Genomic DNA, 46,665 nt, shown 5'->3' with positions numbered 1-46,665 from the left:
GCCGGGCTGTCGCCGGGGGGGTCCCCCGGCGGGCTGGGGGGGGGTGGGCCCGCGCGTGCCCCCGCGGGGGCGCCCCCGGGGCACCCCCCCCCCCCGGCTCACCCCCGGCTCACTCCCGGCTCGGCCGCTCCCCCGGCTCCGCGCCGTCGCGCCCTTCGACCCAGCCGCCCATCCCGGCCCAGCCGGCGGCCTCCCGCTCCGCGGCGAGGTCGCGCGGCCAGCCCGCGACACCCGGTCGCTGCTGCCAGGGCCGTGGCCCGTCCAGCGGGCGGTACTCCACCCCCGCGGCGTCGAGGCGGGCGAGGTGCGTGCGCAGGCGCGCGTCGAACCCGGGCGCCGCCGGGTTCCACACCGCCTCCGCGAACGCGGCGAGGCGAGGGAAGGCCGCGTAGTCGACGCGCCGTGCGGAGTCCAGGTGCTCGCTCCAGACCTGCGCCTGAGCCCCCAGCACCGCGCCGGGCAGGTCACCGCCCAGCTCGGGTCGCGCGGCCAGGAGGCCCGCGGGGAGCGGCTCGAACGCGCGGACGTCGGCCACGGTGCGCACGAACCCGACGGGCACGGGTTCGTCGTCGCCGTCGGCCGCCCGGTGGTCGAGGTACACCTCCTGCTCCGGGGCCATCACGACGTCGTGCCCGGCCGCCAGCGCGTCCGCCGCGACGGCGTGGCCGCGCCAGCAGGTGACGACGACGTCCCGCGGCAGGTCCGGGCCGAACGCCTCGTCCCAGACCACGGCGCGGCGCCCCTTCTCCCGCAGGTGGTCGGCGAGCCGGGCCAGGAACCAGCCGTGCAGCCGGCCGACGTCGCCCTCGCCGTCGTCCCCGAGGAGCCCGAGCTCGGCGGCACGGGCGACGATGTCGGGGCGTTCGCGCCACGCCGTCGTGGGCACCTCGTCCCCGCCGAGGGAGACGAACGGCGAGTCGAAGACCTCGCACACCTCGTCCAGGACGCCCGCGAAGAAGTCGACCGCCGCGTCGGACGGGTCGATGACGTCCTCGCTGATGCCCCACGTGGTGCGCACCTCGTGCGCGCCGGGACGCGCGGCCAGCTCCGGGTAGGCGGCGAGCAGTGCCTGCACGTGCCCCGGCGAGCCGATCTCCGGCACCACGGTCACGCCGCGCTCGCGCGCGTAGGCCACGATCTCGCGCAGGTCGTCGCGCGTGTAGAAACCGCCGTGGGGGCGCCCGTCGTAGCGCTCGGCGCGCCAGGTCCCCACGCCCGACTCGCGGCGCCACGCGCCGACCTCGACCAGGCGGGGACAGCGCTCCACCTCGATCCGCCAGCCCTGGTCGTCGGTCAGGTGGAGCTGCAGCACGTTGAGGTGGTGAGCCGCCGCGAGGTCGACGAACCGCAGCACGTCCGCCTTCGGCAGGAAGTGCCGCGCCACGTCGAGCAGCACCCCGCGCCAACCGGTCCGGGGCGCGTCGTCGACGGTGACCGCCGGCAGCGCGAGCTCCGCGCGGCCGGCGCGGCGGAACGCCTGCGGCCCGGCCAGCTGGCGCAACGTCTGCGCCGCGGCGTGCGCCCCGGCGACGTCGGCGGCGCTCACCCGCACCGCCGCGGCGCCGGAGCCGGGCCCGGCCACGCCGACGGCGAGCCGGTAGCCGCCCGCGGGCACGGCGGCGTCCACCACGAAGGTCACGTCCGCGGCGTCGTCGCGCGGGTCCGCGGGTGCCAGGTCGAGGCCGAACGCGTCCTCGGACACGCGACGCCACCACCGTGCCGCGGGGCGCAGGGCAGGGTCGGCCGCGACGCGGGCGCCGTCGCCCAGCACGACCACGCCCCCGTCGCGACGGAGGGCGGCGGGGGCGGGGACGACGTCGGTGGCGCGCGGCATGGCGCCACCCTAGTGAAGGGCGGGGCGGGTCAGGCGGAGTGCGGCACCACGACGGCGCGCCCGGCCACCTTCCCGGACTCGAGGTCGCGGTAGGCGTCCAGGGCCTGGTCGAGCGAGTACCGCTGCACCTGCGGCGTGATCTGGCCGGCCCGGTACATGGCCACGACCTCGTGGAGGTCCTCGATCGTGCCCCAGTACGTGTTGGTGATCGTGGCCTCGTACGGGTTGGTGAAGAACGACCACTCGGCGGTGCCCCCGGCGATCCCGACCACGGTGAGGCGGCCCTGGCGTGCCATCGACGCCTGCGCCGTGCGGATCGTCGGCGTCGCGCCCACGAAGTCGAACGCGGCGTCGACACCCCGGCCGCCCGTGATCGCTCGGATCGCCTCGACCTGGCCCTCGCCCCCGGGCACGGTCACGGCGCCGTTCGCCGCGGCCCGCTCCATCGCCTCGGGCTTGGTGTCCGTGGCGATCACGGTGGCGCCCGTCAGCGCGGTGAGGATCTGCACGGCGATCTGGCCGAGGCCACCGAGCCCGATGACGAGGGCGAACTTGCCGCCGCCGGCCAGGTTCGGCAGCGCCAGCTTGATCGCGTGGTACGGCGTGAGACCGGCGTCGCTCAGCGGGGCGGCGGCCACGGGGTCGGCGTCACCGAGCGGCACGAGGTTGCGCACCGGGACACGGACGTACTCGGCCATGCCGCCGTCGCGCCCGATCCCGGTGGCGAGGTACGGCATGGTCGCCGCGTTCTCGCAGTACGTGTCCTGGCCCCGCGAGCACGCCGCGCAGCGGCCGCAACCGATGGGGCCGTAGACGAGGAAGGCCTCGCCCACCTGCACGCCGTCGACGCCAGGGCCGAGCTCCTCGACCCAGCCCGAGACCTCGTGCCCGAGCACGAACGGGGGGGTCTGGGCGCCGGGGGCGCCCTCGGTGAACTCGCGGTAGATGCTGACGTCGGAGTGGCACGCGCCCGAGCCGGCGACCTTGAGCAGCACCTCGCCGGGCCCCGGCGTCGGCCGTTCGACCTCCTTCAGCTCGGGGAAGGTCTGGAACTTCTCGAACACGACGGCGCGCACAGCGGTGCCTACTCTCTTCGACGCGGGGGATGTCAGGCGGTCCGCCGCGGAGGCGGATCGTTCATCCTTCAACAGTACGCTCGGCGGACATGTGCCCCAGGCGTCCGCCCGACGTGGCGTTCACCACCTCACGCCCCCCGGGAGCACGACGACGGCCCCGCCGGCTGGGTAGCCGGCGGGGCCGTCGTCGTCAGGGTGGAGCTGCCGGGAATCGAACCCGGGTCCGGTGGCGCTTTTCGAGGACTTCTCCGGGCGCAGTCCGCTGTGATTTTCTCGGCCCCCGCACTCACACGGACAAGGTGCGGACGGGCCCAGTCACCTAAAAGTCCCCGCCGCCCCGGTGACGAGGGCGACGAGCAGTGGCTCTCTAGATGACGTGAGCTACCGGGTCGAGAGCGATCCCGGGCTCACGGACTTCGGAGCTCGCTCAGGCGGCGAGGGCGAAGTCGGTGCGCTTGTTATCGGCACCTATAGGTTCGCAGGCAAGCGTTCACGAGATGAGCCTGCATCCTCGGCCCGCTTCTCCTCGAAGCACGACCACCGTCGAAACCGATCAGCCCCTATGCATTTTTCAAACCGGGTCTGCCGACCCCACGCCGGCCACGGTGAACCGCGCCGACGTCGTCCAGTCTAGTGGATCAACCACCACGGGAGCACCGTTATTTCCGCGGGCCCGCCCGAGGGGACGGCCGTTCAGCCCAGCAGCTCCTGGTGCCGTATCGCCCGCTGCGCCTCACGCATGTCCTGCTTCTCCCGCAGCGTCTGGCGCTTGTCGTACTCCTTCTTGCCTCGCGCCAGGGCGATCTCGACCTTGGCGCGGCCGTCGAGGAAGTAGAGGCTCAGCGGGACGAGGGTGTGCCCCTTCTCCCGCGACTTCACACCGAGCCGGTCGATCTCCTCCCGGTGCAGCAGCAGCTTGCGCTTGCGCCGCGGCGCGTGGTTGTTCCACGTGCCCTGGAAGTACTCCGGGATGTGCACGTTCTCGAGCCACGCCTCGCCGTTGTCGATCGCCGCGTACCCGTCGAGCAGCGACGCGCGACCCATGCGCAGCGCCTTGACCTCCGTGCCCGACAGCACGATCCCGGCCTCGACCACGTCCTCGATCACGTAATCGTGGCGTGCCTTCTTGTTGTTCGCCACGATCGTGCGCGGGTCGCCCTGCTTCTTCTTGGCGCCCTTGGCCTTGTTGGACACGGTCTCCTCCTCCCGGGTGCGCGGACTCGCGACGACCCAGGATACGGGAACCGCGCGCCGCGGCCAGGACTTTTCCGCGCGCTGCGAACCCTCGCAGGGCGTTCAGTTCAGCCAGCCGCCCATGGGGTCCGTGGTGCTGCCGTTGACGTACACCTCGAAGTGCAGGTGGCACGCCGCCGACGTCCCGGTGGAGCCGGAGTAGCCGATGATCTCGCCCTTGCCGACCTTCTCCCCCACGCTCACGGTGTCGTAGGACAGGTGCAGGTATCGCGACATCACGTTGTCACCGCGGTAGGTGCCGTGGTTGATGAGCACGTTGTTGCCGCCGCCGGACGTGTAGTGCGCCTGCTCGACGTAGCCGCTCTGCGCCGCGTAGACCGGCGTGCCGCAGTACGTGCGGATGTCCGTGCCGGCGTGCAGCCGCCAGTAGTGCAGCGTCGGGTGGAACCGCATGCCGTAGGAGCTGGTGACCACGTGGTAGTTCGTCGGCCAGCCGAGGAAGGGACCGGAGGACGACGACGAGCCGCCCCCTCCGCCTCCGCCGCCACCGCCGCCGCCGGAGCCGCCGCCGCTGCTGGAGCCGCCGCCTCCGCCGCCACCGCCGCCGCTGTTGGCCTTGCGCTCGGCGGCCTCCTTGCGCCGCTGCTCCTCCTCAGCCTTGCGGCGCTCCTCGGCGAGGCGGGCGTCGCGGGCCTTCTGCTTGGCGATGATGTCCTTGAGCTGCGTCTCGAGGCTCTGCTGCGCCTGCTCGTTGGCCTTGAGCTCCTCGAGGGCGTTCGCCTTCTGCGCCTCGATCGAGGCCTTGAGCTTGCGCTGCTGGGAGATGAGACGCTCGACCTCGGCCTTGCGGTCCGCGGCGTCCCGCTGCGCCTTCTCCGCGGCGACGACGTTGGCGTCCGCCTCGCGCTTGAGGTCCGCGATGGCCGTCCGGATGGCGTCGAGGCGCGCCTGCTGGTTGCGGGCGACCGCCTCGGCGTCCTGCAGGTCCGTCAGCGTGCGCGCCTGGCTGCGGGCCGCGGACGACGAGACCGCGAACTCCTCGAGGAAGTCCTCCGTGGACTGCACGCCGGTGACGATGCCGAGGGTGCTCGTGTCGTCGCCGTTGCGGTACGCCTGGCGCGCCATCTGCACGACGTCGGCACGCGCCGCCTCGACCTTCCCCTTGCCGGCCTCGATCTGGCCCGCGACCGCGGCCTCCTCCGACTCGGCGTCCGACAGCCGCTGGGCGAGGATCGCCGCCTTGCGTCGCGCCTCCTGCAGCGCGGCCTCCGCGGCCGCGAGCTCGGCCTGCGCCACCGGCAGCCGGCCCTCGACCTCGTTGAGGTCCAGCACGGCCTGCCGGTACTTGGCGTTGGTGTCCTCGAGCTCCTCCTGCAGGCCGTCGCGCTCGCGCTCCTTGGCCCGCTGCTTCGCCTCCGCGGCGGCCCGCTGGTCGTCGATGTCGTCCGCGGCCGCGGTGGGCGCGGACACCCCCGCGGTCACGGTCGCCGACGTCGTCGCGCCGCCCAGCACCAGGACGGCGGCCACGAGCGCGCTCAGCGCCCGCCGTCCGACGGGCCTGGCCGAGCCGGCGTCCTTCGTCTGCGGCGTCGTCGTCTGCGGCGTCGTCATCTGCGATCTCACACCCTCGTGTACCGGTTGAGCGTCACCACGGACGACACCACCGCCAGGAGCACGGCGATGCCGATGAGCAGCGGCGCGACGAGCAGGACGTCACCCACGTCCACGTACGCGACCCAGTCGACGGAGTCCTGGAGCCAGTCCGTCACCAGGTACTGCACGGCGAGCCAGAGCCCGCCCACGGCGAGCAGTGCGCCCACCAGCGCGGCGATCGCGCCCTCCAGCATGAACGGCAGCTGCACGAACAGGTTCGACGCGCCGACCAGCCGCATGATGCCCGTCTCGCGCCGCCGCGAGACGGCCGAGAGCCGGATGGTCGTCGTGATGAGCAGCACCGCCGCGAGCAGCATCACGCCCGCGAGCCCCGCGGCCAGCAACGACGCGCGCCCGAGCGCGAGGAACAGCGGCTCGAACACCTCGCGCTGGTCCTCCACGACCTCGACCCCGGAGCGCCCCTCGAGGACGTCGTCGACCACCTGGTACTTCTCCGGGTCCACGAGCTTGAGCCGGAACGACGCCTGCATGTCGTCCTCGGTGAGCTGGGTGCCCTGGTACCCGTCCGGGTAGAGCTGCGTGAACGCCTCGAACGCGTCGGTCTTGCTCTCGAAGTAGGTGGTGGCGACGACGTCCGAGAGCTCGGTGTCGATGACCTTCTCGAGCCCCTCGATCTGCTCCTCGGTGGCCTCGCCCTCCGCGCACGTGGGGGCCGTCGAGCCGTCGGGGCACAGGAAGACGGAGACCTCGACGAGGTCGTACCAGTCCCCCTTGAGCTTGGTGACCTGCGACTGCAGCAGCGCCGCCGCGCCGACGAACGTCAGGGACACGAACGTCACGAGGACGACCGAGATCACCATGGACAGGTTGCGCCGCAGACCCTGCAGGACCTCGGTGAGGACGAACTGGAGCCGCACCCTCAGGCCTCCCGTCCCGCGCGCACGCGCTCGTGCTCGCGCAGCACCTGCTGCACCACCTCGTCCGCGGACGCGCCCGCCCGCTCCGGCACAGCCCGCTCCGGCACCGCAGGCTCCGGCACCGCACGCTCCGGCACCGCAGGCTCCACGACGATCGGCTCCGCGCCGGTGGGCTCCTGCGCCGCCGCCCGGGCGGCGGCCGCCTCGGCAGCGCGCTCGGCCTCGAGGTCCGCGGGCTCGGGCGACACCTGGACGCGCTGCACCGCCCGCGCGCCACGACCGGGGGCGTCGAGCACCGGCGTCTGCCCCACCTGCGGCAGGATCGACTCGCGCTCGCCGTAGACCGCGTCCACCTCGTCGCGCACCACCGACCCGGTGGACAGCTCGACCACGCGCTTGCGCATCTCGTTGACGATCTCGTCGTCGTGCGTGGCCATGACCACCGTGGTGCCGGTGCGGTTGATCCGGTCGAGCAGCCGCATGATGCCCAGCGACGTCGTCGGGTCGAGGTTTCCGGTGGGCTCGTCGGCCAGCAGGATCTGCGGCCGGTTGACGAACGCCCGCGCGATCGCGACGCGCTGCTGCTCACCGCCGGACAGCTCGTGCGGCAGCCGCTTCTCCTTGCCGTCCAGGCCGACCATCTCCAGCACCTCGGGCACCGTGGTGCGGATGGTGTGCCGCGGCTTGCCGATCACCTGCAGGGCGAAGGCGACGTTCTCGTAGACGGTCTTGCCCGGCAGCAGGCGGAAGTCCTGGAACACGACGCCGATGCTGCGTCGCAGGGACGGCACCTTCCAGCTCGAGAGCCGGGACAGGTCGCGGCCCGCCACGTACACGGTGCCGCCCGTGGGCCGTTCCTCGCGCAGGACGAGCCGCAGGAACGTGCTCTTGCCCGAGCCGGACGCGCCCACGAGGAAGACGAACTCACCGCGCGACACGTCGACGGAGACGTCGTCGAGCGCGGGCCGCGCCCCTCGGGCGTAGACCTTCGAGACGTTCTCGAACCGGATCACGACGTGCCTCTCCCCTGCCTGTCGACCGTGCGGCGCCGCGGCGGGCACGATGTCGCTTCGTGGTCACATCGCACCTGGGCCGGGGCCGCCCGATTCCCGAGAGTCGCACCCGGCGGGGAGGGTGGCGCGAAGGACACGCCGGTGTGTCGCGGGTCGGGGAGGTCGCCCGCGGCAATCGTTCAGGCTGTCGCGGCGGTGTGCCGCCGCCTTGCCGAGGCCTCAGGCGGCGTCGGCGCCGCCCGAGCGGCGCCAGCGGATCCCGGCCTCGATGAAGTCGTCGATGGCGCCGTCGAACACGGCCTGCGTGTTGCCGGACTCGTGCTCGGTGCGCAGGTCCTTGACCATCTGGTACGGCTGGAGCACGTAGGAGCGCATCTGGTCGCCCCAGCTCGCCTTGATGTCGCCGGCGAGCTCCTTCTTCTTCGCGGCCTCCTCCTGCTGTCGGATGAGCAGCAGGCGGGACTGCATGACGCGCAGCGCCGCGGCACGGTTCTGGATCTGCGACTTCTCGTTCTGCATCGACACGACCGTGCCCGTGGGCAGGTGGGTCATGCGCACGGCGGAGTCCGTCGTGTTCACGGACTGGCCGCCCGGGCCGGACGAGCGGAAGACGTCGATCTTCAGGTCGGACTCGGGGATCTCGATCGAGTCGGTCTGCTCGATCAGCGGCACGACCTCGACCGCGGCGAACGACGTCTGGCGGCGGCCCTGGTTGTCGAAAGGCGAGATGCGCACCAGGCGGTGCGTGCCGGCCTCGACGGACAGGTTGCCGAACGCGTAGGGAGCGTTCACCTCGAACGTGGCCGACTTGAGCCCGGCCTCCTCGGCGTAGGAGGTGTCCATCACCTTGGTCGGGTAGCCGTGCCGCTCGGCCCAGCGCAGGTACATGCGCATGAGCATCTCGGCGAAGTCCGCGGCGTCGACGCCACCGGCGCCCGCACGGATGGTGACGACGGCCTCACGGGCGTCGTACTCGCCGGCCAGCAGGGTGCGCACCTCGAGGGCGTCGAGGTCCTTGCGGATCGCGGCGACCTCGGTCTCGGCCTCCGTGAGGGAGTCCGCGTCCTCCATCTCCTCGCCGAGCTCGACGAGGGTCTCGACGTCGTCGATGCGCCGGCCGAGCCGCTCGACGCGCTGCAGCTCGTTCTGCGTGGTCGACAGCGCCGACGTGACCTGCTGCGCCTTCTCCGGGTCGTCCCACAGGTCGGGGGCGGATGCCTGCTGGGTGAGGTCGTCGATCTTCGCCTGCAGCGCGGTGGGGTCGCTCACGGCCTCGATGGACTCGAGGGTGGCGCGCAGCGCCTTGATCTCTGCGGGGAAGTCGATGGTGGCCACGATCCTCAAGGTTACCCGCCACCGCGGGCTGCCCCGCCCCGAAGGCCCGGGGGCGACCTCAGCCGGGCTCGGGCAGAGTGCGACCGAACATCTGCGCGGTGTCACGGGCGCTGGGCGTGCCGGCGTCGGGGTCGGCGCCCGCGGACAGGAGCGCCGCGACGACGTCGTCGGAGCCCTTGAAGACGGCGCCCGCCAGCGGGGACTGGCCGCGCGCGTTGACGCGGTCCACGTCGGCGCCGCGCTCGGCGAGGCCACGCACGAGGCCGGCGTGCCCGTGGTACGCCGCCAGCATGAGCAGGGTGTTTCCCGCCGCGTCGGCGTGGTCGGCCGGCACCCCGGCGTCGACGAACTCCAAGAGCAGGTCGGCCCCCGCGCGGGCGAGGTCGAACATCTGGTCCAGGTTCACCGGCAGCTTGTCGACGGGCAGGTTGTCGTCGCTCATGCCCGCGAATCTACCGGGCGGACTCGACCTTCCCGTCCGATGCTGGGACGTGGAGGTGGTCCGTGATGACGACGTACCGGTGGCGCGGGACCGGCAGCGGCGGGACCGAGCACCTCGACCTGCTCCCCCGGGACGACCGGCTCCGCGCCCGGTCCGTCGTCGACCTCGGGCCGGTGCGGCTCGAGTACGCCATGGAGCTCGGGACCGGCCCGGGCACGGCATGGACGTTCCGGGCGTTGCGGCTGCGGTCGTCGGACGGGCGCCAGCTCGACCTGAGCCGGGACGACGACGCCGGGTGGCGGGTGGACGGCAGCGCCCGGCCCGACCTGGCCGACGCCGTGGACGTGGACCTCTCCTTCAGCCCGTTCACCAACACGCTGCCGATCCGCCGCCTCGACCTCGCGGTCGGGGCGGCGGCCGACATCGTCACGGCGTACGTCGACGGGGAGACGTTCGAGGTGTCCGCCGACCCCCAGCGGTACACCCGGGTCGACGCGGACCGGTACGTCTACGAGTCACGCGACGGCGACTTCCACCGCGAGATCACGGTCGACGCCGACGGCGTCGTCGTGGACTACCCCGGCCTGTTCTCCCGCGTGTCCGACGCCGGGCGGTGACGCGGTGGGGCTCCCGGACCGTCAGGCGGCGGCGATCTCCCGGCCGGGGCCGAACACCTCGTGGTGGATGCGGTCGGCCGTGACGCCCCGCCCCAGGAGCGCGGACTGCACGGCGGTCATGAACGGTGCGGGGCCGCACAGGTAGACGTCAGCGTCGTGGGGGACGTCGACGCCGTCCAGGTCGAGGTAGCCGGTGCGCAGGCGCTCCTGGACCGGCCGGGTGCCGAGGTGCTCGTACCAACGGTGCAGCTCGCCTCCCGGGAGGGCGCCGACCAGCTCGCGCAGCTCCGCGCGGTGGGCGTGACGCGCGGGCGACCGGTCCGCGTGCAGCACGAGGACGCGGCGCGAGGTGCCGGCGGCGCGCAGATGGTGCAGGAATCCGATCATCGGCGTGATGCCGATCCCGGCCGAGATCAGCAGCAGCGGGTTCTCCCCCTCGACCAGGGTGAGCTCGCCGAAGGGCGAGGAGACCTCGAGGGCGTCCCCCTCGAAAATGTTGTCGTGCAGGTGGTTCGAGACCTCCCCGGCGGGCGCGGCCCCGGCCGGGTCGACCCCCGGGAGGATGGCCTTGACGGAGACGGTCCACGCCCCGGGGGCACCGGCGCCCGTGAGGCTGTACTGGCGGATCTGTCGTGCGCCGTCGGCCAGCGTGACGGCGACCGAGACGTACTGCCCCGGCCGCGCGGCCGGCAGCGGGCCGCCGTCCGGGGAGACGAGCTCGAGGGAGATCGTGTCCGGCGACTCCTGCACCCGCCGGCGGACGTGGACGGTGCGCCACACGTCGCCGGGGGTCACGCCCGCCTCCGCATAGAGGCCGAGCTCGATCTCGACGAGCGCGTCGGCCATGTCCCAGTAGACCTCGTCCCACGCGGCCGCGACCTCGGGGGTCACCGCGTCGCCGAGCACGTCGACGATGGCGGCGAACAGGTGCTCGTGCACGATCGGGTACTGCTCGGGCAGGATCCCCAGCGAGGCGTGCTTGTGCGCGATGCGGGCCAGGACGGCGCGAGGGTCGGGGCCGTCGTCGACGAGGAGGGTGGCGTACGCGGCGATGGCCCCGGCGAGGGCCCGCTGCTGGTCGCCGCGGGCCTGGTTGCCCCGGTTGAACAGGTCGCGCTCCAGCTCGGGGTGGGCGGCGAACATGCGCCGGTAGAAGATCGGCGTGATGTCGCCGATCGCGCCGCCGATCACGGGCAGCGTGGCGCGGACGACGGCAGCGGACTCGGGGGTGAGCATGCGTGACTCCTGTCTGTTCCTGCGGGGGTTTCCCGCGCCCGGGCGGGGGTGCCCGGGCGCGGACGTCAGCCGGGCGGGCGCGTGCCGATGGTCAGCAGCAGGTCCCGGGTGGGGGCGGCCGAGACGTCGGCGATCGTGACCGGGTCGAGCGCCGCGAAGAAGGCCTCGCGAGCGCGGGCCAGCGCTCCGCGCAGGCGGCAGCCGCCGCGCAGCGGGCAGGGGTTCGCGCCCTCGCACTCGACGACCTCGCCGTCGCCCTCCAGGGCGCGGGCGACGAACCCGACGGACAGGTCGCGGGCGCCGTCCGCGAGGCGCAGCCCGCCCGTCCGCCCGCGGCGGGCCTCGACGACGCCGAGGTGCCCCAGCCGGGTGACGACCTTCGCCGCGTGCGTGGCGGGCACGTTGAGCTGTTCGGCGAGCGCACGCGTCGTCGCCGTCTCCTCGGCGTCGAGGACGGCGAGACGCATGACGATCCGCAGGCCGAGGTCGGTGAACGCGGTGAGCTGCACACCCGCAGGCTAGCCAAATCGGAATTCAGGATGCGCCTTTTCGGTGTGGGAAGTCCCACACCCCCGACCGGGGCTCCCGTCCGAGGCTCCCGACCAGGCCTGCCGCGGGTCCGAACCCGCAGGGCCTGCGGCTCAGCCGGCGCGGGCCGACGACGTCGCGGCGACGACGAACCCGCCGCCGAACGCGTCCGTGAACCAGCGCAGCAGCGGCGGGTGCGACGTGGCGACCAGCCCCACCTGCGCCGTCCGCCCGTCCGGGGAGGTCGCCTCGACGAGACGCAGGCGCTCGAGCCCCTCGGCCTCGCCCGGGTGCGCGGCGAGATACCGGCGCACCGACTCCTCGACGTCGGCGTCGGTGAGCGTGAGCACGGCCTCGCCCTGCGACGTCCCGGCGCCGTCGAGGAACCGCTCCGGGGGCACGGCGTCGGCGGCGTCGACCGCCACGGCGTCCGCCAGGTCGTACAGCTGCTTGCGGTCCAGGTGGACGGCCGTGGCCGACGCGACCACCCCGACGAGCATCAGCGCGAGCGCCACGACGCCCGCCGTGAGGAGCATGATCCGTCCACCCTCGGGGCCGGGGTCGCCGCCGGCGGGGCGCTCGTCGTCGCGCCCGGTCATGGCCGCGCCGTCCCGTACTCGTCGACCGTCGCGACGTGCGTGGCGGTGACCGGGACCTCCAGCGGCACCCACCCCCGCAGGGCCTCCGGCACGAACGGCAGCGGCACCGCCAGTCGGGTGCGGACCCCCACCGTCGCGCCGGGCGTGAGGCACGGGTCGGCCGAGCACTCCAGGGTCACGGAGCCGTCGGCGACCGCGAACCCCTGGTCGCCGAAGGCGATCCCCACGGCCGCACGAGCGCGCTCCGCCCCGGCCTCCGAGGACTCCGCCGTGACCATCGCCCGGCCCGCCTCCCGCGCGGCGCCCTCGACCGCGAACGCCCCGGCCTGCACCTGCGCGACGGTGAGCACCAGGTACACCAGCGGGACCAGGAGCAGCACCGCCGTGCCGAGGAACTCCACGAGCGCGGCGCCCGCCTCCGGGTCGCGCGCCTCGGCCTCGCGGGCCGGTCCCGTCGGGGCTGTCACGCCTCCTCCAGCGCGTGGCCCTGGAGCGTGAGCGCTCCGGACGGTCCGATCAGGCCGACCACCGGCAGCGGCACCCGCACCGTCACCTCCACCACGTCGAGCCCGTCCTGCACCGTCTGCCGCACGGACACGTCGTCGGTGTACCGGTCGCCGAGCGACGCGCCGAGCAGGTCCTTCGTCCGGGCGACACCGCTCGACAGGTCACGGTCTGCCCGCGCGGCCACGCGCGCGCCCTCCGCCGCGGCGTCGATCGCCAGCGCCCGGACGTGCATCGCCAGCGCGACCTGCACCACCGCGAGGAAGAGCGCGAGCACCAGCGCGGACACCATGACGAACTCGGCGACGGCGGAGCCCCTCTCGCCGTCCACCCGCCCGGAAGACCTCGCCACGCCCCGTTCCGTCACGCCCGGTCCTGTCACGCCCGGTCCTCCTCGACCGGAGACGCCCACCCCGGTCGCGGGACGAGGCAGAAGGGGTGCCCGGCAGGGTCGGCGTACACGTCGCCCTCCCCCGCCCCCGGCGCGGCGGCGGTGAGCCTGCGCGCCCCGAGCCCGAGCACGCGCGCGTGCGCCACGGGGACGTCGTCGACCATGACGTCGAGATGCATCTGCTGCGGCCGCGCCGGGTCGCCCCAGTGCGGTGCCTGGTGGTCGGGGGCACGCTGGAACGCGAGACCGGAGTGACGGTCGCTGGGCGCCACGACGACGAAGTCCTCGTCCGCGTACGTGACCTCCTGGCCGAGCACCGCCGACCAGAACGCCGCGAGGGCTCGCGGCTCCGGGCAGTCGACCACCAGGTGGTGCAGCCTGCCGATCGCCACGTCAGGGGCCTGTGACGCTCGTGATCGCGCGGGTGAAGGTGTCCTCGAGCAGCGGACCGGCGATCGCCCACAGGGCGACGACCAGCCCGGCCGTCATCAGGGTCACGAGGACCCAGCCGGGCACGTCGCCCCGCTCGGGGTCGTCGGCGGCGGGGAGCCCGTGCCCCAGGTCGTCGGTCTCGTCGTGCATGGTCGTTCCTCTCGGTGGTGCCGCGTGGCGGCGGTGGGTCGGGGTGTCGGTGCGCACGCTCACAGCCCGATCTGCAAGGTGGCGAGGGACGGGAAGACGGCGAAGACGACGGTGATCGGCAGGATGAGGAAGACCACGGGCACGAGCATCGTGACCTCCTTCTTGCCCCCCGCCTCCATCAGCGCGCGGCGGCCGGACTCGCGCACGTCCTGGGCCTGTGCGCGCAGCACGTCGGCGAGCGGCGTGCCGCGCTCGAGCGCGACGGCGACGCCCTCGGCGAAGCGCGTGAGCGACGGCAGCCCGGTCCGGTCGGCCATCGCGGTGAGGGCGGTCGCGATGGGTGCCCCGGCCCTGACGTCCGCCAGCATCGCGCCGATCTCGCCGGAGAGCTCGCCCCGGGCCGTCGCGGCGACCCGTTCCAGGGCGGGCACCGGTCCCTCGCCCGCTGTGACCGCGAGGGCGAGCAGCTCCGCGATGGTGGGGAACTCCGCGAGCATCCGTTCCTCGCGTCGTTGGACGGCGCGGCTCAGCCACTGGTCGCACAGGACGAACCCGCCGGCGCCGCAGAGCAGCACGAGCGCCGCCAGCGGGACGGGCGCGGACCCGCGCGTGGCGGCGAGGAGCAGCGCGAACAGCAGGCCGGTCGCGAGTCCCAGGGCGGTCGAGACGACCTGCCGCACCCGGAACGCCTCGACGCTCTCCTGCCAGCCCGCCCGGTCGAGGCGCCGGCGCACGTCCACCCGGGACGACCCGAGGCGCTCGAACCAGTGCGAGGCGTCCGCCACCCACGGGGCGACCAGCCGCTCCACCACGGGGAAGGGCGTGTGGATGGGCTGCTCCCGCAACAGCCCGGACGTGGCGTCGCGCGGGCGCAGCGCCGGAGCGAGCCTCTGGTCGAGCGTCGTCCGGCGGGCGCGCAGCCGCGCGACCACGAGCAGGAGGCCGAGGCCGCCGAGCAGACCGACGAGCGCTCCGACGCCCGAGAGGCCGGGGACCGTCATCGCAGCACCCGACCTTCCTCGGGCAGCTGCCCGATGCGGCGCATCAGCCAGTAGGCGAGGGCCGAGGTACCGGCCCCCGCCGCGAGGACCGCGACGCCCGTCGCGGAGTTGTACGCCTGGGCCGTCTCCGGTCGCGTCGCGAGGAACGCCAGGACGACCCAGGGGCCGGCCGCCGCCAGCCGAGCCCCGTTCACGGTCCAGGACTGGCGCGCCTCGAGCTCCCCGCGGGTGCGCGCGTCCTCCCGCAGGAAGGACGACAGGGTGCGCAGCAGGCGCCCCAGGTCGGTGCCGCCCACCTCGCGCGTCAGCCTCAGCGCCTCGACGATCCGGTCGGCCACCGGGTCGGCGAGCCGGGCTTTGAGCAGGTCGAGGCACTCCCCGAAGCGCCCGGTGGCACGGTAGTCCGCCGCGAACCGCGCGAACGGCTCGCGGAGCTCCACCGGGCCGCGCTCGCTCAGCTGGGCCACCGCCTCGGGCAGCGAGAGCCCCGCCCGCACGCCCGACGCGAGGTGGTCGACCACCTCGGGCCAGACCTCCCGCAGGTCCCGGCGCCGCTTCCTGGCCCGCACCCTGACCATCAGCTCCGGCGCGCCGGCCGCCATGAGCGCGAAGCAGGCGGCGATGGCGGGCGAGCGCGTCAGCGCCAACCCGGCGAGCAGCACGACGACGCCCGCCGTCGCGCTGAGCCACCACAGCGCCGCCGGGGTCACGGACGGCGCGCCGGCCTGCACCAGCAGGTCCTGCACGGCCGCGGACCGCCCGGCACGACGGCGGGAACGTGCCGGCGCCTCCCAGCACGCCAGCCACACGCACGTCAGGCCCGCCCCGAGCAGCAGCCCCACGACGACCCCCATCAGCGGCCGCCGGCCAGCAGCGCGCGGACGTCGACCCCGGCGCGCGAGAAGCGCTCCTCGCCCGGCGGGAAGCCGTCGCCGCGCACCAGGTCGCCGCCCTCCTCCGCGGGCAGCCGGTGGAAGATCCCGGCGGTCTCGACGCGGTCCCCCTCGACCCGGCCCGTCACGGCCACGACCTCCCGCACCTGGCGCGCTCCGTCGGAGGAGACGTCGAGATGGACCACGAGGTCGATCGCCGACGCGACCGTCGGGACCACGAAGCGGTCGGAGACGTTCTCGCCCGCGAGCAGCGGCAGCGTGCACATCTTCGTGACCGCCTCGCGCGCCGAGTTCGCGTGCACGGTGCACATCCCGGGGATGCCGGCGTTGAGCGCCACGAGCATGTCGAAGCTCTCGGCCTCGCGCACCTCGCCGATGACGATCCGGTCGGGGCGCATCCGCAGCGCCTCCTTGACGAGGCGGCGCAGCGGGATCTCGCCGGTGCCCTCCAGGCTGGGCTGCCTGCACTGCATGGCCACGTGGTCGCGCGCCGCGAACCGCACCTCGAACACCTCCTCGCAGGAGATCACCCGCTGCCCTGCGGGGATCGAGCCGGCGAGGGCGTTGAGCATCGTCGTCTTGCCCGCCTGCGTGGCTCCCGAGACCAGGACGTTGAGGCCCGCGCGCACGGCAGCGTCGAGGAAGGCCGCGGCGTGCGGCGTGAGCGAGCCCAGCCGCACCAGGTGGTCGAGGTGGTCCGCGCGCACGAGGTGCTTGCGGATGTTGACGGCCATGTCGTGCCGGGTGACGTCAGGGATGACCACGTGCAACCGTTCGCCACCCGGGAGCGAGGCGTCGACGAAGGGGCTGCTGAGGTCCAGGCGGCGCCCGGACGCCTTGAGCATCCGCTCCACGAGGTCGCGCACCTGCGCGGCCGTGAGGATCGTCGTCGTGAGCTCGGGGACCCCGCGCCGGGCGACGAAGACCTTGGCCGGCGAGTTGATCCAGGACTCACCATCGACGTCCATATAGGAACGGTACGCGCGAACGGCGTTGGAATTCCGCGGTTTCTAGGTTGGCAGGCGCTGGGGTGGAGCCGCCGCTTGAGGGCCTCTTGCGGACTCTCTGCGGACTGCGACACGCTCCGGTCATGAGCGACGAGGTTTCAGATCTGATGACGCCGGCTCAGTTCGGCGCCCGCATTCGCAAGTCCCGCGACTGGGTGCTCCGGAACTACCGGGTCGAACGCATCCCCCACCACCAGATCGACCGCTCGATCTTGTTCTCTGAGCAGGACTTGGCCGACTACCTTGATCGTTCCCGTGTCGCTCCGGCCCCGCGGACGTCGCGGAAGCGTCTCCCGTGATGACACCCACCGGAATCTAGGGCCCTCCCACAGGTTGCTGTGTGGGCGAGGCGTAGGTGTTGCCTAGCGCTCTGACCTGCGGCAATGTCCGACTCATGAGCGAGACCTACGAGATCAAGGCAGTGAGCCACGGCTACAAGAGGGCTGCGCTCGCCACGGACGTTTCCGAGACGCTGATCCGAGAGGCAGTGTCGCGGGGCGACCTCGCCGTCCACTACGTCAACAGCAAGCCGGTGATCCTGCATGCCGAGCTCGAAGCCTGGATCGAGAGTCTTCCGAGCGAGCGGCGTTGACGCACAGGGCAAGCAGAGACGTCCTCAGACTTCGATGATCAGGCCCGCCTCGATGGCCAGGTCGAGAGCCCAGATCTGCAGGTGGTACTGGTTCGTCACCCCGATGTACTCGAATCCGGCCAGACCTAGCAGAGCCTGGCTAGGGGCGTTGTCCTCGTGGACCCTGGCGAACACGCCACCATCCACTTGGAGTTCGGCCCGCCAGGCCAAGATCTCATCGAGTGCGAACGTAAGACCTTGCTTGCCGATGCCCTGACGCCGGGCGCGCACCGCGACGGCTAAGCCGCGCATGTGGAACTCACCCTCGCCGCGGTCGAACCCGAAGTACGCGACACCTACGATCCCGCGATCGTCCCGAGCAAGCACGAGGCGGTCGTCCCCGCCTACCGGCGGACACAAGTCGCGAATCTCGGACTGCACGTCGAGCGCCCATTGCTCAGGGTGGTAGCTGCGTCCGATGCTCGAGTCGAAAATCTTCTTTGGAGGATCGGCGCAGATCCATTCGCTCAGCTCGGCATGATCGCTGCGTTCGGCGTCACGCCAGTCGAGACTGCTCACGCTTCCTGGCTCGCCAGGCACGGATCGCTTCGCCCTCGTCCCGCGACAGGGGGGCGCCGGTGGTCTCCCGGAACCGTCGCGCAGAGGCTTCCCGCTGCGACGGTGTCAGGCCGTCGTTGCCCACGGTCGCCAGCCATCGCGACGCGCGTTCGGCATCGGTCCGCGGGAGTGGGTGCATGAGGGCCATGCTTCGATATTGCCAGGATCCCGCATGCATGCCAACCGTAGTGTGGCGAGTTTCACCCATCGACCAGCGCCTCCTCTGCTGCAATGGCGAGGGGGTGGTCGGTGCCTCGCAGCACCTCGAGCAGCTCGTCGCCCTGGTCGTTGAACTCGTGAATGACCCGCTGGGTGAGGCCCTGGCGATCGAGGGTTGTCAGGTGCACCTTGCCACCGACGAGCACCTTCATACCGCCGATCGCGACTGCCTTGCGAGACCGGTGCAGGCGGGCCTTCTCCGCGAGGTTGACCCATCCGGCGGTCGACGTCGGCGCGGTGCCGACGGGCTGCTCGAGCATGAAAGCGAGATTGTCCCGGTCGACGGTGGTGTCCCAGGGTTCGTCGTCGCCGATCATGAGGCCCTCGAGCCCGTCGATCGCGCGGCGGATGCGCGCGGCCTCGTGGTTCGAGACACGGCTGTCGAACGGCGACGGGTGGATGAAGTAGTCGCCGAGCACCTCGGGCTCGAAGTCGTTATACGACGAGTGCGCGACGGTTACGTAGCCGCCATGAGCCGCCGAGCGTCCCACGTGCAGCACAAGCGCCTCGTCTTCCTCACCGAGCATGAACTCGCCGATCTCCCGAAGCCTACCCGGCGCCCAGGCGACGAACTGGTCGAAGTCGGGGGTCACGGTCCCGCCAGACATAGCGGCTGCGGCCCACAGGTCGCCGAAGGCGACGTTCCCCGCGGTCGCGACCATGGCGTCCAGATGGAGCAGGGGCACGACCTTCGTGCAGTGGGCAAGCTGGGTCGCGTCCAGGGTGTACGCCCAAGTGTCCGTCATGATGCGTGCGGACGTCGGCGTAGTGCCGATAGCAATGAGGGTCATGAGAGCTCTCCGTTTCGAAGGGACGGGATGACGGTGTTGCGGGTACGGGTGTTGCGTCGGCTCTGCACGGGCCCGCCGAATGCGTACGCATCCGTCGTGTCGAACTTGAAGGAGCCGGCCTGGATGGCGTCGCGCCAGCGGTAGACAGCGGACTGGCCGCCGAGCTTGCGGACGTCCGACGCGGTGAGGACGTGCTCACCGTTCGACAGCCACGCGGGGATCTCGTCGGACGTGCCGGTGCCCTTGCCGCGGACGCCGCCTCCGTTGGCCAACGCGAGGTGCACGTGCGAGTAGTGCATGCGCCGCGTAACCGCTGCGACGTCGTTCGTCCGGCGCCCGTTGCGGATGAACCCACGCGGCGTGTAGTACAGCTCCTTCGCCCGCGAGCCGAACGCGCGCGCCAGCAGGTCGAACGTGCGGCCCATGTTCGGGGAGACGATGTCGATCGCTCGACCCATGCCGTGATAGCTCGGGTAGCCCGTGGCCGTGACCGCGCCGGGCCGGTAGCCCGACGTGATCCGGGCGCCCGGATCCATTGACCGGACCGCCTTCGACATCTGGGAGACGCCGCGCGGTGTGCTGCCCGTCCAACCGGCTCCCTCACCGTCGCCCCACGGAAGGCCGCCGGTCGTCATACCCGGCCCGGTGACCCGCGTGTCCGCGGTGACCGTGATCTTCTTGTCCGGGAGCTGGAGGATCTGCTTGGCGAGCTTGCCGACCTTGTCCTTCGCATCCTCGGTGTCCGCGTCGACCTTGATCGCCGAGCCCTGCTCACCAACCCAAGAGGTCAGCTTGAGCACGGTCTCGCGACCCTGCTTGTCCTTCCCCTTGATCGTGACCGAGCCGTCAGACTCGTTGATCTTCGCGGTGTAGTCGGACAGCGTGGCGATTGCCGTGCCGTCCTTCGCGCGGATGGTGACCGAGCCGTCGGCCTCGTTCACCTGCGTGGTGACGTCCTCGAGCTTCTGCTTCGCCGGCGCACCGTCACCCTTGATCTTGAGGGTGCCGTCGGCCTGCTCGACCTTGGTCAGGAAGTCGCGGAGCCCGGCTGACGCCGCGGCCGTGTTGACCTCAATGTCCGCCTTGTAGCTGCCTGGGACCAGGCCCAGGTCGTCGGCGAGCTCTCGCGCCTTCTTGATGGGCATGCCCATGTCGGTCGCCATGTCGATGAACTCGCGACGAGCCTTCTTGACGGTGCGCTGGACTTTCTCCTGCGAGGCCCCGTTCTGCTCCATCGACGCCGCGACGTCGAGGGCCGACTTTGCGATCCCGTCGAGAGCCTCCTGATTGGCGCGGCCCTTCTCGGTGCCGTTGTCGAGCGTCTCGCCGTTGTCCTTGAGGGCCTTCTTCGCAGCATCGAGCGACTCCTGGTAGGCCCGCTGTGCCTCGCGGGCCGACAGGACGACGCCCGCCGCCTCAAGCTGCGCCGCGATCAGCGACTCGAGCGACGCCACCTGCTCGTCGATGGCGCCGGTGGTGGTGGCGTAGTTCTCCTTGATCGCCTGCTGCGCAACCCCGGCTTCCTCGTCAGCCTGGGCCTTGAGTGCCTGCTCTTTCTGGCCGTCCGACAGCGACTTTGCCTGTCCGTCGATGGCCGCAGTGAACCGCTCGGCATACTGGGCGCTGTTCAGCATCGTGCCGTTGACGCGAGCCTCGTTCGTCGCGGCGTAGCGCTCTGCGGCGGCGGCAACCTTGTTGTAAGCGCCCTCGTTGCCAAGGATGGCGGCCTGAACGTCCTCCGTCGCAACGCCGATCTCCTTGGCCTGCTCGAGGATCGAACCGGGATTCTTCCCGAACAGGTTTGTGAAGAAGGTCCCCCGATCCTCGGAGAGGCGGGTACTCATCGTGCGCAAGGTGTCGTCGGTCGTCTCGCCGAGCGCGTCCAGCGTTGCGATGTACTCCTCGGTGTCAGACCGGGCCTTTGCGGCACTTTCCGCCCATACGGTCAGGCCGATCGCGGCGACGCCAACAAGCCCGCCGGCAACGCTGGCGAACTTCCCGACCGTCTTCCACGAGACTCCGAGATTCTTGAGCGCAGTGTTGGCGTTGTTCGCGCCGATCACAAGCTTGCCGAACCCGCCGGCGGCGAGGGCGAGCGCGCCGCCCCCACCGAGGGCAATCGTCAGGCCGGAAAGAACGGTGCCATCGATCGAACCCAGCGCGTTCACAAGGTTGGTCGTGCCCTGGGTCAGGCCGCGCAGAACGTCGTTCCCGCCTGAGCCCGCCTTGATGAACGCAGACTCGATGGCGCCACCAAACGCCTCGATATCGCCCGACAGGTTGTCGAGGCGAGCCGCGGCGGTCCGCGCGGCATAGCCTTGGTCGTTGACCGCGGCGGTCATTTCCTGGACCTTCTTGGCCCCGGCGTCGTATAGGACGTTCGCGGCTTGCAGCGACTCGTTCCCGAAGATCCGACCGAGGGAGTTCGCGCGCTCCTGGTCGGTCAGCCCCGACATGCGGGTCTTGAGCTGCTCGGCCGTGCCCGCGAGCCCGATGAACTTCCCCTGGCCGTCGAAGACATTGATCCCGAGCTGCTCCATCTCCTTAGCCGCGTCCTTCGACGGCGAGGTGAGGGAGGAGACCATGGAGCGCAGCGACGTACCGGCCTGCTCGCTCACGATCGAGTTCTTCGCGAACAGCGCGAGGGTGCCGACCGTCTCCTCGAGGGACACGCCGAGCTGAGCGACGGGCACGCCCGCGTACTTGAGCGCCCCCGCAAGGTCCGAGACGTTGCCCATCGCCTTGCCGGCACCCGCAGCAAGCAGGTCGGCGATGTGCGTGACGTCCTCGCCGCCGAGCTTGAACTGCGTCATCGTGCCAGCGGCGATCTCCGCAGCCTCGGCGACTGAGAGCGCGCCGGACGCGGCCAGGTCGAGGGCACCCTTGAGGCCGCCCCCGAGCGCGTCCTGCGCCGTCACGCCCGCCTTGAGCATGTTCTCGATGCCCGCTGCGGCTTCCGAGGCAGAGAACGACGTCGACGCCCCGAGCTCGATCGCCTTCTCGCGAAGCTTCGCCAGCTCCGCCGCCGTGGCGCCACCGGTCGCCTTCACCGCGGACATCTGCTTGTCGAAGGAGGCGAAAGTCTTTACCGCCACACCAGCACCGGCGAGCGCGCCGGCGCCGATCAGGCCCAGGCTCGTAGTGACGTCCCGCGCCGCCTGCTCGTTCTGCACCAGTTTCTCGTTCAGGTTCTTGGCAGCAGTGCCAGCCGTCTTGAAACCGTTGACGAGGCCCTGGACGCTAGCGGACATCACGATGCGGATAGACCGATCGGCCATGAGGCCTCCTTCCTATGCTCGAATCCCTACCGGGCCGAAAGTTTTGGACTATTCGCGGGGGTCAGAGCGCTCACCGGCGGTCCGGAATCCTCGGGCTAGAGGGGACCCCGCCAGGGGGGTGGAGCAGCCCGCGCGCCGTCGATGGAACGCGGGCCACTCGAGTCCTGGCGCTGGTCAGGTCATCGCTGCGCGAAGAGGAGGGGCAGCTCTCTGGCCATCGCTCCCTCTCTTCGGCCATGGCCAGCCGAGGAGAGGCTGACGTTGACGCCAGGACGGTCATGGGGATCACGCGCCGAGGGTGATCTTCTGGACGGCGGCAGCGTGCGGGAAGCCGAAGCCGACGCGCATGATCGCCTTCACCGCGACTCGGTCACTCGTGAAGAACACGCTCTTGTCCACCTCGAGGGTCACGTCCTCACGGGTCACGACCAGCACTCGGTCCCGAGGGATTCCCCAGACCGTGCCAGCGGTGACGGCAGGTGAGACGTACAGCGGGACGCCGTGGATGAGGCGGCGGGTGGGCTGCGTCGGGTCCGAGCCGAGCAGCGGCCGGTTGCTGCCGGTCTGGTCCTTGAGCTGGGCCAGGAGGAGGGCGTCGGCGGGGTTGGCCACGAAGGAGGTGACGTTCGTGCCCACGGTCTCCGTGTTGCTGATGGCCTCGAGGAAGGGATCGAGGTTGGCCCACGCGCTGCCTGCGTCAACGGTGGCGACACCCGACAGGGCGCCGAGACCGGACTGCGCGGGCGCAGACTGGGCACCGAAGAACGCCTGGTCGACCCGGGTGGCGATGGAGCGCGCCAGGCCGCTGCCCACGATCTCGGCTGCGGCGGGGCTGGAGTCGCTGGCCAGCTCCCGGGTGATCGCGGTGAGGCCGGCGATCTTCGTCGGGGTGATGGTGAGCTCGTCGAGCGTGCCGTCGTCCGGGGTGATCTCGGCGCCCTCAGCCACCCACGCGGCGGACGGGTCATCGGTCACGATGGGCACGTGCATCTTCGTGGAGGTCGTGCCCAGGTTGGTCGAGACCTGGTAGGCGATCGAGCCGCGCTGAACGGGCTGAACAATCAGGGGGCCGTAGTCGTCAGGAAGGATTCCCGAGACATCGGTGGAGGTGGTGAACATCGTCATGGATGCTCCTGGGATCTCAGGCAGCAAAAGAGCCGCACGCGGAAGAAAGGGTTCCTCTACGCGGCGGCTCCTGGCCTACCTGCGCTGCCCACCTGGGGCGGCTGAGCGAATGGATTGGGCACCTGGCCCGGCATCCTTGCGCTCATCTCCAAGGATACCAGGCCAGGTGCGAAATTGCCTATCCGCCGAGGACGTCCTGCCAAGTTTTCCCGCCGGACGTCTCACCGCTGCGGGCACCTTGATCGGCGGCGGCGGCGAATCGCCGGAATGCGGCAATTCCCTGCTTGCTGATGGCGCTCTGGGCGTCAGCAATCAGTCTGCTTCGATCGAGCTTGCCGGCTTCGTCGATGTATTCGTCCACGGTGGCACCCGTGAGCCAGAAGGACTCGGGTCGCGCAAGGGTCTTGTCCAGCGCCGCCTCCGCCTGCTCGCGGCGGAGGGCCGAAACGGTCTCTCGTAGCGTGTCGCGCTCGGCCTCGGTCTCGCGGAGCTGCGTGCGGTACTTCGCAGCCTCGCGCCCCGCCTTGCCCTGCTCGGGGGCCTCGGGGGCAATCTCGGGCCCGGTCGTCCCCCCCTGGGTCGGCTCAGGCGCTTCGGTCGAGGCGTCGGTGGTGTCGGCCATTGCGGTACTCCTTGATGTGTCGTCGGTAGGCAGAACGAGCGGCGTGCTCGTGCTTGCACGTGGGTTCCCGGTGCTTTCCGCATCGGTCACAGCGAAATGGGGCAGGGCCGTTACTTGGTTTGAACCTCACTCGGACTTCGGTCTCACCGTCCGGCACAAATGCGACGTATTCGCTCTTGCGACTCGTGAAGATGCGCGTGACGCTCTCAGCAGGTGTCGGCATCGATGCGCTCCTCGAAATCGGTTGTCATGCTGCGCTCCGCAATCTGGCCATGAGTACGGCCTTCGGGTCGTTGGAGCCGGCGAAGTTCCGTTCGGTCCGGTGCTTGATCTCCTTGTATCCCTCCCACGGATCCCCGTTGCCAAGGCGATAGGCGTGAGCGATCAGCTCGGCAGCACTGATCGGGAGCCGTCTGTCTGAGACCAATTCCTCCAACCCCCTCATGGCGTTGTCGTGGTGACCGTGACGGTTCATCGCCACGTCGTCGTCCGGGGAGGGGAGAAGGGCTCCTAGGGAGAAGGGAGCGTCCGGCGTGACCGGACGGTTCGGAGACTGTTGACCGTCCGGCCACACCGGACGGTCGGGAGACTGTTCGGAGACTGTTGGCCGGACGGTTGAACCGTCCGGTGTGGCCGGACGGTTGAACGAGAGTGAGTACTCCGTCCGACGTCGCCCGCGGCTCGCATCGGGCTTCGCCAGAAGTGCAGGCCGATGCTCCGTCGGCTCAAGGAGTCGCGCCACGGCTCGAGCGGCCGAAGACCTCAAGAGACCGGACCACTCCGCGAGGTTGTCCATGCCGGGCGCAGAGGTCTTGCCGTCAAACGAGTCGCAGGCGAGCACCATGAGTACCCGCCACTCGGCGTCTGTCAGGCGATAGGAACGTGGCAGTGCCGCTACAGCGGCCACAGCGGGCCGGCTGCCATCGACCTCCAGGGGATCGCCCATCCTGCCCCCTTTCCGGGGCTCAGGAGCGACCCCGCCCGCCGGCTCCTTCGGGCGGGGTCGCTCGGTCTCAGTGGGCGTCCGGCCTGCCGGTCCAGCGGAGGCGCCACGCAGGGTCGTCCGGCACGACGTCCGAGCCCTTGAGGCCGAGCGCGTGGGCGACGGCCACCAACTGCTCGGCCGTGGCCTCGCCGTCGTCCTCGTAGAGACCGAGGACGACCAGCAGGAGGTTTCGGCGGTCATAGGCCTGCGTGACCCCGTCCTCGAGCTCGACCACGACGTCGTTGCCGCCGACGCGCCGGAACTTGATCGGGGCCGCGCCCGTGGTGCTGCGGACCTCGACAGTGGCGTAGGGGGTGAAGTTGTCCGGGGCTGTAATCTGGAGGGACATTGCGTGCTCCTTCTGGGTGCGAGTGTTGCTGGAGCCGTTGCCGCGGCTCTGGTTGTTGAGGGGCCCGGTTGCCGCCGGGCCCTTCGGCTTTGTGGAGGTCAAGCCAGCTCCCGTTCTGCGGCGGCTCGACTGACCTCGATCCACTCCTCGACGTCGGCCAGGTCATAGACGACCCGCCGCTTGCCGAGGGTGAAGCTCTTGGGCCCCTGCCCTGTGTGCCTGAACCAGCGAAGGGTTCCCTCGGGGATGCCGGTGAGCTTCGAGACGTCTGGCGTCCTCAGCAGCGTCCGCGTCATCTCTACTCCTGACGAACTATGGTGTACTACCTGACACGTAGAACACTGGCACTCGAACCCGTTGGTGTCAAGCGCTGAGAGCAGATAGGGTTTGTACTCATGGAGAAGAAGCGAGCGAGCGACGCCGAGAAGGACCCACGGCTGGTGGCCTTTGGCCGCCGCGTCGCGGCAGCGCGGGCATCGGCACGCCTCACCCAGGCGCAGGTAACTCAGATGCTCGCCGAGCAGAACGTCACGGTCCCTGCCACCGCCGTGGCAAAGATCGAGACAGGAACACGCCCGACATCCGTACTTGAGCTCGTCGGCCTGTCGACGGTTCTCAACGCCTCAGTCGGCGAGCTCACGGGCGAAGCTGACCCCAGCGAGGTCGACACGCAGCGGACCGAGTTCGCGCGCGCACTGTGGCAGGTCCAGTCGGCGAGAGCTGACCTGATCACAGCCGCAGAGCGGTACCGACAGGTACGAGAGGTGATGGCCGACGCCGGAGCGGCGCTGGCACTGAACGAGTCCCTCGATCCCGAAGAGACCGAACTAGTGAAGAAGCGCCTCGGTCGGGCCCTCGTAGGCCTGCCGCAGGACCCCGTCAAGGTGCTCCGGACGGCGCGAGAGGGCGGCGAACGTGGCCAGCATCCAGAAGCGCCCTGACGGGGTCTGGCGAGCTCGCTACCGCGATGCTGCCGGCAAGGAGCACGCCAAGCACTTCCCCAGGAAGATCGACGCTCAGAGGTGGCTAGACGAGGTCACCGCGACCATCGTCACGGGCACCTATGCCGACCCCCGGGCGGGACGAACCACGTTCGATTCCTGGTGGCGGGCGTGGTCCAGTCGTCAGGTGTGGGAGGACACGACGCACACGGCCATGGACCTCACGCGGCGGTCGGTGACGTTCGGGGACGTGCCGCTCAAGGACATCCGCCCGTCGCACCTCGAGGGCTGGATCAAGTCCATGACTTCCAGGGGTCTCGCGCCAACGACGGTCGCCTCACGGATGAACGGCGTCAGGGCGGCGTTCAAGGCTGCGATCCGTGACCGGCTGATCGTCGTAGATCCGTCGGTGGGCATCGCACTTCCCCGCCAGCGTCGCCGGGAAGCCGCCATGAAGATCCCGACCCCGGAGCAGGTGGGCGCGATCCTCGAGGCATCCGACCCGTACCGGCGCCCCCTGGTCTACCTCTCGGCCTTCGCGGGGCTGCGGCTCGGCGAGGTGACCGCGGTGAAGGCGGACGACGTCGACTTCCTCCGCCGACGTCTGCACGTCGCCCGTCAGGTGCAGCGCCAGAAGGGCGGCGGGCTGGTCGAGCGGGCTCCCAAGTACGGCTCGGAGCGAGGCGTGTACCTGCCGGACTCGATCTTGCAGATGATCGCCCAGCACCTCGAGGCGTTCGGGACGCCGCGGGACGGGTGGCTCGTCATGGCCGGGAACACGAGTGGTCCGCTCCCCCCGACGACGGCTCACGCCTGGTGGTCGTCCACGACGCGCGCAGCGGGAGTTGAAGACATCCGCCACCACGACCTACGGCACTTCTTCGCCTCGGGCCTGATCGCTGCCGGCTGCGACGTCGTCACGGTGCAGCGCGCCCTAGGGCACTCGAGCGCCACGGTCACGCTCAACACCTACTCCCACCTCTGGCCGACGGCTGAGGACAAGACGCGTGCCGCGACGGCCGCTCTGGTCTCTGAGGCGATTCCTGCGGATGCTCTGCGGACTGCCCAGGCATGAGAACGCCCTGACCTGCACCGATGCCAGGTCAGGGCGAGTTGATCCAGATCTCCTCGACCTCGGGGTCGTCGAGGTACCGCTGCAGCGGCCCCAGCCCGCCGAGCGCGTCGACGACGGCCCGCGCGGTCGCCTGCGGGTCCGTGAGCGCCGGCACGACGCCACGCGTGGCGCGCTCGGTGTAGTCGGCAGAGGCCTCTGCGACGAGCCGTTCCAGCCCGGGCCGGTCCCGGACGGGGTCGAGGGCGCGGCGGCGGACGAGCTCGCGCACCTCGTGCTCGAGCAGCGTGGCGGCGTCGGCAGGCGCCGTGTCGATCGACACTGATCCGTCTCCTCGTCGTAGCCATCATCGGCGGCGAAAGCGGCACCAGAGTAGGGGACCCGGGCAACCGCGTGCCGCCACGTTGTGGACAACCGGCGCCGGCCGGCGCTCCTCGCCCGTCCGTCGGGCGGTCTGACCAGGCGGGACTGCCCGTGCCGCCACGGTCACGGCGACGGGCCGGGAGTCTCGCATCGTGGTCGCGAGGCGTTGTCGCCCGGTCCGCGGGCGTCGGGGTCTAGGGTCGGCCCATGCCGACCTCTCCCCCGCCCGGCCGCTGGACCGACGTCGCCCGCGCGACGGGACTGCTCGGGGCGGACGGCGCCGTCGCACAGACGATCTTCGCGGAGATGACGGCGCTCGCCGCCCGCACCGGCGCGATCAACCTGGGGCAGGGCTTCCCCGACGTGGACGGCCCGGCGTTCATCCGGGACGCCGCCAAGGACGCCATCGACGCGGGCCGCAACCAGTACCCGCCCGGCGACGGTGTCCCGGAGCTGCGGCACGCGATCGCCGACCATCAGCGGCGCCGCTACGGGCTCGACGTCGACCCCGACGGCGAGGTGCTGGTCACCACCGGCGCCACGGAGGCGCTGGCCGCGTCGATCCTCGCCCTCGCCGGCCCGGGCGACGAGGTGATCACGCTCGAGCCCTACTACGACTCGCACGCCGCGAGCATCGCCCTCGCGGGCGCGACGCACGTGCCCGTGCCCCTCACCGCGGACGGCTTCCGGCTCGACGCCGCCGCACTGCGTGCCGCCGTCACCGGGCGCACCCGGCTCATCGTGCTCAACACCCCGCACAACCCCACGGGCACGGTGCTCACGCGGGCGGAGCTGGAGCAGGTGGCCGCCGTCGCGCGCGAGGCGGACGCCGTCGTCCTCACCGACGAGGTCTACGAGCACCTCACGTTCGACGACGCCGTCCACGTGCCGGTCGCGACCCTGCCCGGCATGGCCGAGCGCACCCTGACCGTCTCCTCCAGCGGCAAGACCTTCAGCCTCACGGGCTGGAAGGTCGGCTGGGTGCACGGCCCGGCCGAGCTCGTCACCGCGGTGCGGACGGTCAAGCAGTTCCTCACCTACACCTCGGGCGCGCCCTTCCAGCCCGCCATCGCGAGGGCGCTCGCCGACGACGAGGCGCCCCGGGCGCTGGCGGCGTCTCTCGCCTCCCGCCGCGACCTGCTGTGCGAGGGGCTGACCGCCGCGGGCTTCGACGTCGTCGTCCCGCAGGGCACCTACTTCGTCGTGGCGGACGGCGCGCACCTGCTCGAGCGGCTCGACGTCACCGACGGCCACGGGCTGTGCCGCCGGCTGCCCGAGCTCGCCGGCGTCGTCGGCGTGCCCGTCTCCGCGTTCTGCCGGTCCGGCTCGACGACGGCGCGGGCGCTCGCGTCGCGCGTGCGGTTCACGTTCGTCAAGCGCGAGGACGTGCTTCGCGACGCCGTCGATCGCCTGCACCGCCTGTCCCGGTAGCCCTTCCCGGTCCCGGTCCTGCTCGGCTCGAACTACCTCGCCACGGCTCGAACTACCTCGGCACGGTTCGAACTACCTCGGCGCGGTTCGAACTACCTCGGCGCGAGCACGGGGAGCAGGAGGCTCACCGCGACGACCAGCATGATCACCGCGACCACGCCGTCGACGACCCGCCAGGCGCCGGGCCGCGCGAGCACGGGGGCGAGCAGCCGGGCGCCGTAGCCGAGGCCGAGGAACCACAGGACGCTCGACACGATCGCGCCGGCGGTGAACGACCATCGCCCGTCGCCGTACGACGCGGCGAGCGACCCCTGCAGCACGACGGTGTCCAGGTAGACGTGCGGGTTCAGCCAGGTGAGCGCGAGCGCCGTGAGCAGCACCGGCCGCGCGCGCCGTCCGGCGTCGGGGAGGGCACCGTCCGACGCGGCGGCGAGCCCCGCCTCGTCGCCGCGGAACGCCCGTCGTGCGGCCATCGCGCCGTACCCGAGCACGACGGCGGCCCCGGCCCACCGCGCGATCTCCACGACGGCGGGGTGGCTCACCACGAGCGCTCCGAGCCCTGCGGTCCCCGCGAGGTACAGCGCGACGTCGGAGGCCGCGCACACGGCGACGACGAGGCCGACGTGCTCGCGGCGCACGCCCTGGCGCAGCACGAAGGCGTTCTGCGCGCCGATGGCGACGATGAGGGACAGGCCGAAGCCGAGGCCGGCGAGGAGGGTGAGCACGCCACGACGCTAGGTGCGCGCACTGATGAAGTCCATCTACGGTTTCTTCATCCGATCAAGCATTGCTTCATCTACGCTCGGGTGCATGCGTTGGGACTCCCGTCAGCTCGAGGCGCTCGCCGCGGTCGTCACCGAGGGTTCGTTCGAGGCGGCGGCGCACGCGCTGCACGTCACGCCGTCGGCGGTCAGCCAGCGCGTGCGCGCGCTCGAGAACGCCGCCGGCTCCGTGCTCGTGCGGCGCACCCGTCCGGTCGCGCCCACGGAGCCGGGGCGCACGCTGCTGCGCCTGGCACGCCAGGTCGAGCTGCTCGGCGCGGAGGCGAGCCGCGAGCTCGGCCCCCGGGACGCGCAGGACGACGGCACCGGCGCCCCGCCCCGCCCGGTCACGGTGCCGGTCGCCGTGAACGCCGACTCGCTCGCGACCTGGGTGATGCCGGCGCTCGCCCGCGTCGAGGGCGTGTGCTTCGACCTCCACCGTGACGACCAGGACCGCACCGTCGACCTGCTGCCCGCCGGCGTCGTCATGGCCGCCATCACGTCCCAGCGCGAGCCCGTGCAGGGCTGCACCTCGACGTTCCTCGGCGTCACGCGTTATCGGCCCGCCGCCACGCGCTCCGTCGTCGAGCGCTGGTTCCCGGGCGGGCCCACGGTCGAGGCCCTGGGCAGCGCGCCGATGCTCGTGTTCAACCGGGCCGACGACCTGCAGGACGCCTGGCTGCGGGAGCGGGCCGCCGCGGCGGGCGCCGCGGTCCCCGACCCGCCGCGGCACCACGTGCCCAGCACCCCCGAGTACGTCGACGGCATCCGGCGCGGGCTGGGGTGGGGCATGTGGGGCCCGCTGCCCGGCCCGGGCACGCGGTTCGGCATGCTCGACGGGGGGCCGGGCGATACCGGCAGCGACATGGTGTTCCTCGACGACGACGCCGTCGTGGACGTCCCGATCTACCTGCAGCAGTGGAAGGTCCGCTCGACGGTGCTGGACCGGGTGTCCGAGGCGCTGCGGTACGAGGCCCGCCGCGCCCTGCCCCGGAGCTGAGGCCCGGTCCCGGGCCGGTCGGGCGGGACGGTCAGGCGCAGACGCCCGGCAGGAGCGACGGGCTCGGCGACGGTTCGGGCGAGGTCTCGCCGTCCTTGCCGCCCCGCGTCCCGCCGTCCTCGCCGTCGACGCTGTCGCTGTCGCCGTCCTTGCCGTCCGCGCCGTCGTCGGTGCTGGCCGGCGACGCGACGTCGTCGTCGACCGCGGTGGCGCCCGACGGCGTGGCGCCGCCCGCGCCCTGGTCGGGCTCGGGCGTCCCGGGCGGGGCCTCGTCGGCGCGGATCCGTTCCCAGATCGCGTCGGCCTCCGACGTCCACTCGACCCGGCCGGGCTGGCTGACCGAGTCCACGACGGGCACCGAGGTGAACACGATGCGCGACGGGTCGAGGTCCCGGATGCTCCAGGCCAGGCCCGCGAGCGCCGTCGGGCTCGCCAGCTCGGGGTCGGTGGAGATGGAGCCGAGGATCTCGCGCACCATCCGGTACAGGCGGGGCGAGTCGGTGATGACGTTCTGCGACAGGATCTCGCGCATCGCGGCGTCGAAGAACGCCTGCTGCCGCTCGATGCGCTTGAGGTCGCTGCCCATCTCCAGGCCCATGCCCTCGCCCTTGCGGGCGCGCAGGAAGTTGATCGCCGTGTACCCGTCGAGCTTCTGCTTCCCCTCGGGCAGGTCGAGGTCCACGCGCCGTCCCTTGACCGGTTCCGGGAGGCACATCGTCACGCCGCCGATGGCGTCGACGACGCCGATCACGCCGGTCATCTGCACCACGACGTGGTCGGAGATCCGCACCCCGGTGAGCTCCTCGACGGTGCGGATGGTGCAGGCGGCCGCGCCGGTGACGTCCTTGTCGGGGCCGCCGCCGAGGGCGAACGCGGAGTTGAACATCGCGTTGGACTGCGGCGCGGTCTCGCCGCCGCCGGGGAGCTTGCAGGCCGGGATGTCGACGAGGGAGTCGCGGGGGATGGAGACCGCCTCGATGCGGCTGCGGTCGCCGGACAGGTGCACCAGCATCGTGGTGTCCGAGTGGAACTCGTCTCCCGCCCCCGCGATCTCGGCGTTGGCCTCGTCCCGGAAGTCCGTGCCCATCACGAGGATGTTGAGGTCCTTGCCGGCGAACGGGTCGCTGGGGTCCTGCTCGGCCGGGACCTCGGGCGGGCGGTCGTCGCCGGCGAGCAGGTCGTCGACGTCGGAGACGCCGATCTGGGAGCGCAGGTCGACGAACGACGCGACCGCGGTCGCCGCGACGAACGCCACCACCGCGGTGACGACGAGGGCGATCGTGCGAGCGACCCGGTGCGAGGCGAGGCTGGTCGCGTGCCGTGGCAGGGTCCGCACAGCGTGAGCCTAGGCCCTGAGCAGCGCGTTCGCGCGAGGGGTGCCCTGCGCAACCACAGGTTCACCCCCCGCGCGACGGGTCAGCCCCGGGCCGCGAGGGCGTCCGCGGCCAGGCCCGGCTGGTCGGCGAAGACGCCGTCGAGGCCGGTGTCGAGGAACACGTCGAGCTCGCCCGCCAGGTCGCCGCGCTCGGCGGGGTCCGCCGACGAGCGGTGCTCGGCCGGGAGGAACTGGTTCTCGGCGCGGAACGTCCAGGCGTAGGCCTCCATGCCGGCGCGGTGCACGTCGCGGACGACGCCGGTCGGCCGACCGAGGGTGCCGTCGGCCCTGCGCGGCACGACGACGTTCTTCTCCATGCTCACGATGTCGACGTAGCGGGCCAGGCCGCGCAGGCCCCGCGGCGTGACGAGGTCGGCGTAGGTCCGCGGGTCGCCGGCGGCCACCAGGTCGTACGGGGCCCCGCTCGCGGAGACGTTGAGCGCGAGGCGCACGTCGGTGCGCCGGTCCAGCTCGCGCAGGTTCGTCGTCTCGAACGACTGCACGACGACGGGCGCGCGGCGCGAGTCGAGGCCGTTCGCGGCGAGCTCGTGCACCAGGGGGTCGGTCAGCGGCAGCCCGATCGACGCGAAGTAGCTGGGGTGCTTGGTCTCCGGCGCCACGCCGACCGGCCGCCCGTCGCACGTCTCCGAGTGGCGGGCGAGGTCGAGCACCTCGTCCAGGGTGGGCACCTGGTACAGCCCGTCGTACGCCGTGTTGGCCGGGCGCAGCCCAGGCAGCCGCTCGACGGCGCGGAGCGTGCGCAGCTCCGCGAGCGTGAAGTCCTCGGTGAACCATCCGGTGACCTTCGTGCCGTCGATCGTCTTCGTGGTGCGGCGGTCGGCGAACTCGGGGTGCTCGGCGACGTCGGTGGTGCCGCCGATCTCGTTCTCGTGCCGGGCCACGAGGACGCCGTCCTTGGTCGGCACGACGTCGGGCTCGATGACGTCGGCGCACTGCACGATGGCCTGCTCGTAGGCGGCGAGCGTGTGCTCGGGCCGGTCGCCGGACGCGCCGCGGTGCCCGACGACGGCGACCCCGTCGTCCCGGGTGCGCTGCTTGTCCAGGTCGATGACGACCATCTCGGTGTCGTCCGGCGTCCCGGGGTTCCGGGCCGCGTTGCCGGGGTAGTTGTTGTCGTTGCCGATGAGGATGCGGCCGTCGCGCAGGCGCAGCACGGTCTCGAACGACTGCACGGGCAGCGCGTAGGTGTCGCCGAGGCCGTAGCCCTCCCCCGCGTCGATGCCGCGCGGGTTCTCCACGCGCAGCGCGTCGAGCACGAGCTCCTTGCGGACGTACCCGTCGCGGTCGGTCCTGCTGAGGTCGATCTCGTACACACGCTTGGTGACGGAGGCGGGGCCCTCGAGGTCGTCCCGCTCCACGACCCAGAACGAGTCCCTGCCGACGGCGAACGCGTCGCCGAGCACGTTGGCCTCCTGGTCGGCCTGGTAGTCCCAGGTGCGGCCGGTGTACGCGCCGCGGCGGGTGTCGAACTCGTGGATCACCCGACGGCGCTGGTCCGCGTCGCCGACCAGGGCGCCCTCGAGCACCGGGTACAGGTAGCGCCCGCCCTTGACCCCGGCCATCGCCTCGAAGCCGCGGCTGGCCCGCACGGTCGGCTCCTCGCCGTCGGCGAGGTACGGGTTCTGCGGCGACCGCAGCCCTCCCGGCAGCGGGTACGGCTTCTCCAGCAGCGTGCCCTCGGCGTCGAAGTGCAGCAGGAACGGGCCGAACTCCTCGCCCACCCACAGCGTGCCGTCGTCGGCCCGCACCACGGACTCGACGTCGAAGTCGGCGCCGGTGAGCAGCCGCTCGTCCGTGTCGCCGTGGACGATGTCGAAGTCCAGCACGCGGTTCTCGTCGTTGTAGGAGATGTGGTCGAGCACCTCGATGTCGCCCGTACCGCTGCCCCGGCCGCCGCCCGTGTCCCAGTCGGGCTTCACGAGGTAGTTGCGCAGCAGGAAGTCCGCGGAGTTGCCCTGGCTGCCGAACCCGTTGTCCGGCTGCGCCCAGAACGTGCCGTCGCCGTTGTCGACCATGGCCGAGAACCCGGGGATCACCTGACCGTCCCAGGGGCCCTGCCGGCCGTTGGCGGCGGAGGCCTGGGCGCCGGACGGCGGCCCGTCGGCGAGGAAGTCCGCGGACAGCGTCGCGCGCCCTTCGAGCGTCGGGACGAGGTGGGTCGTGACGGCGCCCGGTCGCCCGTGGCCGGGCGCCGCGTGGTTCGTGCCGCGGTCGCCGGGGCGCCCGTCCGCGAGGGCGGCGGTGCCGGCCGCGGTGGTGAGCGCGACCGCCGCGGCGGCGCCGGCCGCGACGAGGCGCAGGGCGCGAGCCTGGTTCGGTGAGCGAGTCATGGCCCGATCCCACCGGCGCTCCGCGACGGCCCGACGAACCCTGGATGAACGCCGGACGACGATCCCGTGGCACCTGAAGACCCGAGGCAATCCACTCGGTCACCCCCTCCCGAGCAATGCCTAGATCTGCTAGGTTCAGCATCCCTAGCAGATCTAGACATAGGAGCCCTCGGTGCGCTTCGACAAGGACCTGGTGGCGGCGTCCGCGACCCCGCTCGTGCTCGGCATCCTCGCCGAGGGCGAGTCGTACGGGTACGCCATCCTCAAGCGGGTCGCCGAGGTCTCCGGCGGCCGCATGCAGTGGACCGACGGGATGCTCTACCCCCTCCTGCACCGGCTCGAGCGCCTGGGTCTCGTCGTCGCGACCTGGGGCACCTCCGAGGCGGGCCGCCGCCGCAAGCACTACGCCCTCACCCCGGCCGGGCGGGACGCGCTGGCCGAGCGCCAGGAGCAGTGGGACGTCGTCGCCGACGTGCTGCAGCGCGTCTGGACGTCGGCGCAGCGGTCCGCCCAGCAGGCCGCGCAGCCGCCCGCCGGTCCCGCCGTCGCCGGGGGCTGGGCCTGATGGGCTCCCGCGAGCACCTCGAGGGGCAGATCGACCAGTGGCGCTCGTACGTGCAGCGCCATCGCGCCATCTCCCCCGCCGACGTGGACGAGATGGAGGACCACCTGCGCGGCCGGGTCGACGACCTCACCGCGACGGGGCTCGACGACGAGGAGGCGTTCCTCGTCGCGGTGCGCCGCATGGGCAACCTCGACGCGGTCTCGCGCGAGTTCGCGCGCGAGCACTCGGAGCGGCTGTGGAAGCAGCTCGTGCTCGTCCCGGACGGCCCGCCGCAGGAGTCCGGCCCCGCCTGGCGCGAGCTCGCCGTCGTCCTCGCCCTCGCCGTCGGGGCCGGCATCGCCGTGAAGATCGCGCTCGCCGCCTTCGACACGGACTCCGCGCTGCTGCGCAACGTCCCGCTCATGACGGCGCCGTTCCTCGCCGCGTACTTCGTGTGGAAGCGCCGCGTCGCGTGGCGCGTGGTCGCCGCGCTGCTGGTGCCCTACGCGCTGCTCGCCGTCGTGCTCAACGTCTACCCGTACGTCGAGACCGGGTCGACCGTGGTGCTCGCCGCGATCCACGCCCCCGTCGTGCTGTGGGCGCTGGTCGGCGTGGTCTACGTCGGCGGCCGGTGGCGCGACCAGGACCCGCGGATGGACTTCGCCCGCTTCACCGGCGAGCTCGTCGTGTACGTCACGCTGCTCGCGATCGGCGGCGGGGTGCTGCTCGGCCTCACGGCCGCGACGCTGAGCCTCGTCGGCGTGGACATCGAGCCCGCGATGGAGGGCTGGATCATGCCCTTCGCCGTGCCCGGCGCCGTCGTCGTGGCGGCCTGGCTCGTCGAGGCCAAGCAGGACGTCGTGGAGAACATCGCCCCGGTGCTCACCCGCGTCTTCACGCCGCTCACGACGGTGATGCTGCTGGTGACGCTCGTCGTGCTGCTCGGCGCCGGCGGGCTGGCGGACGTCGAGCGCGAGCTGCTCATCCTCATGGACGCGATCCTCGTGCTGGTGCTGTGCCTGCTGCTCTACTCCGTGTCGGCGCGCGACTCCCTCGCGCGCCCCGGCTGGTTCGACGGGCTCCAGCTCGCCCTCGTGACGTCGGCGCTCGCCGTCGACGCCGTCGCGCTCACCGCGATGCTCACCCGCATCGCCGAGTTCGGCCTCAGCCCCAACAAGGTCGCCGCGCTCGGGCTCAACCTGCTGCTCCTGGTGCACCTGGCCCGGTCCGGCCTGCTCCTGCTCGGCTTCCTGCGCGAGCGGCAGCCGTTCGGCGCGCTCGTGCGCTGGCAGACCCGCTTCCTGCCCGTCTACGCCGTGTGGGCGGCGCTCGTCGTGGTCGCCTTCGGCCCGGTCTTCGGCTTCGCCTAGGAGGGCCGCGCCCGTCAGGCCAGCTTGACCCAGCCGTCGCGGCGGAAGGCCGGGGTGGCGAAGGCGAGGACGGCGAGCGCGCAGGCGAGGGCGACGAGCATCACCCAGGACATCGCGACGGCGTCGCCGCCGAGCACGCCCACCAGCGGGGAGACGACGCCGGCGACGCCGGACTGCACGGCGCCGATGACGGCGGCGGCCGTGCCGGCGCGCTCGCCGTGCCGGGACAGCGCGATGGCCGAGGCGTTGGCGGGGATGAGTCCCTGGAAGGCGAGCACGACCCACAGCACCGCGAGGAGGCCGATCAGCCCCCCGGCCCCGGTGAGGGCCACGACCAGCAGGCCGACCGCGACGACGCCCTGGATCGCGAGCGCGGCGCGCAGCAGCCGGATGGGCGCGACGCGGCGCACGAGGGCGGCGTTCACCTGCGCGGACAGCACCAGGCCCAGGCCGTTGACGGCGAACAGCACGGAGAACTGCCCGTGGCTGAGGCCGTAGCCCTCCTGGAAGATGAACGGCGAGCCGACGACGTAGCTCATCAGCACGGCCTGCCCGAGGCCGGGGATGACGGCGAGCGCCATGAACTGCCTGTCCCGCACCAGCGTCCGGTAGCCCGCGAACACGCTGCGCGTCCCGCCGGTCTGCCGGCGCGCCGCGGGCAGCGTCTCCGGCATGAACCGCCACACGACGACGCCCATCACGACGCCCGCGAGCGCGAGGAAGCCGAAGACCCAGCGCCAGCCGGCCGCGGCGGCGACGGCGGAGCCGAAGGTGGGCGCCAGCATGGGCGCGACGCCGATGACGAGCATGAGGCGCGACAGGATGCGCGCGGCCTCGGCGCCGACGAACCGGTCGCGCAGGACCGCCATGGCCGCGACGCCGCAGGCGGCGTTGAAGAAGCCCTGCATGAGGCGCAGCGCGACGAGGATCGTCATGGTGGGCGCGAAGGCGCACAGCACGGACGTCACGACGTGCATGACCAGGCCCCACAGGAGCGGCGCCCGCCGGCCGAACCGGTCGGACAGCGGCCCGATCGTGAGCTGGCCCAGGGCGCCGCCGATGAGCATCACCGAGACGGACAGCTGCGCGAACGACGCCGTGGAGCCGAGGTCCGCCGCCACCTCGGGCAGCGAGGGCAGGTACATGTCGACGGTGAACGCCGGCAGCGCCGCGAGGGCGCCGAGCATGATGACCCAACGGTACGGAGAGCGGGCGCGCGGAAGTCTCGCGGAGTCGTCGGGCATGGTCGCCATCGTATCGAATCGTTACGACCGCGCCCAGGATGATTCGCCCGGTCGCCCGGACGACTGTCGGTGGGATGCGTCACGATGGACCCATGTGCGGCCGCTACGCGTCCTTCCGCGACGCCCAGGACATCGCCGACGACCTCGCCGTCGCCGAGATCGCGGAGGACGCGCGCCTCCTGCCCCCGTCGTGGAACGTCGCGCCGACCGACGCCGTGCGCATCGTCGTCGAGCGCCCGCGGCGGCTCGAGGGCGGCCAGACGGGGGAGATCACCCGCTCGCTGCGCCTGGCGCGCTGGGGCCTCGTCCCCTCGTGGGCGAAGGACCCGTCGATCGGCGCGCGCATGATCAACGCGCGCACCGAGACCCTCCTCGACAAGGCCGCGTTCGCCAAGCCCCTCGGCGTCCGGCGCTGCCTGCTGCCGGCCGACGGCTACTACGAGTGGCGCAAGCTCGAGCTGCCGCCCGGCGCCCCGGCGAAGGCCAAGGTCCCCAAGCAGCCGTACTGGATCCACCCCGACGACGGCGGCGTGGCCGCGCTGGCGGGGCTGTACGAGTTCTGGCGGGACCGGACCAAGGCCGACGACGACCCCGACCGCTGGCTCGTCTCCGCGACCGTGATCACCACGGCGGCGTCGCAGGACCTGGAGCGCATCCACGACCGCATGCCCGTGGTGCTGCCCCGGGCGTCGTGGGACGCCTGGCTCGACCCGGCCGTCGGCGCCGAGCAGGCGATGGGCATCGTCACGGGGCCGCAGGTCGGGATGGCCACACGGCCCGTCGGCGCCGCCGTGGGGTCGGTGCAGAACAACCGGCCGTCGCTCATCGACGTCGACCCCGACCCGAAGGACCCGGACGTCGTCGCCGTCGGTCGCGGCTGACGGGAGCGCTCGTCAGCCGCCGGTGTACGCGCGCTGGAGCCGCACCGGCGTGATCTCGCCGATGCCCTGCACCTCCTGCGGCGGCTGCGCCGTCAGGGCGTAGCGCGACGACGAGGCCAGCAGCGACGCGGTGTGGGGGTCCACGAGCACCGTGGCGGGCTCCGCGAGCTCGGTGATGCGGGAGGCGAGGTTCACGTCGGAGCCGAACACGTCGCCGAAGCGCGACAGCACCCGCCCCCACACGAACCCGACACGCACCGGGATCTCCGGGTCGGTCGCGTGCGGCGCGGCCAGCCCGAGCGCCACCTCGGCGCCCGTGGTGACGTCGTCGGCCACGAACAGCACCGCGTCACCGATGGTCTTGACCACGCGCCCGCCGGCCTCCGTGATGACGTCCCTGGCCCGGGACTCGAAGAGCTGCACGAACTCCGACAGCTCCTGCGAGCCGAGGCCTGCGGTGCGCTTGGTGAACGACACGATGTCGGCGAAGCCGACCGCGCGCGGCAGCGGCAGCTCGTCGCCGGGCGCCTCCTGGGCGCCGCGGCGGGCACCGCCGAACTCGGTGGCGAGCCGGCCGGTGAGCGCGGCCAGCTGGCGACGCCAGGCGTGCTCGAGCTGCCGGGACAGCTGCGTGGTGAGGTCGGGCACGCGGTCGATGGCGGCGAGCCGCGCGCTCACGTCGTCCAGGCCGTCGCGGCGGCTGAGGTGCTCGACGAAGGCCTCCACCTGCCACAGCGCCAGGCGGTCCGTGGTGTGCCCGAGGGAGCGGATGAGCGTCATCTGCGCCTGCTCGTCCAGCCGCTCCGCGTCGACGAGCTGGCCGATGTCCCGGAGCGCCCGCATGTCCGCGTCGGTGAACCCCACCTCGTCGGGGTGGGTGACCGGCAGCCCCAGCCAGCGCCAGTAGTTCTCGATGAACTCCTGCGACAGCCCGGTGCCCTCCACGAGGTCCGACAGGGTGTACCGGCGCGGCCCACCGAGGATCTCCTCGTCCAGGCGCGCCGCGGTGTCCCCCGCCCGCCGGGCGTCGTCGTCCGTCGGCAGGCCGGGTCCCGTCGTGGTGTCGCTCGTCACGCCCCCACTGTAGTCAGCGCGGGCTGTGCCCCGGCTGGGAGCGGCGCAGGTGGTGCACGTCGCCCGCCGTGACCGTGCGCTCGCCGCCCGTCGTCGCCAGGACGAGGCCGCCGTCCGCGTCCACCCGCAGCGCCTCGCCCTCCACGACGTCGCGCCCTCCGGCCAGCTCCGCGCGCACGGCGGTGCCGAGCGTCGCCGACCGCGCCGCGTACTCCTCGGCCAGGCCCGCCTGCACGGGGTCGCCCCCGGCACGCTCCAGCCGGGCGACGGCGGCCGTGAGCGCGCGCACGAGCGTGCCGAGCAGCGCGCCGCGGTCCGGACGCACCCCGGCGAGCGCCAGCGAGGTGGCCGTCGGCACCGGCAGCTCCGCGGGCGCCTGGTCGACGTTCAGCCCGACGCCGACGACGACGGCCGGCCCCGGGGCGGCGTCCCCCGGCACGACCTCGGCCAGGATGCCCGACACCTTGCGCCACGGGCCCAGGCCGGGCGCGTCGTCGGCGGCGGGCAGCAGGACGTCGTTGGGCCACTTCAGCGCGGCGCCGGGCACGCCGGCGGCGTCGACGGCGCCCACGACGGCGAGGCCCGCGAGCAGCGGCAGCCAGCCGAGCCGGTCCGGGGCGAGGCGCGGCCGCAGCAGCACCGAGACGGTGAGGGCCGCGCGCGGCGGCGTCTGCCAGGAACGGCCCGCGCGCCCCCGTCCCGCCGCCTGGTGCTCGGCGACGAGCGCCGCGGGCGCGGGCCACTCCCCCGGCGTCCGCCGCGCCGCCGCCACGAGGTCCGCGTTCGTGGACCCGGAGACGTCCACGACCTCGAGGCGCGCGAGGGGGCCGGCGGGGACGACCAGGTCGCGGCGCAGGGCGGGGACGTCGAGCGGGGGGCGATCCATGCTCCGATCCTTCACCATGCCGGCGTGGTGCAGGAACGATGCGGGCTCGACGCCGGCCCGACCGCCGATTGTGGGGTCCCTCCAAAGAACCGCGGCTTGTCGCAGCCTGTCGCGCATCGATGCGTGGCAACCCACCAACTAGGGTCGGTCGGGTGAACGACGCCACCCCTGCGACCGGGCCCGCGACCGACCTCGAGCCGACCGCCCTCACCGGTACCGCCGCCAAGCTCGCCGACCTGGAGCGCCGTCGGGCCGAGGCCGTGACCGACGCCGAGGAGAAGGCGAAGGCCCGGCAGCACCCGCGGGGCAAGAAGACGGCCCGCGAGCGCATCGAGGCGCTGCTCGACGAGGGCAGCTTCGTCGAGCTGGACGCGCTGGCCAAGCACCGCAGCCGCAACTTCGGGCTCGACCGGCGGCGGATCGCCGGCGACGGGGTCGTGACCGGCCACGGCACGATCGACGGGCGCCAGGTGTGCGTGTTCAGCCAGGACTTCACGGTCTTCGGCGGGTCGCTCGGCGAGGTGCACGGCGAGAAGATCGCCAAGGTCCAGGACTTCGCGCTGCGCACGGGCGTGCCGATCATCGGCATCTCGGACGGCGGGGGCGCGCGCATCCAGGAGGGCGTGGCGGCCCTGACGCAGTTCGCGGAGATGTTCCGGCGCAACGTGGCCGCCTCGGGCGTCATCCCGCAGATCTCGCTCATCCTCGGCCCCAGCGCGGGCGGCGCCGTCTACTCCCCCGCCCTGACGGACTTCATCGTCATGGCCGACGGCACGTCGAACATGTTCATCACCGGCCCGGACGTCATCCGCACGGTGACCGGTGAGGACGTCGACTTCGAGACGCTCGGCGGCGGCCGCACGCACAACGCGACGTCGGGCGTGGCGCACTACCTCGGCGCCGACGAGGACGACGCGATCGACTACGTGCGCCATCTCGTCGGCTACCTGCCGCAGAACAACCTGGGCGACGCGCCCTCCTTCCCGCCGGAGGACGAGACGCCGCTGGAGGTCACCGAGGACGACGAGGCGCTGGACGTCATCGTCCCCGACAGCGACAACCAGCCCTACGACATGCGCGCCGTCGTCGAGGCGGTGCTCGACCCCGACTCGTTCCTCGAGGTGCAGCCGCTCTTCGCGCAGAACGTGCTCATCGGCTTCGGGCACGTCGAGGGCCAGTCGGTGGGCATCATCGCCAACCAGCCGCTGTCCATGGCCGGCACGCTCGACATCGACGCCGCCGAGAAGGCGGCACGGTTCGTGCGCACGTGCGACGCGTTCAACCTGCCCGTGCTGACGTTCGTCGACGTCCCCGGCTTCCTGCCCGGCGTCGGCCAGGAGCACCAGGGCATCATCCGCCGCGGCGCCAAGCTCATCTACGCGTACGCCGAGGCGACGGTGCCGCTGGTCACCGTCATCACGCGCAAGGCGTACGGCGGCGCGTACATCGTCATGGGCTCCAAGCAGCTCGGCGCGGACGTCAACCTCGCCTGGCCGACGGCGCAGGTCGCGGTCATGGGCGCGTCCGGCGCGGTGAACATCCTGCAGCGCTCGGCGCTCAAGGAGGTCGCGGAGTCGGGCGGCGACGTCGAGGCGGAGCGGCAGCGCCTCACCGACGAGTACACCGAGGCGATCGTCAACCCGTGGGACGCGGCCGAGCGCGGCTACGTCGACGCGGTGATCCGGCCGTCGGAGACGCGCGTGCAGGTGGTGCGTGCGCTGCGCGCGCTGCGCACCAAGCGCGCGAGCCTGCCGCCCAAGAAGCACGGCAACATCCCGCTGTGACCCGACCGACGACCCGCTGGGGGACAATCGTCCGATGAGCCACGAGGACGCCACGCACGGACCCGCCCCGCTGGGGTCGGTCGACCCGGAGCCGATGCACCGCGCCGTCGACGCGCTGGCCGCCGCGCTGCACGAGTACGTGCAGACCGCCGTCGGCGTGCGCGCCGAGTTCGGCGCCTCCGAGGCGGACGAGGACCCGCGGGTGCTCGCGCTGGAAAACCGCGTGGGCCAGCTCAACGCCGCCGTCTTCGACGCGCTGCACGACGGCCTTGGCATGCACCCCGACCTCACGAGCTCGGTGTGGGAGGGCGACGACGAGGAGCCGGAGCACGTGCACGACGCCCCGGAGGGCGCCGTTCCGGCCGAGGTGTTCTACCTCGGCTTCGTCGTGGCCGACCCGGCGGCGGGCTCGCCCGGCACGCTGGACGGCGTCGTCGAGCTGCTGGACGTGGCCGGCGGCGACGTCGCGCAGCGCCTGTTCGACGGCGGCTACGAGGTCGCGGAGTGGGCGACGTCCCGCGGGGCCGCCGTGGAGTTCGGCGACGACGACCTCGACGACGAGCTGACGGACGAGGACGAGGACGGCGACGACCCGCTCGGGGGTGCGCGATGACCGGGGCGACGCACGGCGGGGCGACGAGCAGCGTCCGCGTGGTGCGCGGGCGTCCCGACGACGTCGAGGTCGCCGCCCTGGTGGCGGGGATCGCGGCGGTCGCGTCGGCGAGCGGCCTGCCCGACGACGAGGCGCCCGTCGAGGAGTGGACCAACCGCGCCCGCACGGTGCGCGGGAACGGCGCCGGCGTCACGGCGAAGAGCTTCGGCGGCCGGTGGGGCCGGCACAACGCGGACGCGTGGCGCTGGAGCCTGCACTCGTGAGCGTCGTCTGGCAGCAGGTCGACAGCGCCGACGAGGTCGACGCGCCGCTGGAGGAGCTGCCCGCTCCGGCGCGCCCGGGCTGGCTGCGGCGCTGGCTGTGGGCGCCGGCCCTCGTGGTGTCCGCGGGTCTCTACGTGCTGCGGCGCACGATCGAGGACCCCTCCGGCGAGCTCGAGCTGTGGCTGTTCATGGGCATGCTCGCGGCGCTCATGGTCACGGCCGTCGCCGCCCTGGTGCGGTACCGGGACGACCAGCGCCGGTCCACCGAGGGGCGTGACGCCGAGGCCTTCGGCGCCGACGCGCGGTCGGCCACGGGGTCGGTCTCCGTGAACGAGCGCCGCACCAGCTCCGGCCTGCTGCTCAGCGGGGTCGTGTCGTTCCCCACGGACGACGGCACCGCGGACCACGCCTTCTCGTACCTGGTGCGTCGTGACGAGGAGGAGGCGTACCCGCCGCCGCGCGACGGCGACCCGGTCGCCGTCTGGTGGGCGCCGGGCACCGAGACCGTGGTGGCGCGGTACCACCGCGGGTGGGCCGACGCCGTGCGGCGCCGCACCCGCGGGCGCTGAGGGTCAGAGCGCGGCCCGGCCCGCCGCGAACAGCCGGCACGCGTGCGCGGCCGTGCGCTCCAGCTCGGCCACCGCGTCGCGCGACAGCTCGGCGAGCGTGCGCGGCCCCGGCGCGAGGGAGAACGCCGCCGCGATCCCGGCATCGCCGACCTGGGCGGGGCTGAGCTCCACGCCGCCCGCCACGACGACGACGGCCGCGCGGCCGGCCACGAGCCGCACCACGGTGTCCACGACCTTGCCGTGCAGCGACTGCTCGTCGAGGCGGCCCTCGCCGGTGAGCACGAGGTCCGCCCCCTCGAGCGCGTCCGCCAGCCCCACCGCAGCGGCGACGAGCTCCCCGCCCGGCACGAGCTCGGCGCCGAGCGCGGCGGACAGCCCCACCGGCAGGCCGCCGGAGGCCCCGGCACCGGGCAGGTCGCGGGCGTCGTGACCGGTCGCTGCGGCGAGCGCGTCGGCCAGGTGGGCGAGACCGTCGTCGAGCACCGCCACGTCCTGCGGCGTCGCCCCCTTCTGCGGGCCGAAGACGGCCGCCGCGCCGCGCGGCCCGAGCAGCGGGTTGTCGACGTCGCAGGCGATGCGCCAGCGCAGCGACCGGGCCCGGGCGTCGAGGCCGGTGAGGTCGATGCGCGCGAGGGACCGCAGCCCTCCGCCGCCGGGCGGCACGGGAGACCCGTCCGCGTCGACCAGCACCGCCCCGAGGGCCGCCAGCACGCCGGCGCCGCCGTCGGTCGTCGCGGAGCCGCCGACGAACAGCACGACCTCCTCGGCGCCTGGGGCCGCGTCCAGCCCGGCCAGGACGACCGTCCCGACGCCGTGGCTGGTCGCGTCCAGCGGGCGCAGCGCCACGTCCGACACCTTCGGCAGCCCGTAGGCCTCGGCCGCCTCGACCGCGAGGGTGCGGCCGTCGGGCGAGACGCCGTAGCGCGCCGTGGTCGGCCGGCCCAGCGCGTCGGTCGTGGCGCAGGTGCGCGGCTCCTCGCCCCACGCCCCGAGGATCGCGTCGAGCGTGCCCTCCCCGCCGTCGGCGAACGGCACGGCGCGCACGTCGGCCTCGGCGCCCAGAGCGGCGCGGGCCCCGGCGGCGAGCGCCTCGGCCACCTCGGTCGCGGTGGCGCTGCCCTTGAACGAGTCGGGCGCGACCACGACGCGCAGCGGCGGGAGGGTGTCGGCGGTGTTCTTCACGTCTTCGTGCACGAGGCCCGAGGCTAGCCGAGCCCTCGCGCCGGGCGCGTCGTCGTCTCGCGTGCCCGGCGGGCGAGCACCGGGGCACCCGGCGAGGATCGACGCACGGACGTCCGACGTCCGGGCACCGCGGACGGAGGCACTCTCATGGGCATCGGAACGGGCATCTTCCTCATCGTCGTGGGCGCCATCCTCGCGTTCGCCATCGCGCCGGACACGTGGGAGGTCGTCAACCTGAACATCGTGGGCTACATCTGCATGGGTGCCGGCGTCCTCGCACTGATCCTGGGGCTCGTGTACAACCGGCAGCGTGCGCACACCAGCCACACGGTCGAGCGGTACGACGACCGACGCCCGCCCCCGCCGGCCTGACCGGTCCGGCGGTGTCGGGGCGGCATCAGGGCGGCATCGGGGCGGCATCGGGGCGGCACGGCGCGCGGGCTAGGCTGCGATGGTGACTCAGCCCACCGTCCCGGCCGCCCCCCGCACCGCTTCCGCGATCGACGCCGTCGCCGACGCGTACGTCGCCCGGTCCGCCGAGCTCGACCCGCTGCTCGCCACCGCGATCGGGCTGCCTGGCCACGACCACCGCATGACCGACCTGTCCCCCGCCGGGCACGAGGCGCGGGCGGACTCCGACCGCGCCCTCCTGCGCGAGCTGGACGTGGCGGAGCGCGACGGCGGGCCGCTCGACGACGTCGACCGCGTGACCCTGGCGGCGATGCGCGAGCGCGTGGGGCTCGCGCTCGAGCTGCACGACGCGGACGAGCCGCTGGCGAGCCTCAACAACATCGAGTCGCCGGTGCAGCAGCTGCGCGACGTCTTCGACCTCATGCCCACGGGCTCGGTCGAGGCGTGGGAGAACGTGGCCGCCCGCCTCAACGCCGTCCCCGACGCGATCGACGGCTATGTCGCGTCGCTCACGGAGGCGGCACGACGCGGCCAGGTCGCCGCGATCCGGCAGGTGCGCGAGGGGGTGTCCCAGTCCCGCGAGCTCGCCGGTCTCAACGGCGCCGCGTCGTTCTTCGACGGCCTCGTGCGGAGCGACGACGCCGCGGCCGTCCTGGACGAGTCGGCGGCGTGCAGCCTCGTGCGCGCCGAGCTGGAGCGTGGCGCGACCGCCGCCCGCGAGGCCTACGCCCGGCTCGCCGAGTTCCTCGAGCGCGACCTCGCCCCGCAGGCGCCGGAGCGCGACGCCGTGGGCCGCGACCGCTACGCGCGGTTCTCCCGCGAGTTCCTGGGCGCCGAGGTCGACCTCGACGAGACGTACGCGTGGGGCCTGGACGAGCTGGCCCGCATCGTGGCCGAGCAGGAGTCCGTGGCCCGCGAGATCGCCGGCCCCGGCGCGAGCGTCGAGGACGCGGTGGCCGCGCTCGACGCCGACCCGGCGCGCACCCTGCACGGCACGGACGCCCTGCGTCGCTGGATGCAGGAGACGGCGGACGCCGCCATCGAGGACCTCGCCGGCACGCACTTCGACATCGAGGGCCCGGTGCGCACCATCGAGTGCCGCATCGCGCCGACCCAGACCGGCGGCATCTACTACACGCCGCCGAGCGACGACTTCTCCCGGCCGGGTCGCATGTGGTGGTCGGTGCCCGCCGACGTCACGGAGTTCAA

49 protein-coding genes, 1 other RNA gene and 1 pseudogene (1 of these 51 running past the window's edge) are annotated in these 46,665 nt (G+C 72.6%); 16 read left to right on the top strand and 35 right to left on the bottom strand.

The window, feature by feature from the left end; genetic code table 11:
* Positions 1-109 precede the first annotated feature (109 nt).
* From ACH436_RS12575 to ACH436_RS12535, 9 genes and pseudogenes are all read right to left on the bottom strand, one after another.
* Positions 110-1,834 carry a beta-N-acetylhexosaminidase gene (locus tag ACH436_RS12575; RefSeq protein ID WP_430560516.1) on the bottom strand — a complete coding sequence of 575 codons (1,725 nt, stop codon included), beginning with the start codon at positions 1,832-1,834 and terminating at the stop codon, positions 110-112.
* A 29-nt stretch (positions 1,835-1,863) separates the two neighbouring features.
* A complete protein-coding gene (locus tag ACH436_RS12570; protein WP_430560515.1) occupies positions 1,864-2,910 on the bottom strand; it encodes an NAD(P)-dependent alcohol dehydrogenase in 1,047 nt (348 codons plus the stop codon).
* A 193-nt stretch (positions 2,911-3,103) separates the two neighbouring features.
* Positions 3,104-3,471: a transfer-messenger RNA gene (gene ssrA / locus ACH436_RS12565) on the bottom strand.
* A gap of 132 nt (positions 3,472-3,603) precedes the next feature.
* Positions 3,604-4,104 (bottom strand): SsrA-binding protein SmpB, encoded by a 501-nt coding sequence (smpB, locus tag ACH436_RS12560; protein WP_429728243.1) that lies wholly within the window; start codon positions 4,102-4,104, stop codon positions 3,604-3,606.
* A 102-nt stretch (positions 4,105-4,206) separates the two neighbouring features.
* The gene (locus ACH436_RS12555; RefSeq protein WP_430560514.1) at positions 4,207-5,715 is read right to left on the bottom strand and encodes a peptidoglycan DD-metalloendopeptidase family protein; all 1,509 of its coding nucleotides are present in this window, start codon (positions 5,713-5,715) and stop codon (positions 4,207-4,209) included.
* An 8-nt stretch (positions 5,716-5,723) separates the two neighbouring features.
* Positions 5,724-6,635 carry a permease-like cell division protein FtsX gene (ftsX, locus tag ACH436_RS12550; protein ID WP_430560513.1) on the bottom strand — a complete coding sequence of 304 codons (912 nt, stop codon included), beginning with the start codon at positions 6,633-6,635 and terminating at the stop codon, positions 5,724-5,726.
* Between the two features lie 335 nt (positions 6,636-6,970).
* A pseudogene (gene ftsE / locus ACH436_RS12545) lies at positions 6,971-7,648 on the bottom strand (cell division ATP-binding protein FtsE); the annotation flags it as partial.
* A 219-nt stretch (positions 7,649-7,867) separates the two neighbouring features.
* Positions 7,868-8,983, bottom strand: coding sequence for a peptide chain release factor 2 (gene prfB / locus ACH436_RS12540; RefSeq protein WP_430560512.1), 1,116 nt, complete (start codon positions 8,981-8,983; stop codon positions 7,868-7,870).
* Between the two features lie 58 nt (positions 8,984-9,041).
* Positions 9,042-9,425 carry an ankyrin repeat domain-containing protein gene (locus ACH436_RS12535; protein ID WP_430560511.1) on the bottom strand — a complete coding sequence of 128 codons (384 nt, stop codon included), beginning with the start codon at positions 9,423-9,425 and terminating at the stop codon, positions 9,042-9,044.
* A gap of 65 nt (positions 9,426-9,490) precedes the next feature.
* On the opposite strand from ACH436_RS12535, the gene ACH436_RS12530 reads away from it, so the two are divergent.
* On the top strand, positions 9,491-10,042 hold the full coding sequence (locus ACH436_RS12530; RefSeq protein ID WP_430560510.1) for a putative glycolipid-binding domain-containing protein: 552 nt from the start codon (positions 9,491-9,493) through the stop codon (positions 10,040-10,042).
* 21 nt (positions 10,043-10,063) lie between these two features.
* On the opposite strand, the gene ACH436_RS12525 is transcribed toward ACH436_RS12530, so the two are convergent.
* The 10 genes from ACH436_RS12525 to ACH436_RS12480 all read right to left on the bottom strand — a co-directional run bounded on the left by ACH436_RS12525 (position 10,064) and on the right by ACH436_RS12480 (position 16,744).
* Positions 10,064-11,278, bottom strand: a complete 1,215-nt coding sequence (locus tag ACH436_RS12525; protein ID WP_430560509.1) for a globin domain-containing protein — start codon at positions 11,276-11,278, stop codon at positions 10,064-10,066.
* A gap of 65 nt (positions 11,279-11,343) precedes the next feature.
* Positions 11,344-11,787 carry an RrF2 family transcriptional regulator gene (locus ACH436_RS12520; RefSeq protein ID WP_430560508.1) on the bottom strand — a complete coding sequence of 148 codons (444 nt, stop codon included), beginning with the start codon at positions 11,785-11,787 and terminating at the stop codon, positions 11,344-11,346.
* Positions 11,788-11,919: 132 nt separating this feature from the next.
* The gene (locus ACH436_RS12515) at positions 11,920-12,405 is read right to left on the bottom strand and encodes a hypothetical protein (protein WP_430560507.1); all 486 of its coding nucleotides are present in this window, start codon (positions 12,403-12,405) and stop codon (positions 11,920-11,922) included.
* On the bottom strand, positions 12,402-12,872 hold the full coding sequence (locus ACH436_RS12510; RefSeq protein ID WP_430560506.1) for a pilus assembly protein: 471 nt from the start codon (positions 12,870-12,872) through the stop codon (positions 12,402-12,404). The genes ACH436_RS12515 and ACH436_RS12510 overlap by 4 nt, the downstream gene beginning before the upstream one ends.
* On the bottom strand, positions 12,869-13,261 hold the full coding sequence (locus ACH436_RS12505) for a TadE family protein (RefSeq protein WP_430560505.1): 393 nt from the start codon (positions 13,259-13,261) through the stop codon (positions 12,869-12,871). The genes ACH436_RS12510 and ACH436_RS12505 overlap by 4 nt, the downstream gene beginning before the upstream one ends.
* 26 nt (positions 13,262-13,287) lie before the next feature.
* Positions 13,288-13,692 carry a VOC family protein gene (locus ACH436_RS12500; RefSeq protein ID WP_430560504.1) on the bottom strand — a complete coding sequence of 135 codons (405 nt, stop codon included), beginning with the start codon at positions 13,690-13,692 and terminating at the stop codon, positions 13,288-13,290.
* A gap of 1 nt (position 13,693) precedes the next feature.
* Positions 13,694-13,882, bottom strand: coding sequence for a hypothetical protein (locus ACH436_RS12495; protein WP_430560503.1), 189 nt, complete (start codon positions 13,880-13,882; stop codon positions 13,694-13,696).
* 59 nt (positions 13,883-13,941) lie between these two features.
* Positions 13,942-14,883, bottom strand: a complete 942-nt coding sequence (locus tag ACH436_RS12490) for a type II secretion system F family protein (RefSeq protein WP_430560502.1) — start codon at positions 14,881-14,883, stop codon at positions 13,942-13,944.
* Entirely contained in the window at positions 14,880-15,737 is an 858-nt protein-coding gene (locus ACH436_RS12485; RefSeq protein WP_430560501.1) for a type II secretion system F family protein, read from the bottom strand. The genes ACH436_RS12490 and ACH436_RS12485 overlap by 4 nt, the downstream gene beginning before the upstream one ends.
* Complete coding sequence (locus tag ACH436_RS12480) at positions 15,737-16,744, bottom strand: CpaF family protein (protein WP_430560500.1); 1,008 nt, start codon at positions 16,742-16,744, stop codon at positions 15,737-15,739. Before ACH436_RS12480 ends, ACH436_RS12485 begins: the two co-directional genes overlap by 1 nt.
* 122 nt (positions 16,745-16,866) lie before the next feature.
* Here ACH436_RS12480 and ACH436_RS12475 point away from each other — a divergent pair, with 122 nt between their 5' ends.
* Together ACH436_RS12475 and ACH436_RS12470 are read left to right on the top strand one after the other, a co-directional pair.
* Positions 16,867-17,082, top strand: a complete 216-nt coding sequence (locus tag ACH436_RS12475; protein WP_430560499.1) for a hypothetical protein — start codon at positions 16,867-16,869, stop codon at positions 17,080-17,082.
* A 95-nt stretch (positions 17,083-17,177) separates the two neighbouring features.
* Positions 17,178-17,375, top strand: a complete 198-nt coding sequence (locus ACH436_RS12470) for a hypothetical protein (RefSeq protein ID WP_430560498.1) — start codon at positions 17,178-17,180, stop codon at positions 17,373-17,375.
* 24 nt (positions 17,376-17,399) lie between these two features.
* On the opposite strand, the gene ACH436_RS12465 is transcribed toward ACH436_RS12470, so the two are convergent.
* From ACH436_RS12465 to ACH436_RS12430, 8 genes are all read right to left on the bottom strand, one after another.
* Positions 17,400-17,933, bottom strand: coding sequence for a GNAT family N-acetyltransferase (locus ACH436_RS12465; protein WP_430560497.1), 534 nt, complete (start codon positions 17,931-17,933; stop codon positions 17,400-17,402).
* A 239-nt stretch (positions 17,934-18,172) separates the two neighbouring features.
* Positions 18,173-18,982, bottom strand: coding sequence for a hypothetical protein (locus ACH436_RS12460; protein WP_430560496.1), 810 nt, complete (start codon positions 18,980-18,982; stop codon positions 18,173-18,175).
* Positions 18,979-22,260 (bottom strand): phage tail tape measure protein, encoded by a 3,282-nt coding sequence (locus ACH436_RS12455; protein ID WP_430560495.1) that lies wholly within the window; start codon positions 22,258-22,260, stop codon positions 18,979-18,981. Before ACH436_RS12455 ends, ACH436_RS12460 begins: the two co-directional genes overlap by 4 nt.
* Positions 22,261-22,545: 285 nt before the next feature.
* Positions 22,546-23,385, bottom strand: coding sequence for a phage major capsid protein (locus tag ACH436_RS12450; RefSeq protein WP_430560494.1), 840 nt, complete (start codon positions 23,383-23,385; stop codon positions 22,546-22,548).
* Positions 23,386-23,563: 178 nt separating this feature from the next.
* Positions 23,564-24,007 (bottom strand): hypothetical protein, encoded by a 444-nt coding sequence (locus tag ACH436_RS12445; protein WP_430560493.1) that lies wholly within the window; start codon positions 24,005-24,007, stop codon positions 23,564-23,566.
* A 247-nt stretch (positions 24,008-24,254) separates the two neighbouring features.
* Positions 24,255-24,953 (bottom strand): hypothetical protein, encoded by a 699-nt coding sequence (locus ACH436_RS12440; protein WP_430560492.1) that lies wholly within the window; start codon positions 24,951-24,953, stop codon positions 24,255-24,257.
* A 67-nt stretch (positions 24,954-25,020) separates the two neighbouring features.
* Positions 25,021-25,443: a hypothetical protein gene (locus ACH436_RS12435; RefSeq protein WP_430560491.1), complete on the bottom strand. Its 423-nt coding sequence runs from the start codon at positions 25,441-25,443 to the stop codon at positions 25,021-25,023.
* On the bottom strand, positions 25,440-25,637 hold the full coding sequence (locus tag ACH436_RS12430) for a helix-turn-helix transcriptional regulator (protein WP_430560490.1): 198 nt from the start codon (positions 25,635-25,637) through the stop codon (positions 25,440-25,442). The genes ACH436_RS12435 and ACH436_RS12430 overlap by 4 nt, the downstream gene beginning before the upstream one ends.
* 99 nt (positions 25,638-25,736) lie before the next feature.
* Between ACH436_RS12430 and ACH436_RS12425 the strand changes: the two genes are divergently transcribed.
* Both ACH436_RS12425 and ACH436_RS12420 read left to right on the top strand, forming a co-directional pair.
* Positions 25,737-26,282 (top strand): hypothetical protein, encoded by a 546-nt coding sequence (locus tag ACH436_RS12425; protein WP_430560489.1) that lies wholly within the window; start codon positions 25,737-25,739, stop codon positions 26,280-26,282.
* 187 nt (positions 26,283-26,469) lie between these two features.
* A complete protein-coding gene (locus tag ACH436_RS12420; RefSeq protein ID WP_430560488.1) occupies positions 26,470-27,357 on the top strand; it encodes a tyrosine-type recombinase/integrase in 888 nt (295 codons plus the stop codon).
* 28 nt (positions 27,358-27,385) lie between these two features.
* Here the strand turns inward: ACH436_RS12420 and ACH436_RS12415 are convergent, their stop codons facing one another.
* Positions 27,386-27,676: a hypothetical protein gene (locus ACH436_RS12415; RefSeq protein WP_430560487.1), complete on the bottom strand. Its 291-nt coding sequence runs from the start codon at positions 27,674-27,676 to the stop codon at positions 27,386-27,388.
* A 248-nt stretch (positions 27,677-27,924) separates the two neighbouring features.
* Here ACH436_RS12415 and ACH436_RS12410 point away from each other — a divergent pair, with 248 nt between their 5' ends.
* Positions 27,925-29,148 carry a pyridoxal phosphate-dependent aminotransferase gene (locus ACH436_RS12410; RefSeq protein WP_430560486.1) on the top strand — a complete coding sequence of 408 codons (1,224 nt, stop codon included), beginning with the start codon at positions 27,925-27,927 and terminating at the stop codon, positions 29,146-29,148.
* A gap of 92 nt (positions 29,149-29,240) precedes the next feature.
* On the opposite strand, the gene ACH436_RS12405 is transcribed toward ACH436_RS12410, so the two are convergent.
* On the bottom strand, positions 29,241-29,873 hold the full coding sequence (locus tag ACH436_RS12405) for a LysE/ArgO family amino acid transporter (RefSeq protein WP_430560485.1): 633 nt from the start codon (positions 29,871-29,873) through the stop codon (positions 29,241-29,243).
* A gap of 85 nt (positions 29,874-29,958) precedes the next feature.
* On the opposite strand from ACH436_RS12405, the gene ACH436_RS12400 reads away from it, so the two are divergent.
* Entirely contained in the window at positions 29,959-30,909 is a 951-nt protein-coding gene (locus ACH436_RS12400) for a LysR family transcriptional regulator ArgP (RefSeq protein WP_430560484.1), read from the top strand.
* Between the two features lie 31 nt (positions 30,910-30,940).
* Here the strand turns inward: ACH436_RS12400 and ACH436_RS12395 are convergent, their stop codons facing one another.
* Both ACH436_RS12395 and ACH436_RS12390 read right to left on the bottom strand, forming a co-directional pair.
* Positions 30,941-32,245 carry an LCP family protein gene (locus ACH436_RS12395; RefSeq protein WP_430560483.1) on the bottom strand — a complete coding sequence of 435 codons (1,305 nt, stop codon included), beginning with the start codon at positions 32,243-32,245 and terminating at the stop codon, positions 30,941-30,943.
* Positions 32,246-32,325: 80 nt separating this feature from the next.
* Positions 32,326-34,635, bottom strand: a complete 2,310-nt coding sequence (locus ACH436_RS12390; RefSeq protein ID WP_430560482.1) for an esterase-like activity of phytase family protein — start codon at positions 34,633-34,635, stop codon at positions 32,326-32,328.
* Positions 34,636-34,807: 172 nt separating this feature from the next.
* Between ACH436_RS12390 and ACH436_RS12385 the strand changes: the two genes are divergently transcribed.
* Positions 34,808-35,200 (top strand): PadR family transcriptional regulator, encoded by a 393-nt coding sequence (locus ACH436_RS12385; protein WP_430560481.1) that lies wholly within the window; start codon positions 34,808-34,810, stop codon positions 35,198-35,200.
* A complete protein-coding gene (locus tag ACH436_RS12380) occupies positions 35,200-36,549 on the top strand; it encodes a permease prefix domain 1-containing protein (RefSeq protein ID WP_430560480.1) in 1,350 nt (449 codons plus the stop codon). The genes ACH436_RS12385 and ACH436_RS12380 overlap by 1 nt, the downstream gene beginning before the upstream one ends.
* Positions 36,550-36,563: 14 nt before the next feature.
* Here the strand turns inward: ACH436_RS12380 and ACH436_RS12375 are convergent, their stop codons facing one another.
* Positions 36,564-37,793 (bottom strand): multidrug effflux MFS transporter, encoded by a 1,230-nt coding sequence (locus ACH436_RS12375; protein ID WP_430560479.1) that lies wholly within the window; start codon positions 37,791-37,793, stop codon positions 36,564-36,566.
* Between the two features lie 92 nt (positions 37,794-37,885).
* Here ACH436_RS12375 and ACH436_RS12370 point away from each other — a divergent pair, with 92 nt between their 5' ends.
* A complete protein-coding gene (locus ACH436_RS12370; RefSeq protein WP_430560478.1) occupies positions 37,886-38,674 on the top strand; it encodes an SOS response-associated peptidase in 789 nt (262 codons plus the stop codon).
* A 12-nt stretch (positions 38,675-38,686) separates the two neighbouring features.
* Here the strand turns inward: ACH436_RS12370 and ACH436_RS12365 are convergent, their stop codons facing one another.
* Positions 38,687-39,748, bottom strand: a complete 1,062-nt coding sequence (locus ACH436_RS12365) for an adenylate/guanylate cyclase domain-containing protein (protein WP_430560477.1) — start codon at positions 39,746-39,748, stop codon at positions 38,687-38,689.
* A 13-nt stretch (positions 39,749-39,761) separates the two neighbouring features.
* Entirely contained in the window at positions 39,762-40,634 is an 873-nt protein-coding gene (locus ACH436_RS12360) for a biotin--[acetyl-CoA-carboxylase] ligase (RefSeq protein ID WP_430560476.1), read from the bottom strand.
* 119 nt (positions 40,635-40,753) lie between these two features.
* On the opposite strand from ACH436_RS12360, the gene ACH436_RS12355 reads away from it, so the two are divergent.
* The 4 genes from ACH436_RS12355 to ACH436_RS12340 are packed head-to-tail and all read left to right on the top strand — an operon-like array spanning position 40,754 to position 43,863.
* The gene (locus ACH436_RS12355; protein WP_430560475.1) at positions 40,754-42,418 is read left to right on the top strand and encodes an acyl-CoA carboxylase subunit beta; all 1,665 of its coding nucleotides are present in this window, start codon (positions 40,754-40,756) and stop codon (positions 42,416-42,418) included.
* A 34-nt stretch (positions 42,419-42,452) separates the two neighbouring features.
* Entirely contained in the window at positions 42,453-43,031 is a 579-nt protein-coding gene (locus ACH436_RS12350; RefSeq protein WP_430560474.1) for a hypothetical protein, read from the top strand.
* Positions 43,028-43,294 (top strand): acyl-CoA carboxylase subunit epsilon, encoded by a 267-nt coding sequence (locus ACH436_RS12345; protein WP_430560473.1) that lies wholly within the window; start codon positions 43,028-43,030, stop codon positions 43,292-43,294. Before ACH436_RS12350 ends, ACH436_RS12345 begins: the two co-directional genes overlap by 4 nt.
* Positions 43,291-43,863 (top strand): hypothetical protein, encoded by a 573-nt coding sequence (locus ACH436_RS12340; RefSeq protein ID WP_430560472.1) that lies wholly within the window; start codon positions 43,291-43,293, stop codon positions 43,861-43,863. Before ACH436_RS12345 ends, ACH436_RS12340 begins: the two co-directional genes overlap by 4 nt.
* A gap of 3 nt (positions 43,864-43,866) precedes the next feature.
* Here ACH436_RS12340 and ACH436_RS12335 read toward each other — a convergent pair whose 3' ends face one another.
* Positions 43,867-45,057: a glycerate kinase gene (locus ACH436_RS12335; RefSeq protein WP_430560471.1), complete on the bottom strand. Its 1,191-nt coding sequence runs from the start codon at positions 45,055-45,057 to the stop codon at positions 43,867-43,869.
* A 135-nt stretch (positions 45,058-45,192) separates the two neighbouring features.
* Between ACH436_RS12335 and ACH436_RS12330 the strand changes: the two genes are divergently transcribed.
* Both ACH436_RS12330 and ACH436_RS12325 read left to right on the top strand, forming a co-directional pair.
* Entirely contained in the window at positions 45,193-45,417 is a 225-nt protein-coding gene (locus tag ACH436_RS12330) for a DUF6458 family protein (RefSeq protein WP_430560470.1), read from the top strand.
* 79 nt (positions 45,418-45,496) lie between these two features.
* A protein-coding gene (locus ACH436_RS12325) for a DUF885 domain-containing protein (RefSeq protein ID WP_430560469.1) crosses the window boundary here: on the top strand, positions 45,497-46,665 show its 5' portion. The gene runs 595 nt beyond the window's last position; 1,169 of the gene's 1,764 nt are visible here — the first part of the coding sequence; its start codon is at positions 45,497-45,499; its stop codon lies off the right edge, out of view.

It is taken from the genome of Isoptericola sp. NPDC019693 (assembly GCF_044389085.1).
In the GTDB taxonomy this organism is placed as follows: Bacteria; Actinomycetota; Actinomycetes; order Actinomycetales; family Cellulomonadaceae; genus Isoptericola.
Note: the sequence above shows the minus strand (reverse complement) of the source record. Positions and strands in the feature narration are given on the sequence as shown.

Excerpts from the sequence above, each read along its gene's own strand:
- ACH436_RS12355 (WP_430560475.1), top strand. The coding sequence starts at position 40,754 with ATGCGTGGCAACCCACCAACTAGGGTCGGTCGGGTGAACGACGCCACC.
- ACH436_RS12475 (WP_430560499.1), top strand. The coding sequence starts at position 16,867 with ATGAGCGACGAGGTTTCAGATCTGATGACGCCGGCTCAGTTCGGCGCC.
- ACH436_RS12530 (WP_430560510.1), top strand. The coding sequence starts at position 9,491 with ATGACGACGTACCGGTGGCGCGGGACCGGCAGCGGCGGGACCGAGCAC.
- ACH436_RS12485 (WP_430560501.1), bottom strand. The coding sequence starts at position 15,737 with ATGGGGGTCGTCGTGGGGCTGCTGCTCGGGGCGGGCCTGACGTGCGTG.
- ACH436_RS12450 (WP_430560494.1), bottom strand. The coding sequence starts at position 23,385 with ATGACGATGTTCACCACCTCCACCGATGTCTCGGGAATCCTTCCTGAC.
- ACH436_RS12490 (WP_430560502.1), bottom strand. The coding sequence starts at position 14,883 with ATGACGGTCCCCGGCCTCTCGGGCGTCGGAGCGCTCGTCGGTCTGCTC.
- ACH436_RS12375 (WP_430560479.1), bottom strand. The coding sequence starts at position 37,793 with ATGCCCGACGACTCCGCGAGACTTCCGCGCGCCCGCTCTCCGTACCGT.
- ACH436_RS12430 (WP_430560490.1), bottom strand. The coding sequence starts at position 25,637 with ATGACGCGGACGCTGCTGAGGACGCCAGACGTCTCGAAGCTCACCGGC.
- ACH436_RS12345 (WP_430560473.1), top strand. The coding sequence starts at position 43,028 with ATGACCGGGGCGACGCACGGCGGGGCGACGAGCAGCGTCCGCGTGGTG.
- ACH436_RS12360 (WP_430560476.1), bottom strand. The coding sequence starts at position 40,634 with ATGGATCGCCCCCCGCTCGACGTCCCCGCCCTGCGCCGCGACCTGGTC.
- ACH436_RS12330 (WP_430560470.1), top strand. The coding sequence starts at position 45,193 with ATGGGCATCGGAACGGGCATCTTCCTCATCGTCGTGGGCGCCATCCTC.
- ACH436_RS12410 (WP_430560486.1), top strand. The coding sequence starts at position 27,925 with ATGCCGACCTCTCCCCCGCCCGGCCGCTGGACCGACGTCGCCCGCGCG.
- ACH436_RS12425 (WP_430560489.1), top strand. The coding sequence starts at position 25,737 with ATGGAGAAGAAGCGAGCGAGCGACGCCGAGAAGGACCCACGGCTGGTG.
- ACH436_RS12460 (WP_430560496.1), bottom strand. The coding sequence starts at position 18,982 with ATGACCCTCATTGCTATCGGCACTACGCCGACGTCCGCACGCATCATG.
- ACH436_RS12370 (WP_430560478.1), top strand. The coding sequence starts at position 37,886 with ATGTGCGGCCGCTACGCGTCCTTCCGCGACGCCCAGGACATCGCCGAC.
- ACH436_RS12400 (WP_430560484.1), top strand. The coding sequence starts at position 29,959 with ATGCGTTGGGACTCCCGTCAGCTCGAGGCGCTCGCCGCGGTCGTCACC.
- ACH436_RS12575 (WP_430560516.1), bottom strand. The coding sequence starts at position 1,834 with ATGCCGCGCGCCACCGACGTCGTCCCCGCCCCCGCCGCCCTCCGTCGC.
- ACH436_RS12440 (WP_430560492.1), bottom strand. The coding sequence starts at position 24,953 with ATGGGCGATCCCCTGGAGGTCGATGGCAGCCGGCCCGCTGTGGCCGCT.
- ACH436_RS12445 (WP_430560493.1), bottom strand. The coding sequence starts at position 24,007 with ATGGCCGACACCACCGACGCCTCGACCGAAGCGCCTGAGCCGACCCAG.
- ACH436_RS12380 (WP_430560480.1), top strand. The coding sequence starts at position 35,200 with ATGGGCTCCCGCGAGCACCTCGAGGGGCAGATCGACCAGTGGCGCTCG.
- ACH436_RS12535 (WP_430560511.1), bottom strand. The coding sequence starts at position 9,425 with ATGAGCGACGACAACCTGCCCGTCGACAAGCTGCCGGTGAACCTGGAC.
- ACH436_RS12495 (WP_430560503.1), bottom strand. The coding sequence starts at position 13,882 with ATGCACGACGAGACCGACGACCTGGGGCACGGGCTCCCCGCCGCCGAC.
- ACH436_RS12525 (WP_430560509.1), bottom strand. The coding sequence starts at position 11,278 with ATGCTCACCCCCGAGTCCGCTGCCGTCGTCCGCGCCACGCTGCCCGTG.
- ACH436_RS12390 (WP_430560482.1), bottom strand. The coding sequence starts at position 34,635 with ATGACTCGCTCACCGAACCAGGCTCGCGCCCTGCGCCTCGTCGCGGCC.
- ACH436_RS12555 (WP_430560514.1), bottom strand. The coding sequence starts at position 5,715 with ATGACGACGCCGCAGACGACGACGCCGCAGACGAAGGACGCCGGCTCG.
- ACH436_RS12470 (WP_430560498.1), top strand. The coding sequence starts at position 17,178 with ATGAGCGAGACCTACGAGATCAAGGCAGTGAGCCACGGCTACAAGAGG.
- ACH436_RS12515 (WP_430560507.1), bottom strand. The coding sequence starts at position 12,405 with ATGACCGGGCGCGACGACGAGCGCCCCGCCGGCGGCGACCCCGGCCCC.
- ACH436_RS12350 (WP_430560474.1), top strand. The coding sequence starts at position 42,453 with ATGAGCCACGAGGACGCCACGCACGGACCCGCCCCGCTGGGGTCGGTC.
- ACH436_RS12480 (WP_430560500.1), bottom strand. The coding sequence starts at position 16,744 with ATGGACGTCGATGGTGAGTCCTGGATCAACTCGCCGGCCAAGGTCTTC.
- ACH436_RS12455 (WP_430560495.1), bottom strand. The coding sequence starts at position 22,260 with ATGGCCGATCGGTCTATCCGCATCGTGATGTCCGCTAGCGTCCAGGGC.